The organism is Streptococcus infantis (assembly GCF_964243025.1).
Taxonomy (GTDB): domain Bacteria; phylum Bacillota; class Bacilli; order Lactobacillales; family Streptococcaceae; genus Streptococcus; species Streptococcus infantis_N.
Genome location: NZ_CAXTDJ010000006.1, coordinates 55636 through 113306 on the forward strand (window position 1 = coordinate 55636; position 57671 = coordinate 113306).

Annotated in this window: 50 protein-coding genes, 2 tRNA genes and 1 pseudogene (2 of these 53 only partly in view); 11 read left to right on the forward strand and 42 right to left on the reverse strand. The window is 38.6% G+C overall.

Annotation, left to right across the window (positions count from 1 at the left end):
* The 3 genes in view from ACESNQ_RS07590 to ACESNQ_RS07600 are tightly spaced (at most 29 nt apart) and all read left to right on the forward strand, a layout consistent with a single transcriptional unit that may run on beyond the window.
* A protein-coding gene (locus tag ACESNQ_RS07590; protein ID WP_373075957.1) for a DUF1700 domain-containing protein crosses the window boundary here: on the forward strand, nucleotides 1-243 show its end. The gene continues 351 nt to the left of window position 1, outside the view; 243 of the gene's 594 nt are visible here — the last part of the coding sequence; the start codon falls outside the window, past its left edge; its stop codon occupies nucleotides 241-243.
* Nucleotides 236-1183 (forward strand): DUF4097 family beta strand repeat-containing protein, encoded by a 948-nt coding sequence (locus ACESNQ_RS07595; protein ID WP_373075958.1) that lies wholly within the window; start codon nucleotides 236-238, stop codon nucleotides 1181-1183. The genes ACESNQ_RS07590 and ACESNQ_RS07595 overlap by 8 nt, the downstream gene beginning before the upstream one ends.
* A gap of 29 nt (nucleotides 1184-1212) precedes the next feature.
* The gene (locus ACESNQ_RS07600) at nucleotides 1213-2226 is read left to right on the forward strand and encodes a DUF6574 domain-containing protein (RefSeq protein WP_373075959.1); all 1014 of its coding nucleotides are present in this window, start codon (nucleotides 1213-1215) and stop codon (nucleotides 2224-2226) included.
* 170 nt (nucleotides 2227-2396) lie between these two features.
* Here the strand turns inward: ACESNQ_RS07600 and ACESNQ_RS07605 are convergent, their stop codons facing one another.
* The 14 genes from ACESNQ_RS07605 to ACESNQ_RS07670 all read right to left on the reverse strand — a co-directional run bounded on the left by ACESNQ_RS07605 (nucleotide 2397) and on the right by ACESNQ_RS07670 (nucleotide 18878).
* Complete coding sequence (locus ACESNQ_RS07605; protein ID WP_373075960.1) at nucleotides 2397-2975, reverse strand: hypothetical protein; 579 nt, start codon at nucleotides 2973-2975, stop codon at nucleotides 2397-2399.
* Between the two features lie 11 nt (nucleotides 2976-2986).
* On the reverse strand, nucleotides 2987-3679 hold the full coding sequence (locus ACESNQ_RS07610) for an ABC transporter permease (protein WP_373075961.1): 693 nt from the start codon (nucleotides 3677-3679) through the stop codon (nucleotides 2987-2989).
* Nucleotides 3680-3702: 23 nt separating this feature from the next.
* Nucleotides 3703-4566, reverse strand: a complete 864-nt coding sequence (locus tag ACESNQ_RS07615) for an ATP-binding cassette domain-containing protein (protein ID WP_373075962.1) — start codon at nucleotides 4564-4566, stop codon at nucleotides 3703-3705.
* 31 nt (nucleotides 4567-4597) lie between these two features.
* Nucleotides 4598-4819 carry a hypothetical protein gene (locus ACESNQ_RS07620; protein ID WP_373075963.1) on the reverse strand — a complete coding sequence of 74 codons (222 nt, stop codon included), beginning with the start codon at nucleotides 4817-4819 and terminating at the stop codon, nucleotides 4598-4600.
* A 93-nt stretch (nucleotides 4820-4912) separates the two neighbouring features.
* Entirely contained in the window at nucleotides 4913-5836 is a 924-nt protein-coding gene (locus ACESNQ_RS07625; RefSeq protein ID WP_373075964.1) for a helix-turn-helix domain-containing protein, read from the reverse strand.
* Nucleotides 5837-6020: 184 nt separating this feature from the next.
* Nucleotides 6021-6884, reverse strand: coding sequence for a DUF4299 family protein (locus ACESNQ_RS07630; protein WP_373075965.1), 864 nt, complete (start codon nucleotides 6882-6884; stop codon nucleotides 6021-6023).
* A gap of 123 nt (nucleotides 6885-7007) precedes the next feature.
* The gene (gene trhO / locus ACESNQ_RS07635) at nucleotides 7008-7994 is read right to left on the reverse strand and encodes an oxygen-dependent tRNA uridine(34) hydroxylase TrhO (RefSeq protein ID WP_373075966.1); all 987 of its coding nucleotides are present in this window, start codon (nucleotides 7992-7994) and stop codon (nucleotides 7008-7010) included.
* 293 nt (nucleotides 7995-8287) lie between these two features.
* Entirely contained in the window at nucleotides 8288-9772 is a 1485-nt protein-coding gene (locus tag ACESNQ_RS07640; protein WP_247913056.1) for an ABC transporter substrate-binding protein, read from the reverse strand.
* Nucleotides 9773-9878: 106 nt separating this feature from the next.
* Nucleotides 9879-10799 carry a carbohydrate ABC transporter permease gene (locus tag ACESNQ_RS07645; protein WP_373075967.1) on the reverse strand — a complete coding sequence of 307 codons (921 nt, stop codon included), beginning with the start codon at nucleotides 10797-10799 and terminating at the stop codon, nucleotides 9879-9881.
* Between the two features lie 13 nt (nucleotides 10800-10812).
* Nucleotides 10813-11742 (reverse strand): ABC transporter permease, encoded by a 930-nt coding sequence (locus ACESNQ_RS07650; RefSeq protein WP_036756348.1) that lies wholly within the window; start codon nucleotides 11740-11742, stop codon nucleotides 10813-10815.
* A gap of 202 nt (nucleotides 11743-11944) precedes the next feature.
* Nucleotides 11945-13819 (reverse strand): beta-N-acetylhexosaminidase, encoded by a 1875-nt coding sequence (locus tag ACESNQ_RS07655; RefSeq protein ID WP_373075968.1) that lies wholly within the window; start codon nucleotides 13817-13819, stop codon nucleotides 11945-11947.
* Nucleotides 13813-14682, reverse strand: a complete 870-nt coding sequence (locus ACESNQ_RS07660) for an ROK family protein (RefSeq protein WP_254724781.1) — start codon at nucleotides 14680-14682, stop codon at nucleotides 13813-13815. Before ACESNQ_RS07660 ends, ACESNQ_RS07655 begins: the two co-directional genes overlap by 7 nt.
* Before the next feature lie 83 nt (nucleotides 14683-14765).
* Nucleotides 14766-17411 carry an alpha-mannosidase gene (locus tag ACESNQ_RS07665; protein ID WP_373075969.1) on the reverse strand — a complete coding sequence of 882 codons (2646 nt, stop codon included), beginning with the start codon at nucleotides 17409-17411 and terminating at the stop codon, nucleotides 14766-14768.
* Nucleotides 17412-17597: 186 nt separating this feature from the next.
* Nucleotides 17598-18878: a glycoside hydrolase family 125 protein gene (locus tag ACESNQ_RS07670; protein WP_373075970.1), complete on the reverse strand. Its 1281-nt coding sequence runs from the start codon at nucleotides 18876-18878 to the stop codon at nucleotides 17598-17600.
* A 172-nt stretch (nucleotides 18879-19050) separates the two neighbouring features.
* Here ACESNQ_RS07670 and ACESNQ_RS07675 point away from each other — a divergent pair, with 172 nt between their 5' ends.
* Entirely contained in the window at nucleotides 19051-21135 is a 2085-nt protein-coding gene (locus tag ACESNQ_RS07675; RefSeq protein WP_373075971.1) for a GH92 family glycosyl hydrolase, read from the forward strand.
* A gap of 428 nt (nucleotides 21136-21563) precedes the next feature.
* Nucleotides 21564-23012, forward strand: a complete 1449-nt coding sequence (locus ACESNQ_RS07680) for an APC family permease (protein WP_223334414.1) — start codon at nucleotides 21564-21566, stop codon at nucleotides 23010-23012.
* A 104-nt stretch (nucleotides 23013-23116) separates the two neighbouring features.
* On the opposite strand, the gene polA is transcribed toward ACESNQ_RS07680, so the two are convergent.
* From polA to ACESNQ_RS07725, 9 genes are all read right to left on the reverse strand, one after another.
* Entirely contained in the window at nucleotides 23117-25750 is a 2634-nt protein-coding gene (gene polA, locus ACESNQ_RS07685; protein ID WP_373075972.1) for a DNA polymerase I, read from the reverse strand.
* 64 nt (nucleotides 25751-25814) lie between these two features.
* On the reverse strand, nucleotides 25815-26936 hold the full coding sequence (locus ACESNQ_RS07690; RefSeq protein ID WP_373075973.1) for an SH3 domain-containing protein: 1122 nt from the start codon (nucleotides 26934-26936) through the stop codon (nucleotides 25815-25817).
* A gap of 94 nt (nucleotides 26937-27030) precedes the next feature.
* Nucleotides 27031-27297 carry a Veg family protein gene (locus ACESNQ_RS07695; protein WP_004250994.1) on the reverse strand — a complete coding sequence of 89 codons (267 nt, stop codon included), beginning with the start codon at nucleotides 27295-27297 and terminating at the stop codon, nucleotides 27031-27033.
* Nucleotides 27294-28652, reverse strand: a complete 1359-nt coding sequence (dnaB, locus tag ACESNQ_RS07700) for a replicative DNA helicase (RefSeq protein WP_373075974.1) — start codon at nucleotides 28650-28652, stop codon at nucleotides 27294-27296. The genes ACESNQ_RS07695 and dnaB overlap by 4 nt, the downstream gene beginning before the upstream one ends.
* Before the next feature lie 42 nt (nucleotides 28653-28694).
* On the reverse strand, nucleotides 28695-29147 hold the full coding sequence (rplI, locus tag ACESNQ_RS07705; protein WP_004250991.1) for a 50S ribosomal protein L9: 453 nt from the start codon (nucleotides 29145-29147) through the stop codon (nucleotides 28695-28697).
* Nucleotides 29144-31117, reverse strand: a complete 1974-nt coding sequence (locus tag ACESNQ_RS07710; RefSeq protein ID WP_505493723.1) for a GGDEF domain-containing protein — start codon at nucleotides 31115-31117, stop codon at nucleotides 29144-29146. The genes rplI and ACESNQ_RS07710 overlap by 4 nt, the downstream gene beginning before the upstream one ends.
* Nucleotides 31118-31269: 152 nt before the next feature.
* Complete coding sequence (gene hpf, locus ACESNQ_RS07715; RefSeq protein WP_373075976.1) at nucleotides 31270-31818, reverse strand: ribosome hibernation-promoting factor, HPF/YfiA family; 549 nt, start codon at nucleotides 31816-31818, stop codon at nucleotides 31270-31272.
* A 79-nt stretch (nucleotides 31819-31897) separates the two neighbouring features.
* On the reverse strand, nucleotides 31898-32560 hold the full coding sequence (locus tag ACESNQ_RS07720) for a ComF family protein (RefSeq protein ID WP_373075977.1): 663 nt from the start codon (nucleotides 32558-32560) through the stop codon (nucleotides 31898-31900).
* On the reverse strand, nucleotides 32557-33855 hold the full coding sequence (locus tag ACESNQ_RS07725) for an ATP-dependent helicase ComFA (RefSeq protein ID WP_373075978.1): 1299 nt from the start codon (nucleotides 33853-33855) through the stop codon (nucleotides 32557-32559). The genes ACESNQ_RS07720 and ACESNQ_RS07725 overlap by 4 nt, the downstream gene beginning before the upstream one ends.
* Before the next feature lie 55 nt (nucleotides 33856-33910).
* Here ACESNQ_RS07725 and ACESNQ_RS07730 point away from each other — a divergent pair, with 55 nt between their 5' ends.
* Together ACESNQ_RS07730 and cysK are read left to right on the forward strand one after the other, a co-directional pair.
* Nucleotides 33911-34546, forward strand: a complete 636-nt coding sequence (locus tag ACESNQ_RS07730; RefSeq protein WP_373075979.1) for a YigZ family protein — start codon at nucleotides 33911-33913, stop codon at nucleotides 34544-34546.
* Nucleotides 34547-34701: 155 nt separating this feature from the next.
* Nucleotides 34702-35628: a cysteine synthase A gene (gene cysK, locus ACESNQ_RS07735; protein WP_373075980.1), complete on the forward strand. Its 927-nt coding sequence runs from the start codon at nucleotides 34702-34704 to the stop codon at nucleotides 35626-35628.
* 87 nt (nucleotides 35629-35715) lie between these two features.
* Here cysK and tsf read toward each other — a convergent pair whose 3' ends face one another.
* The 12 genes from tsf to yfmF form a co-directional block, all read right to left on the reverse strand.
* Nucleotides 35716-36756, reverse strand: coding sequence for a translation elongation factor Ts (tsf, locus tag ACESNQ_RS07740; RefSeq protein WP_373075981.1), 1041 nt, complete (start codon nucleotides 36754-36756; stop codon nucleotides 35716-35718).
* Nucleotides 36757-36834: 78 nt separating this feature from the next.
* Nucleotides 36835-37617 (reverse strand): 30S ribosomal protein S2, encoded by a 783-nt coding sequence (gene rpsB / locus ACESNQ_RS07745; protein WP_045613298.1) that lies wholly within the window; start codon nucleotides 37615-37617, stop codon nucleotides 36835-36837.
* A 224-nt stretch (nucleotides 37618-37841) separates the two neighbouring features.
* A complete protein-coding gene (gene pcsB / locus ACESNQ_RS07750) occupies nucleotides 37842-39050 on the reverse strand; it encodes a peptidoglycan hydrolase PcsB (RefSeq protein WP_373075982.1) in 1209 nt (402 codons plus the stop codon).
* Nucleotides 39051-39143: 93 nt separating this feature from the next.
* Nucleotides 39144-39638, reverse strand: a complete 495-nt coding sequence (mreD, locus tag ACESNQ_RS07755) for a rod shape-determining protein MreD (protein WP_373075983.1) — start codon at nucleotides 39636-39638, stop codon at nucleotides 39144-39146.
* A complete protein-coding gene (gene mreC / locus ACESNQ_RS07760; RefSeq protein WP_373075984.1) occupies nucleotides 39635-40456 on the reverse strand; it encodes a rod shape-determining protein MreC in 822 nt (273 codons plus the stop codon). The genes mreD and mreC overlap by 4 nt, the downstream gene beginning before the upstream one ends.
* 31 nt (nucleotides 40457-40487) lie before the next feature.
* Nucleotides 40488-41282 carry an energy-coupling factor transporter transmembrane component T family protein gene (locus tag ACESNQ_RS07765; RefSeq protein ID WP_024053672.1) on the reverse strand — a complete coding sequence of 265 codons (795 nt, stop codon included), beginning with the start codon at nucleotides 41280-41282 and terminating at the stop codon, nucleotides 40488-40490.
* Nucleotides 41275-42114, reverse strand: coding sequence for an energy-coupling factor transporter ATPase (locus ACESNQ_RS07770; protein WP_024053671.1), 840 nt, complete (start codon nucleotides 42112-42114; stop codon nucleotides 41275-41277). The genes ACESNQ_RS07765 and ACESNQ_RS07770 overlap by 8 nt, the downstream gene beginning before the upstream one ends.
* A complete protein-coding gene (locus ACESNQ_RS07775) occupies nucleotides 42099-42926 on the reverse strand; it encodes an energy-coupling factor ABC transporter ATP-binding protein (protein WP_373075985.1) in 828 nt (275 codons plus the stop codon). The genes ACESNQ_RS07770 and ACESNQ_RS07775 overlap by 16 nt, the downstream gene beginning before the upstream one ends.
* 2 nt (nucleotides 42927-42928) lie before the next feature.
* The gene (gene pgsA / locus ACESNQ_RS07780) at nucleotides 42929-43468 is read right to left on the reverse strand and encodes a CDP-diacylglycerol--glycerol-3-phosphate 3-phosphatidyltransferase (protein WP_006149084.1); all 540 of its coding nucleotides are present in this window, start codon (nucleotides 43466-43468) and stop codon (nucleotides 42929-42931) included.
* An 11-nt stretch (nucleotides 43469-43479) separates the two neighbouring features.
* Nucleotides 43480-44307, reverse strand: coding sequence for a cytoskeleton protein RodZ (gene rodZ / locus ACESNQ_RS07785; RefSeq protein WP_373075986.1), 828 nt, complete (start codon nucleotides 44305-44307; stop codon nucleotides 43480-43482).
* A 42-nt stretch (nucleotides 44308-44349) separates the two neighbouring features.
* Nucleotides 44350-45630 carry an EF-P 5-aminopentanol modification-associated protein YfmH gene (yfmH, locus tag ACESNQ_RS07790; protein WP_373075987.1) on the reverse strand — a complete coding sequence of 427 codons (1281 nt, stop codon included), beginning with the start codon at nucleotides 45628-45630 and terminating at the stop codon, nucleotides 44350-44352.
* Nucleotides 45627-46877 (reverse strand): EF-P 5-aminopentanol modification-associated protein YfmF, encoded by a 1251-nt coding sequence (gene yfmF / locus ACESNQ_RS07795; protein WP_024054448.1) that lies wholly within the window; start codon nucleotides 46875-46877, stop codon nucleotides 45627-45629. The genes yfmH and yfmF overlap by 4 nt, the downstream gene beginning before the upstream one ends.
* 159 nt (nucleotides 46878-47036) lie before the next feature.
* Here yfmF and yaaA point away from each other — a divergent pair, with 159 nt between their 5' ends.
* Nucleotides 47037-47405 carry a S4 domain-containing protein YaaA gene (gene yaaA, locus ACESNQ_RS07800; protein ID WP_373075988.1) on the forward strand — a complete coding sequence of 123 codons (369 nt, stop codon included), beginning with the start codon at nucleotides 47037-47039 and terminating at the stop codon, nucleotides 47403-47405.
* 2 nt (nucleotides 47406-47407) lie between these two features.
* Nucleotides 47408-48499 carry a DNA replication/repair protein RecF gene (recF, locus tag ACESNQ_RS07805; RefSeq protein ID WP_373075989.1) on the forward strand — a complete coding sequence of 364 codons (1092 nt, stop codon included), beginning with the start codon at nucleotides 47408-47410 and terminating at the stop codon, nucleotides 48497-48499.
* Between the two features lie 54 nt (nucleotides 48500-48553).
* Here the strand turns inward: recF and guaB are convergent, their stop codons facing one another.
* Nucleotides 48554-50032, reverse strand: a complete 1479-nt coding sequence (gene guaB / locus ACESNQ_RS07810) for an IMP dehydrogenase (RefSeq protein WP_373075990.1) — start codon at nucleotides 50030-50032, stop codon at nucleotides 48554-48556.
* Nucleotides 50033-50194: 162 nt separating this feature from the next.
* Nucleotides 50195-51220, reverse strand: coding sequence for a tryptophan--tRNA ligase (gene trpS / locus ACESNQ_RS07815; protein ID WP_006149093.1), 1026 nt, complete (start codon nucleotides 51218-51220; stop codon nucleotides 50195-50197).
* Nucleotides 51221-51427: 207 nt separating this feature from the next.
* Between trpS and ACESNQ_RS07820 the strand changes: the two genes are divergently transcribed.
* Nucleotides 51428-53050 (forward strand): ATP-binding cassette domain-containing protein, encoded by a 1623-nt coding sequence (locus ACESNQ_RS07820; protein WP_373075991.1) that lies wholly within the window; start codon nucleotides 51428-51430, stop codon nucleotides 53048-53050.
* A 168-nt stretch (nucleotides 53051-53218) separates the two neighbouring features.
* Here ACESNQ_RS07820 and ACESNQ_RS07825 read toward each other — a convergent pair whose 3' ends face one another.
* Nucleotides 53219-55873 (reverse strand): YhgE/Pip family protein, encoded by a 2655-nt coding sequence (locus ACESNQ_RS07825; RefSeq protein ID WP_373075992.1) that lies wholly within the window; start codon nucleotides 55871-55873, stop codon nucleotides 53219-53221.
* Between the two features lie 128 nt (nucleotides 55874-56001).
* Between ACESNQ_RS07825 and ACESNQ_RS07830 the strand changes: the two genes are divergently transcribed.
* Nucleotides 56002-56544 (forward strand): TetR/AcrR family transcriptional regulator, encoded by a 543-nt coding sequence (locus tag ACESNQ_RS07830; RefSeq protein WP_004250951.1) that lies wholly within the window; start codon nucleotides 56002-56004, stop codon nucleotides 56542-56544.
* Nucleotides 56545-56583: 39 nt separating this feature from the next.
* On the opposite strand, the gene ACESNQ_RS07835 is transcribed toward ACESNQ_RS07830, so the two are convergent.
* The 4 genes and pseudogenes from ACESNQ_RS07835 to comD form a co-directional block, all read right to left on the reverse strand.
* Nucleotides 56584-56657 (reverse strand) — tRNA-Asn (locus ACESNQ_RS07835).
* Nucleotides 56658-56662: 5 nt separating this feature from the next.
* Nucleotides 56663-56734 (reverse strand) — tRNA-Glu (locus ACESNQ_RS07840).
* Between the two features lie 51 nt (nucleotides 56735-56785).
* Nucleotides 56786-57538: a competence system response regulator transcription factor ComE gene (gene comE / locus ACESNQ_RS07845; RefSeq protein WP_373075993.1), complete on the reverse strand. Its 753-nt coding sequence runs from the start codon at nucleotides 57536-57538 to the stop codon at nucleotides 56786-56788.
* A pseudogene (comD, locus tag ACESNQ_RS07850) lies at nucleotides 57535-57671 on the reverse strand (competence system sensor histidine kinase ComD); it runs 1184 nt beyond the window's last position. Before comD ends, comE begins: the two are co-directional and overlap by 4 nt.

Below are 57671 nucleotides of genomic sequence, written 5' to 3' on the forward strand. Positions count from 1 at the left end.
TTCTTTGCTGTATCAGCAGCTGGGCTAATCCTAGGAGGCGTTCTCCTATTTGAAAGCTTCTACGTTCTGGCTGAATCGACATCTGCTTTTATGCTGATTTTTGGTGGAGGTTTGCTAGCTATTGGAGCTTCATCTTTAGTTCTGCTGGCAACGTCCTATGTGACTCGTTTCTTTGGAATACTAATCCTTCGACTTATTCAGTGGATTCTTAATAGAGGAAAGAGAGGTGAAAGTCATGCGTAAATTAACAAAAGGATTTCTTATCTTTGGTGTTGTTACTAGTATCATCGGTTTTGCCATGATGATCATCGGCATCCAAACAGATGGTGTCAGAAGCCTCCTTGCAATGTCTCAAAATCCAGTATTTGAAAGTCGAATGGAAGAGCTCGTTTTTGACCAAGATATTGAAAATCTAAACATTTCACTAACAGAACATTCGCTCGTCATTACGGAGTCAAACGATGACAAGATTCACATCCAGTATCACCCAACCATCTCTGAAAAAGAAAATCTTCAACATTCTACCAAAGAAAAAACTCTTGAGATTTCTGACACCAAATCAACTACACGTCGCTCTATAGGCTCTAGTGTCGAAGGTATCCTCTTTATCGCAAGCGGAATTTCTAGCCGCAATGATGAAGTTGTTCTCTCATTACCAAGAGGAAAAGACTTAAAAAATCTAACTGCCCAGGTAAACCATCGTATCCTTTCAATTGCCAATGCAAAACTCAGCAATGCCAAGATTCTGTCAAATGGCTATCTTCTTCGTATCACTGATAGCGAGATCAAAAATAGCCAACTGATCACAACTGGAATTGTCAATGTATTTGAAACCAGTCTAACAGATAGTCGCATCCAAGCAGACCATGAACATATCTCTGCTGAGGATATTCAAGTACATGGTAAGGTGGAGCTAGAGTCAAAAAAAGATATGGTCATCAAGCTAGCTAAAAAAGAACTTGAGAGAATTAATGTAGAACTTTCTTCTGACCATGGTTCCATCTATCATCGTAGTCGGGAAGGATATAATCCAAACGAAGAAAACAAGGAAGATGAAGAGTTCTCTAATCCTTACAAATCAGAGAAAAAAGATACACAAGATTTACTTGTCGCAAAAGCTGGTCAAGACATCAATCTACCAAAAGAGGAGGTTCGCTCGCCTTCTTATAGACATCATGAATAAAAAGTTACAATCAAAAGGGAGGTCTCATCATGACTCAAGAATGGTTCGAAAGTGCTGATTTCGAGAAAACAGCCAACAATGATAAAAAAGATAGCCCATCCGACTCAGTTCTCCTTGAAGAAGATTCAGATACAAAGGAAGAATCACTAGTAGTTGAGGAAAATCCTCAAGCCAATCCAGAAGATAAGGAAACTGACCTAGAGAAAGTAGAGAGTGACGAACACGAAGAAATCGTGGAAAATACAGAAAAGATAGACAAGTCAGAAGAACCTGTAGAGACTGAAGAACAAGAAGAACTGGCAACAAAGACAGACCAAGCAGAAGAACCAGTTAAGGAAGCATCTCAGCCTAGCAAATCTTTGGAAAGTCCATTTGTCCCAGATCCTGTCCCTACAAAAACTGCAATCTTCAAAGAAGAATTTACTGATTTTTGGATTTGGCTACGAGGAGCTCTGAAAGAACCCACAACTAGTTTTGATACAGATAAGAAACATAGTTATAACGCCTTTGCGCTACTACCTATCTTTTCTGCTACAAGTTTTCTCTTTATAGTTTATCACGCCAAACAAGGCTACTATGGTCGTATGGCAAGCATCGATGCTCACTTCAGGGAACAATTCCCGTCTCTCAATCTCTTCTCGGTCTTCTCCATCCTAGTAGCGACAAGTCTCTTCTTCTTTTCAATCCTCATGTGTGGATTTGTAGTCAAACGCTTTGTCGACCAAGACCGTAACTGGACACTGGAAAAAGCCTTGCAAGAGTATAGCAGACTCTTCGCCCTTCCTATCCTGCTCACGGGTATTGCGAGTTTCTTTGCCTTCTTTAATAGTCTACGTTTTGCAGTATTGCTTTGCTTGATTAGCATTGGGCTGGTACTTCTTGCCAACCTCTATACTATCTCGAAGCCGAGTAAGGAAAGTCAAACAGACTCCTTCTATCGCCTTCTCTTGGCCTTTCTAGTTAACGGAAGCATCCTATTTCTCTTTTTCCTAGCAGAAATGGCACTGGTTTTCGATTATCTTCGAATCCTAGCCTTTATATAAGAAAAAATCCTGTCAAAATGACAGGATTTTTCTAATTTTGAAAATACTAGTTTCGCTACAAAAACTGAATGTTTTAAATTATCTACATGATTCGCTTTGGGAAATAGTAAGAAATGATTGTCTTTACACAAGCCTTTACACAATCCAGCACAGTTGCTTGTTTATAGTGACTAACCATTATTTTCTCCTTTTTCAACACTTATCTTACTATAGCCATCAACTTCAATGATGCTATTCGAAGTTTGATTTGTGGTAGGGACCCTTAAAATTTCTCCTGTATTGTTTATATGCAAAGTATAGATTCCATCAAAGTCTTCAGGAACTGTAATAGATACATCGCCAACGAGAGTATCTATAAATATTTTTTCGAAAGTAGTATTTTTTCCTAAGGAAATGGTTACATCTAACTTGTCTTTCCCTTGTGAACTCAGTGCCAAATTAAATCCATGTTGCGAAAACGGAATATATAGACTATCTGAACTTATCTTAACATTTTTAGATATGTTATTCACTGATTCTTCGGAAACTTTTCCTTCTATTTGAACAGTTGTTTCATCGGAGTCACTCTTAACAACTTTAAGATCAATTGCTTGCTTTGAACCATAAAACTCTAACGTTTTAATACTTTTAGAAGAAAGAGTCCATGATTGTTTTACACTGACTGTCGTCTCTCCTCGTTTTAAGGTTAACAAAATTCCAGCTACTACAATCAATAACAACAGCCCAATTACGATTCCTATTTTTTTCATCACTAGTCCTCCTACTTAAATTCTTTTTTACTAAATACAGCCAAGGCAAGGACAATTACTGCTAGACTTACCACTATAGGATAGCATACGTTTATAAGGGTAAAATAACTGATATCTGCTGATGCTTTCAAATTTAACGTCATGAACAAATAGTCCTTCACACTCTCACCGTAATTTGGAAGAACGTAAACCAATAGGTTATCAAACAGTAAAATGTAGAGTGTGTAAATCATACATGATTCATAAACCTTATCAAATATTTGAAAAATCAATAAGGAGATACTAATAATAACCAAATAGTAAGGTAGCTGATGTAAAAAGGTCGAAACAATCAACACCAAGTCTCCCTCCAAATAAACAAGAGCTGTTAAACTATAAAAAATAGTCACATATAGGAAAGACAAACAAAAGGTTCCCAAAGTTTTATATAAAAATAACTTCCATCGTTGTTTTTCTTTTGTGAGCAGAATATTGATCGTACGGAAACTATAATCTTCCCCCCAGAAAAATAAATTAGCTGAGATGAAAAGCAAAGGAATAAAACCACTCACATTTGAAATCAACACTCGAAATACTGGGTCATTTTCATTTGATGACTTAAAAAATAGGTAGAATAACAAAACTAATAACCCTATCAACAAACTAGGAAGCACTCCTCTTTTTTCCCAGTAAAATTTATACATATCTGCCTTAAGAGAATTCATGACTCTCCTCCTTTCTTAAATCATCAGATAATATTACGCAAATAGTAGTCCTCAAAGCGTTCCTTCTTAACATAAATATCCTGTATCACTAGATTTGAAGCAACACTATATTGCAAAATAGTCATTAATTTTTCCTTTTCTGGCACAACCAGATAGTCATCATGCTCAAAATGAGCAACGCCCTCTTTTTCTAAAAACATTTTTAGAATCTGATTATCACTTGTCTTTAGGAAAATTTTTTCAGATAAATCATTCGCTAGCTCTTTTGAACTCATCACATTTAGAATCTTTCCTTGTTTCATGATGATATATTTATCTGTTATAAACTCCAACTCTGATAAGATATGGCTTGAAATTAAAAAGGTAACTCCCAACTGATCCCTTAAATTCAGAATCATTTTTCTTAAATCTGAAATCCCTTGAGGATCTAAACCATTCACGGGTTCATCTAGGATAATGAGCTCTGGATTATCCAAAAGCGCAATCGCTATTGATAACCTCTGCTTCATACCAAGAGAATAGTTTTTGACTTTTCGATCCCATGATGGTTCAGACAAGTGAACCAATTCCAACATTTCTATGATATCTGTCTTTAAACCAAATCTTGTCTTGTAATATTGCAAGTGTTGGCGTCCGGTCAAGTTTGGATAAAGGGCAGGTGATTCGATAATACTGCCGATCTTATGCTGAGAAACACTTTTGATTTCTCCCTTATCAGCTCGAATGAGTCCTAGGAGAATTCTCATTAATGTTGTCTTGCCAGCACCATTTTCACCGATAAGGCCACATATTTCCCCTTGCTCAATATCAAAGGAAATATTATGGAGAACCTGTTCTTTTCCATATGTTTTATCGATATTTTTAAGACTTAAAATCACACGATTCATAGTTTCTCTCCCTTCATTATATCTTTTGGCTTCATGAATTATCCTCCACCTCTGAAATTCCAAAATTCTTTACATCTGTAACTTCCTCAGGCAGAATTAAAACTCGCTCTTCGCCAGCATCTAAAATAGCTAGGCGAAAGACTTTGTTATTTATCGCTATCTCTACCAACTTTTGCTCAGTCGTGTTATTTCGAAACACCAAACTGTGGCGAGTCTGTGTAAAAGTCTCTAGCGAGATACTAAGATTCTCCATCTCTTCCTCCTACTCTAAATAACTCAATTAACCCTTCATTACATCTCTAGTTTACCGCTTTCATAAACAAAAAAACATGACAAAAATGTCATGTTAGCTCTTCATTTTCTCAAAAGTTTTTAAATCTCTTTCTTTCTCTCCAGAGATGCGCGCTTCTAATACTTGGTCTCCAAATGCTTGAGCGCAGATAATGGCTCTGTCATATAATTGGATAGCTTTTTCCTTATCCCGTTTATGAAATAAGGTACACATAGCTTCTAGCATATCTACGATTGGTTTCTTTTGAAAGTCCTGGGATAAAATCATCAATCTATTCATTGCCTTAACATAAGGCTCAAAAGTAGAGTAGGACTTTTCCATCCATTGAACAGCTAAAGAATCAAGCACCGTTTTCTTTAACATATAAGCTGTCTCTAAATCGGATGAATTCGTTTCTCTCAGAAGTTTTTTAGAAAGTTCCCAAAATAGTTCATGATTATACTCAGTCGGTCTTGCTATACATGAAACAAAGTACAATTTTATGAGAAGCAAATCATTCACCGAATAGTTTTTCCTTATCCTTACTTGCTCAAAATGCTCATCAAGTAAAGTATCGCCAAACCCTGCATCTTCACTTACAAAGACATCAAAACTAGCTTGTAAGGCACTAACTGCAATCTGCTCATCCTCAGGTAGACTATCATAATAGTGTTCGTAAACTCTTTCAAACAACTCTTCCTTAACCTGGATTCTATCATCATCCCCATAAGTTTGGAACTTAATGAGTTTATCCTTTAATATCAAGTAATCTGAAGGTAAGATTATATGATCCATATCTACTATATGTGAAATTGGACAGCCTAGTTTGTAAGCTATATACTCTACCTTGGATAAACTTGGAGAAGACTGGCCTGATTCAATCCGTGCTAATTGACGTACTGTTATCTCTCTTTCATCATCACAAAGAATTTCACGAGTGATATGTTTCATCTCTCGCAACATTCGGATTCTTTTCCCTACTTCCTTCTTAATATCCATATGCTCAATCTCCTGATAGTCCTTTGACAAACAATAGTATCTCTATTTTGTTATATTATACTGTCTTTTGCTAAGATAAGCAATGTTTAGAATCTCCTATTACGAAATATCACTAAGCTACTCTATCAATAAAATAGGATTGCATTCTAAGATATACAGTGAAAACCTAGACTATGACTTTTTCCTATTTCTTCACATTTACTAATACTTCAAAATCTTCTCCTGAAACAGGGCCTACTTCTACTTGGTTAGCATCTAAGTCCTGATAAAGTTCTTTTGGCAAAGCTCCTAAAAAGGTTTGATAATCCAGTCTAGCTATCGCTTCATAATCTTCTGGTTTTGAGCCATCTCCAGAGATTTTTACCAAATCAATCTCCCAAACAAGTTCCTTGCCTACCAATTGCTCAACGTAAGGAGCTGGAATCACCGGTTCTTTTGGCAAAACGGTTTTTACACCCTGAGCTAGGTGGTAGACCCCATGAACCTTACCTTCACCATCTGGATAGAATTTAGCACTGGAAGGATAGGCATCAGACCCTTGAACTTTCTTGACCAACTCTTCAAAACGTGCCAAGCCATCTTCTTCTAAGAAACTTTCCAAATCCTTCTTATCAAAGTAAATAGTTGATAGAATACCCTGACAGAAACCTAAACGAGCAGCCTTATCAGCTAGATAGTTCTTAACGGTTTCTTGGAAATAGTTTTCCAAATCAAAATCTGCCAAGCCTTCAACTGCTTCACCAACCTTGCTAGACAAAGTCCGCAAGAGCTCTTCTACTATCTCCCAGTCAGCTCTTGTAATCAAGTCAGGAATAATTACTTGATAGCCGTTTTGAGAGTCAAGGTAGCGAACTTTAAAGAGAAACTGAGATTTTCCCACAACAGCACACTCGATATACTCAAGACGATTGAGAGGTTGACGGAGGTAAACAGCATCATAACTATGCGACTCTAGGCCTTCTACTAAGCCTAAAATTGATTTAGCTGTAAGAATCTCCTGTTGTCCTAAAATACTTTGTTTATTTGGAATAAAAAATGTCTTCACCATAATGGTCTCCTTTGAAATCGTTTACATATAGTATACACCATTTTCCTGAAAGATGCAGAAACAAATTTAAGATTTTTTGGTCAAAAGCATAGAAAAACAGCCCTTTAGGACTGTTAATGTTTATTATACAACTTCAGAATGGTCTAGGCTCTCACCAATTGCTGCTAAACGCTCGATGACTTGATCTTGTGTCAATTCATGTTCTAAAACATAGCGATTACGTGGATGAACACGACACTCGTGTGAGCAACCACGAAGATATTTGTCTTCGTTGTCTTCTGATGACAAGATACGGCGGTTACAGAATGGATTTCCACAGTTGACATAGCGTTCACATGGTGTTCCATCAAACCAGTCTTTCCCTACAATGGTTGGATTTACATGGTTGACATCGACTGCAATACGTTCGTCAAAGACATACATTTTCCCATCCCAAAGTTCCCCTTGAACTTCTGGATCTTTTCCGTAAGTGGCAATTCCTCCGTGTAATTGACCGACATCTTTGTAGCCTTCACGTACCATCCAACCTGAGAATTTCTCACAGCGGACTCCACCTGTACAGTAAACAACGACACGTTTATCCATGAATTTTTCCTTGTTATCACGAACCCATTGTGGTAATTCACGGAAGTTGCGGATGTCAGGACGGATAGCCCCACGGAAGTGTCCAAGGTCGTACTCATAGTCATTACGAGTATCAAGGATCACTGTATCTTCATCTAGGAGGGCTTCTTTAAATTCTTTTGGTGACAAGTAAGCACCTGTTGTTTCAAGAGGATTGATGTCGTTATCAAAGTTATCATCCTCTAAACCAAGGTGAACGATTTCCTTTTTGTAGCGAACAAACATCTTCTTGAAGGCTTGCTCACTTTCTTCGTCAATCTTGAACCAGAGGTCTTCCATACCTGGAAGGCTGTGAACGTAGTCCATGTATTTTTGCGTTGTTTCGTAGTCACCAGAAACGGTTCCGTTGATCCCTTCGTCAGCCACTAGGATACGGCCCTTGAGGCCAATAGACTTACAGAAAGCCAAGTGGTCTGCAGCAAATTGTTCCGCGTTTTCGATGGGAACATATTTATAGTAAAGTAAAACTCGAATATCTTTTGACATGTGCTTCTCTTTTCTAAGATTAAATTATCAGAATTTTTCATTCAACTATTCCAGTATACTCTCCCAAGAAAGCGAATGCAATTTATTTGACCGAAAAATAAAAAACAAGACCCATTTTCAGATCTTGTTTTAATTAAATATTCGATGTAGAAAAGTTAACAAAAAGATATCCATGGCGTGTCTTGACTAAAATACCTATCATGATCCAAAAAAGAATCACCACCCCGTCTGGAAAAATCCAGACAAGGCAGTGATCGCATCTTTTAGGAATGAATACACGAAATCAATTATTCTTATGATTTTTTGTTTTTCAAGAATTCGTCGTATTGTTTTTGCATTTCATCCAATACTTTTTGGTAAGCACCTTCAGATTTAAGTTTTTCCATCAATTCTGGAATAGCTTTTTCTGGGTCTACAGTACCAGTGTTGATAGCTGTATCGAATTGTTGCATAGTGTTAGTGATAGCTGAGATTTCAGATTTCACGTTGTCAGTGTTGAAGATGAATCCAAGCGCTGGAGATTCTTTTGCAGTTTCCAAGTCTTTCTTAGATTGTGCAATTTGTTCATCTGTAACGTTTTCGTTGATGTAAAGGATCCAGTTGTTACCAGTGTTCCATCCTGACATGTGAGTGTTTCCTTTGTATCCATCAAGGACTTTAACACGGTTTTCTTTACCTGCTACTTTTTCCCAGTTCTTGCCTTCTGGTCCATAAACAAGTCCGTTCAAGAGTTCTGGGTTAGTGTTCAAGAGGTTCAACACTTCCATTGCTTTTTCTTTGTTCTTAGAGTTGTTTGAGATTACAAAGTTTGCAACTTGAGTTGTTTGGTTTTTCTTGATGAAGTTAGTAAATGGTTTGATTTGGATGTCTCTGTTAGCAACACGAGAAAGCAAGCTGCTACCGTAGTCAGCTGGTCCTACTGTTTCTTCACGAACAAGCCAAGTATCTTGAGTAAGGTCATATGAAGTTTCACTTGTTGCTACGTCTTTTGGAATGTATCCTGCTTCATAGTATTTGTGAAGAGTCTTCAAGTGTTCTACGAAACGAGGAACTTCGTAACGGTTTACGATCTTAGTAGTATCACCTTCAAGGTCGATAACGAATGGAAGACCATTTGCAACTGGGTAGTCAAAGTTTTCTGATGGGATAAAGTTTTTACCAACAGCGAATGGCATTACGTCTGGAGCTTTTTCTTTGATTTGTTTCAATACTGGTTCAAGTGTTTCGTATGAAGTTACACCTGAGATATCGATTCCATATTTTTCAAGAAGTGGGCCGTTGAAAGCAAAGTTTTGTGAAGATGCAACGTTAGCTGCAACTGGAACAGAATAAATCTTACCGTTTACAGTGTTACCTTTGATGTAAGCTGGGTCAAGCGCTTTGTAAAGCTCAGCTCCTTCTTTCTTGTACAATTCTGTCAAGTCAGCATAAGCACCTTTTTGAGCGTTTACAACGTAGTTATCTGCAAATGCGATATCATAGTTTTCACCTGATGAAGTGATAACTGACATTTTCTTACCGTAGTCACCCCATCCAAGGTATTGGATGTCTAATTTAGCACCAACTTTTTCTCCGATGATTTTGTTTGCATTTTCTAGCAATTCATCCAAGTTATCTGGTTTGTCACCGATTTGGTACATTTTGATAACAGTTTTGTCACCTGAAGCTGAGTCAGCAGCTTTTTGGTTGTTACCTTTAAGGTTTCCACAAGCAGCGAGGCTAGCAGCTAAAGCTACAAGGCTAGCAGATGCAAAAGCATATTTTTTCCAGTTTTTCATGATAAAAACTCCTTTTTTTATTTTTAAATTTAAAACAATTTTAGTGATCTACTTTTCAACAAAGAAAAGTTAGATAGGGTAGAGAAAGCTTGTTTCTCAGTGTCTCTTATTCTTTAACACCACCGATAGTTAAACCTTTTACAAAGTAGCGTTGGAAGAATGGATAGAGAATCGCAATCGGAACAGTCGCAACTACGACCATGGCCATACGACCTGTTTCTTTTGGTAGGGCAACTGCAAGTTGTCCTGACATCCCAACTGACTTAGCAATGTAATCCATGTTGTTTTGAATTTGCATGAGCAAATATTGCAATGGATACAAGTTGTCACTCTTGATGTAAAGAAGAGCATTGAACCAGTCGTTCCAGAATCCAAGTGCTGTCAAAAGTGTGATAGTCGCAATCCCTGGAAGAGAGAGTGGTAAACAGATTTGGAAGAAGATCCGCGCCTCGCTAGCACCATCGATACGAGCTGATTCTAAGATTGCTTCTGGAATGGTTTTCTTGAAGAAAGACCGCATCAACATGATGTTGAATGGTGATAGAAGCATCGGAACAATCAAGGCCCAAATAGTATCACCCAAGTGAAGTAACTGAGTTACCACAATATAGCCTGGTACCAAACCAGCATTGAACAACATACTAAGAAGAGCAAAGATTGTAAAGAATTTGCGATACTTAAATGTTGAACGTGAGATGGCATAAGCGTAAGTTGTAGTGATAAAGACGTTTGTCAATGTACCGACAACTGTCACAAAGGCTGAGATAAAGAGCGCTTGTAAAATTTTGTCTTTAAACTGAGCCAAGAATTGGAATCCATCTACACCAAACTTGGAAGGGAAGAAACTATATCCATATTGAACAATACTCTTCTCATCTGTAACTGAAATAATGATTACGAAGATGAAAGGCAAGATACAAGAGAAGGCCAGCAAACCAGATATGATACTAAAGAAGATATCTGCTCTTTTGCTGAAGGAGTGTATGCCAACATTATCAATTTTTTCTTTTTGAATTTTTTTTGCCATATGCTCCTCCTTTCTAGAATAGTGCTGAGTTAGGATCAACACGTCTTGCAAGTAAGTTTGATAGGATAACGAGAATCAAACCGACGACTGACTGGTAGAGACCGGCTGCTGAAGCCATCCCAATATCTGCTGTCTGAGTCAATCCGTTAAAGACATAGACGTCCAATACATTTGTTACACTATAGAGCTGACCTGCGTTGTGAGGGATTTGGTAGAAGAGACCGAAGTCTGCACGGAAGATATTTCCGACTGCAAGGATGGTCAATACTGTCACAAGTGGTGTCAACTGAGGGATGGTTACGTTACGGATACGTTGCCATTTGCTAGCACCGTCCACTGTCGCTGCTTCGTAGTAAGTTGGGTCAATACCCATGATAGTTGCGTAGTACATCACACTACTATATCCAAAGCCTTTCCAGATACCTAGGAAAAGGAGAAGGTAAGGCCAGATACTGACATCAGCGTAGAAGTTAATACCCTTCATTCCAAGGGCTTCTAAGGTGTGGTTGATAAGCCCTTTATCGATGTTTAGGAAAGCATCTGTAAAGAAACTGATGATAACCCAAGATAGGAAGTAAGGGAACAACATAGATGTTTGGTAGATTTTAACCATCTGCTTAGAGCGAAGTTCACTAAGGATAATGGCAATACCAACTGATACAATTAAACCAATAAAGATAAATCCAAGGTTGTAAAGGACAGTGTTTCGAGTGATGACAAAGGCATCCTTGGAACTAAACAAGAATTTAAAATTATCTAGTCCGACCCATCTACTATTTATAATACTGTGGACGAATCCTTCACCAGTCATATGGTAGTCTTTGAAGGCAACCACATTCCCAAAAACTGGAATGTAGAAGAATAAAATCAACCAAATTGTTCCTGGTAAAACCATTAAGAGAAAAATCCAATTATCTCTTAAAGTTTTTGAAAACTTATTCATAATTTCCTCCCTTTTTATTTTTCTAAAACTTCATAATCTCACATTTTTAGTCTTGATAACGTTTACAAAGATAGTATACTCTTATTTTTAGGACAGTTTAAACTACAAATTATAGAAAAAACTCCACAAATTATTTTATGTGGAGAACTTTTTTATATAAGAATAGGTTTCACGGGAAACTTTCTGCCTGCATAGAGTTTTTCTAGGTCGTATAAATAGTCGAAGCTGTCGCAATAGTATGCCACTGATTAGCCGTTGTAGCTGCGAAGTCCTTGTCTGCGTAAAAGTCAGTAAATGGAAGAATTTCGACTTCTAATTCTTCGATGCGGTCAATTTGACCAGCCAAATAAGCCTCGATACGGCTTTCTGCTCGCTTGATGCGTTGCAAGAGCCCACCCATACGGATATCTACTGTATCCAAGCCAAAGACCTTGTTTTCTTTCAACCATTGGTGGCTAAAGAGCTTGTGGAAGGTTTCAATCTGGCTTCTTAATTTTGGTAATTCTTCCCTAGCAATTTGTTGCAAGCTTTCTTTATCATCTGCTTGATAGGCTTGACGAATGCGTCGGCCTACATCAACCTTGCCACTTAAAATAGCATTCAACTGGGCTTGAGTTTCGAAAAGATAAGCGTAGACTCCAGCTTTTTCTTTAATAGCAGCAAGAGTCTCAGCTGCCTGGGCAAAGTGTGGTTTGTCCTGTTCAGGAGTCATGTGCTTATCAAGGATTGGACAGAGAACATCCTGATAAAAGACATAGCGGTTGGGATTAATCCCACTGAGATTGTCTGGTAGATCTGGCAAGAGGTTGGCCAAATCAAGCTGCATAAAGTCCTCAACGGATAGCCCTGTATTGGTCTTGAAATGAGCTGATAGACGTTCTAAATCATTGCGGTAGCTGAGTTCAGCCCAAATTTGCAAGCTTGGCAGAATCGAGAACTGGGCTGTTTCACCACCATTATCCCCCCAGCCAGTCACAATGACTTCTTTGATCTGATTAGCACGGCAAGCTTTGTTGGCTTCGACCGCAATGAGACGGCTGAAGTGGTTGTGAGGCGTAAAACCAATCCACTTCCAAGCACCACCAGCAAAGGCGATATCCTGGCTGATCTTGTGGTGATTATTAAAGTTACGGTTGTATTTTTCTTCGCTATCTTGGTAATAATCCCAGTAAACCAAGGTGACACGGTCTTTGAGACGGTCAAGGTAAACACGAGTTTCCTCTGGAATTTCCACGTCACGGTCATATTGGCCATCTGCTGACATGAGCTTGAAGAACATATCACTCCACATCTGGCAGTGGAAACCATACTTGTCTGCAATATCCAGCACGCGCTCCAAGTGTTGGCACATGAGGAGGCTACGATCCACCACACCGTTTAGGATGAGGTAGCGTCCCAAACCAACCAGGTGGGCTTCATCCATTCCGATATTGACCTTGCGAGTTTGTAGTTTAGACAACGTCGCAAACATACCATCAATCAGGTCGTAGACTTTTTCTTCACCGATGAGAAGAATGTCTTCTACATCGCGGAGTTCTTGCACTTCTTTGACGCCCCATTTGACAAAGGCTGACAAGTGGGCCAAGGTCTGGATGCATGGGACAAAGGTCATGTCAAACTGCTGGGCGTATGCTTCAATTTCCTGTAACTCTTCAGCTGAATACGCTCCACGGAAATAACCAAAGTAGGGTTGGCCTTCAATCTGATAGGTGTCTTCCATGTAGAGTTCAAAGGTTGAATAACCCATCAGAGCTAAGACTTCAATCATCTGCTTGGCAGATGCAACATTTAAAACTGCATTTCGCGAACAGTCAGCCATGTAGGCTAAATCTTCATAAGCCGCTTGTTCTTCAATCTCTACCTTATCACCTTCTACCAAAGCTGTTGCGAGAACAGACAAGGCGCGATAGAGTTGGTGAGGTTTGCGATAAGTCAATTGATATTCTCCGCCCTTACCCTTGATAGAAGCTTGGTCAGACTGAGCGACTGCCACTTCTACATCTGGTAGTGAAATGTGATTTTGAAGTAAGTCTATAGCTTGCTGTTGTTTACTGCTAATTCCGGTAAAATTTACCATTGATTTTCCTCCTGTAACCAGTTGACAAGAGCGCCGTAGAGATTGGCATCTGCCTGATAGGTGCAGGCTTGGATCACTGGCGCAATTGTATATTCTTCATATCTTTCCACAAAGACGTCTACTGCTTTTTGCACACCTTTGATAAAATCTGGGTTTTGACTGATAGAGCCACCTAGGCTAATGACATCTGGGTCGATTAGATACTGGATATTGAGTAATCCTTGAGCAAGATTACGATTCATCCGCTCAATGGCTTCTTGGCAAAGGGCATTGCCTGCTGAAGCCTCTTGATAAACCTTACGGCCATCCCAGTCTGACTGACCTGATTTTTCAATCACATAACGAACCATGTTTCCTGTAGAAGCTAGTTGTGACCAGTTATTGAGTTTTTCTGCTGGTTCGATAGTTGTCATGTAACCAAACTCTCCACCCAAGCCATGGCGACCACGGTGAATTTTGCCATTGATAATCATGGCCCCACCGATCCCTGTACCAATAACGACACAGGCTGCATTTTCAATCTCAGGATGAGCTAGCAGTTCACTAAGTCCAACACAGTTGGCATCATTTTCTAGATGGACAGGTAGCTGGTGATGAGCTAGCACCTCATACCAAGAAAAACCATGGATGTAAGGAATGGCACTAATTCCCTCGATCACTCCTGTTTCTTGATTGACCGCTCCTGGAACACTCATAGCAATCCCACGATAGTCCTGTTCTGACAAGCGTTGGTCCAACCAAGCAAATAAATCTTCTAGAGTTTCTGGAGTTGGGGTGCTGGTCTTATCTAAAATCTTTCCATCAGGAGTTAGACTAGCAAACTTAATGCCAGTCCCTCCGATATCAATCGTTGCAATGGTCATTGCTTTCACCTGCAAAAGGAGCGAATCAGCAGTTGGTTCTTACTTTTTCGCTCCTCCTTTCTGTTTATGTTTACTTTTTGAAATTAAATTTCTTCTTTTTGAATCAATTCTGTACGAATTTCCTGTGGTGCCAATAGTCCTGAATGGACTGGATATGGGCGTTCCAACAAGTCAAGAATAGTTTGTTGTTTTTCAGACACACGGATATTTTCTTGACTCATGTTATAGTAACGAAGGACATAACCTTCTTCATTCTCAGCCACCTTAAAGGCTGTTGGGCAGACTTGTGGCAAACTGAGTGCCGGATGGTTAAAGAGGCTACCCGTTGCTGCAACGCTACCCTCTTGTTTTGCAACTTGAAGAGCTGTAAATGGCACCTGGAAGGCTTTGGCACGACGGAAAGCTGAGAAGCGTTCCCCTGCTTGGTGACATTCTACTGCAAATTCAACTTCGATAGCTCGCAAGCACTGAGCTTCCGGCGTTGGGAAGTAACCCCAGTCACCGAGTTCGCCTGAAGAACGAAGAAGGGTTACAGCCATGGTGTCATCTCCAAGGATTTCATACTCGTGCAATCCTTTATTGGATACTGTCACTCCTTTTACATCATCATACAGGCTGACAAAGGCTTGTTGATGTTGTGGATTTTCAGGATTTTCCCAAGAAGCTGCTGGTTTATTTGGTCGCGTTACAACTTCATAGATGCTTTCAGAAGCATTACTTGGGCGTGTATTATGAGTTTTCACCAAGAGGCGGATGCGGTGATCCTTGGCTGTGTTGGTAAAGCGAGTTTTAAAGCGAATCTGTGGATTGTCCACAAAGACGGTCATCTCCGTTTCAAGAGGGATGGTTGTCAACTCTTCTGAACGACCTGCATCTCGTTTCATGAACTCGATGATACCTCTTTGTTCTGCATCCAATTTTTCATCTGCACTGACTGGAATAGTCAACTCATGTTTGAGCAATACCTTAGCATAGCGAGCATTGTTTTCTAAGACTTCATAACCTTTCAGTTGAGCATAAATTGGCTCAGTTCCTTTCGGCTGGAAGTAAATGTACTCGTTACCAATATCTCCACGGTCCTCGAATTGGATGAAATCTTCGTAGGCTTCGTTTGTAGTCTTGTCATAGACTGTGATTCCTTCATCTACACTCACTGTTACGAATGGTGTATCAATGACTCCATTTTGGTAAATACCATCACGGTGATCTACTTGACCTTCGACCAATTGGAAGCTTGCCCAAGAAAGCGGTGCAAGGTGGACTGGGATTGTCACGCGCACTTGGCGTGCAATATACGGTTGGCGGAATTTATCCTTAGGCAAAGTATAGCCAAAACTTGCTCCCAAGTCTTCAATCTTGGCTTCAAGGACATGGCCATCCAAATCTTCAACATGGTAATCTGGCAAGATCACGGCTGCCATCTTCTTGTAACCTTCAGTCGGATGCAATTCTTTGAAATCACAAGTCACAACATCCACTACAACACTGACTGTATCAACCTTGTCATGTAAGGCTGTGTTGACAACGGTAAAGAGGTGGTCGCTTTGCGCATTTTGAGTAGCTAATTTACCCTTCCATTCGTTAAGAAGATTAGTCTTAACAAAATTCCCGACTTGATTAACCTTGGCAAAACGAGTTTCCATTTCACGGTGAACTTCGTCAATACTACAACCACAGATACTATCGTGAGGTGCATTTTGTAAGAGCGTCTTCCAGGCATAGGTCAATTGATCCTTGTGGTTATGTCCACCAGTGATGATGGTCAAAGGTTCCACCACTTGCTCTAACAAGTTGCTATTTTCTTGGAAGGCTTGTTTGAGGTAAACGCGTGAAGAAGAGGTATTGGCAAGGGTGTACCAGCCATCCGTTTCCTGGCTTGTCAACTCACCTGTGACCGTTGATAGGTGTTCAGGAAGTGCACTTTCCACTGCTTGGACATATTCATCAAAAGAACTGTGAATAAAGGTTACGTCTGGGAAAAGTTCGTTGGCCACACGAATCGCTTCACTAATATTTCTCTGTACAGGCTGGTGGTCACAACCGTTCATCATCAACCATTGATTGGTCGAAGCGTAGTCACGCACATCTGCCAATTTTTGCTTCCAGAAAGCCAAAGCCTCGTCTTTATCCACTGGAATTTCATTCCCGTTACTGTACCAGTTAGCAAAGAGAATGCCGAGTACACGGCTACCATCAGCCCCTTGCCAGTACATCTCAGAAAATTGAGAGGTAAACTGTTCATCTTCAAGGACTTGGTTGTCAAATCCGATTGGCTTGACACCGCGACCAAAGGCTGCGACGTGAATACCTGATTTTTGAAGGATTTGAGGAGCCTGCCCCATATTTCCAAAGGTATCTGGGAAATAACCGATTTGAGTAGATTTGCCCCATTTAGCACATTCCGCTTGTCCAATCAAAGTATTGCGGACGTTAGCTTCACTGGAAATCAAGTAATCATCCTGCAAGATGTAGAAAGGACCAATCTTCAATTTGCCTTCGTCGATATAACGTTGCACCTTGTCACGGTTTTCAGGGCGAATTTCTAAATAGTCATCAAGGACAATGGTTTGTCCATCTAGGTGGAAGCTCTTGAACTCAGGATCATTTTCAAAAAGATCAAACAGATTGTCAAAAAGTTCCACCAATTGCATACGGTGACTTTCAAAAGGTAGATACCACTCACGATCCCAGTGACTGTGAGAGATGATATGTACAACAACATTTTCCATGAGTAAAACCTCATTCTAACTTAAATTTAAAAATATATTTGTGATTCTTTCCTAGAATCAGTTGAGCGAAAACGTGCTCCTTATACTCAATGAAAATCAAAGAGCAAACTAGGAAGCTAGCCGCAGGCTGTACTTGAGTACGGCAAGGTGAAGCTGACGTGGTTTGAATTTGATTTTCGAAGAGTATTAGCGAATATCTAGGTAATCCAAGACCAATTCGCAGAACATCATGTTGGCCCATGAGAACCATTCACGAGAGTAGAGAGTCGGATCATCTACGTGGAAGCTTTCATGCATCACACCTGTTCCGCCATCACAGGCAACTAGTTGGTCTAGTAAGTATTTTTTCTCAGCTTTATCTGTAGCTGTCAAGCCTTGGATTGATAGGGCAATCGGCCAGATATAACGATAGAAGGTATGAGAGCTTCCGAGACCGCTAGCGTATTCTCCTTGGTAGAAGTAGGGATTTTCAGGGCTGAGAATGGTGCGACGAGTTGCTTGATACACTTCGTCATTGACATCACAGTAACCAAGATATGGAGCGGCTAACAAACTTGGTACGTTAGGGTCGTCCATGATGCTAGCATTTCCTAAACCGTCTACTTCAAAGGCATAGATTTTCTCGCCCTTGCTGTTAGTCGTGTAGGCGTAATTTTCGATCCCTTCTTGGATTTCAGCTTGGAGACGTTTGGCATCAGCAATGATGCTTTCACTATCAGCTAGATTCAATTCTGCAAAGATTTCTTGGACATAACCCAATACTACCACTGCAAACATATTTGAAGGAATCAAATAGCTATACTGACAGCAGTCATCGCTTGGACGGAAAGCTGACCAGGTCATCCCTGTCACAGCGAAATCTGGCCCAAAACCGTCATTTACCAGCGTGTCTTCCTTACGGTCGGTATCACGGACGAAACGGTATGGTGAGTTCTTGTGGTCTTGTTCCACCGTCCAGAGATGAAGGATCTCCTTGGTCGCCGTAACAAAAGTCTCATCAAACTGGCTAGTCTCACCAGTTTCCTTCCAAAGAAGGTAAGCCAATTGCAAGGGATAGCAAAGCGAATCTACTTCATACTTACGTTCCCAAATCCAGCCATTGAGGTCTGTATGGTCTGTCTCGTGATGACCCTTCCAGTTCTCCTCAATATTGAAAGAGTTGGCATAGGGGTCCTTGAGAATCAAAGTCATCTGGCGTTTAACCAAACCAGAAATAGTCTGGCGCAAACGAGGATCTCTTTTTGCCACATGAAGGTATGGTCTAAGCTGAGCAGTTGAATCACGAAGCCACATAGCTGGGATATCCCCAGTTAGTACAAAAGTTGAGCCGTCTTCTAAAATTTCAACTGTATTGTCTAAAGTGTCTGTGTAGCAACGCTCAAAGACATCCACCCATTCAGGATGTTCCTTGGCTCTCTCCGCTACCTCATCTAGCCACTCTCTGACGATTTCTTTAGAATAAACCATAAACTATTTTGCCTCTTTCAAACAAATTTTCATTTTCAGTATATAGCTTTTAGTCCAGAAAATATATACACAAATGTTAGTCATTATTCTACAAAATTGTTATATTTTGAAGTCATTTTCTAAAAGTATCCTTTTTCTGATATAATGTAGAAAACTACAGAAGGAAATCGCTATGAAGCCTATACTTGAAACCATAGATACGCGTTTTGGAACAGCCAGTAAACATGCATTTTCACGAGGCAATACACTACCATACACTGGAGTGCCTTTTGGGATGAATTACTTTGTTTCACAAACTAGTGACCAGGAAGGGTCTTGGTTTTTTGATCCCCATCTTCCCATATTTCAGGGTATTCGACTAACCCACCAGCCTAGCCCTTGGATTGGCGATTATTCTTGGTTGCTACTGACTCCTGTTACAGGAGAAATCAGTGGCGACACCCTCTTCCATCGTCAGTCTTCTTATAACCTTGATCGTGCTATTTTCAATCCTCATTTTCTAAAGATTTTTTCTGAACGTTACCAGATTGAAACTCAACTCACACCTACTTGCTATGGGGCTTCTATTCAACTAAGACAGATACAAGGCAAGAAGATCTCACTCTATCTGCATGCAGCTGATGATTTATCATTAGAGCAAGTAGATGAGCGTACTGTTAGCCTTGGTCAAAGCGGATTAACCGAAACCAACAAAAGTCCCCTCGTCATGTTTACTGCTCTCGCATTCTCTACGGATATTCTATCTATCAATCAAGTGGGGCAAGACTGGCGTATCGACTTGGCTGGAGCAGAAGCTCTAGTTCAACTAGCCACTTCATTTATTTCCAAAGAACAAGCTTTCTTTAATCTGCCTAGAAAAGACTTTGAAGAAACGAAATCAGGGGCTAAAGCAAGTTGGGAAGACCTTCTAGGCCGTTTTGATGTCGTGGAAACTGGCTCTGTAGACCGAACATTTTTTGATCATTGTCTATACAGACTCTTTCTTTTCCCACAAACCTTCTATGAGGTAAATGAGCAAGGCGAGACTATTCATATAGACCTTGCTTCAGGAACGATCAAGCCTGGTCTACTCTATACCAACAATGGTTTTTGGGATACCTTCCGCACCTCCTTTCCTCTCTTTGCCTTGATCATTCCTGAGCGCTATCGTCAATTTCTCGAGGGCTTCCTCAATAGCTACCGCGACACTGGATACCTGCCTAAGTGGCTGGCTCCTGACGAAAGAGGAATGATGCCTGGGACTTTGATTGATGGCCTTCTTGCAGATAGTGCTTGCAAGGATATGGCACCTGAACTTGAAGAAGAATTTCTCAAAGCCATGATTGAAACTGCGACCAAGGCAGATCCAAAAGCTATCAACGGGCGACACGGCCTAAGCCAATACCAAGAACTGGGCTATTTATCCACAGACTACCACGAAAGTGTCAGTCATACGCTAGATTATGCCTACAGCGATTTTTGTATCTCTACTTGTGCAACAAAATTAGGTCAAGAAGAGCTAGCTCGAACCTATGCTCAATATTCTAAAAACTATCAAAACCTCTTTGACCCTGAGACAGGCTATATGAGGGCGCGTGATGTAGATGGCAACTTCCGTCCTGACTTTTCTCCCTATAGTTGGGGCCGTGACTACGCTGAGTGTTCAGCTATTCAAGCCAGTCTCGGTGTCTTACACGATATTTCTGGACTTAGCCAACTAATGGGTGGAAAAGAAGCCTTTAGCAACTATCTTTTGAAAGCTTGTCAAAGTCTCCCACTTTTTGAAACGACGGGCTATGGATATGAAATTCATGAGATGAGCGAGATGGCAACAGCTCCATTTGGTCAACTAGCCATTTCCAACCAACCAAGCTTCCACATCCCTTATCTGTTCCGCTACAGTAATTATCCCCAATATACCAGTCTCTTAATCAAGACCCTCCGTCAAAAAGCCTTCCGAGCTAGCTGGGATGCTTATCCAGGAGATGAGGATAATGGTAGTCTATCGGCTTGGTATGTCTGGTCTGCTCTCGGACTTTACCCAACCTGCCCAGGAAAAGCAAGTTATGACCTTGGAATTCCACTCTTTGACCACCTTCGTGTCTATCTGGCAGAAACAAATCAGTGGTTGGATGTTCGTACTCAACAAAATTATGAACACTTCCACTTTGTCCAAGACTGTCAACTGGACGGAAAAGAAAAACAAAGTATCAGCCATCAGGAACTGCTCAATGCTAAGACTCTTGACTTTACCCTCAGCTGGTTGCCAAAGCATTAATAACCTAACCCCTTTGTCAGACGCAAAGGGGTCTTCTTATCCATATAAAGTTATCCACAAACTGTGAATAACCTTCAATCTTTCATCGGAAAATATTTTCAAGTTTTTCCAAAATATCTTTCCAATCCAAGTTCATAGGATGTACAAGAGAATAAAGCCTATAAACCTTGTCCTAACAAGGTTTATAAAAGATTGATTTGTTTCCTATTCTATAAATTTCGCCTCTCTTTTTCCTATTAAAGTTATAAAGAGGCAGTTGTTGTTGATACCTTGAGTTATCCACAGGTTGTGGGTAAACTTTTTCTAAACCAACAAGCCCTCTTCCCTATCTGTTAGCTGGTTTTTACAATTTTTATAGTAAATTTCAAATTTTGTTAGGCGCTTTCAAAAAAACATGATATACTAAAATTATCAGAAAAGGAGACATTATGAAAAAAGATCAACACCAACTTAATTGGCTGATGGTTTCTCTGATTGCTTTCAACATGGTTTGGGGGCTAGGAAACGTCGTCAACAACTATTCTCAACAGGGTATTTCAGTAGTCGTATCTTGGGTTTTAATCCTCGCACTCTACTTTATCCCATATTCACTCATCGTCGGACAACTAGGTTCTACCTTCAAGGAAAGCGGAAGCGGTGTTAGTGAATGGGTTGAAAAAACATCAACCAAACGTCTAGCCTACTTCGCTGCTTGGACCTACTGGGTTGTTCACATTCCTTACCTCGCACAAAAGCCTCAAGGAATCCTTATTCCGCTTGGATGGGCCTTGCAGGGTAATGGACAATTTCTAAAACAAATTGACTTCCACTGGATTGTTATTCTCTGTTTGCTAATCTTTGGACTTTTCCTCTACCTTTCTACAAAAGGATTGACAACTCTAAAAGTCATCGGTAGCTTGGCAGGAAGTGCCATGTTGATTATGTCTTTACTCTTTGTGCTTTTGGCTGTTGGCCTGCCTTTCATCAAGCCAGATATTCAGTTTGCGACACCACACATGGATCAACTGAGCACCTACATTCCAAACTTTGATTTTTCTTATTTCACAACGATCTCATTACTGGTCTTTGCCGTTGGTGGTTGTGAAAAAATTTCCCCTTATGTGAATCAAACTCGCAATCCTGCAAAAGAATTTCCAAAAGGTATGATTGTCATGGCCATCATGGTAGGACTCTCTGCTATCCTTGGTTCAGTTGCCATGGGAATGCTATTTGATGGTAATAACATCCCTGAAGACCTCATGCGTAATGGTGCTTATCAAGCCTTCCAAATGTTAGGAAATTCTTGGGGAGTTGGAAATCTTTTCGTTGTGATTTACGCTCTTACAAATATGGTCGGACAAATCGCGGCGCTTGCCTTCTCTATTGACGCACCATTACAAATCCTACTCAATAACGCTGATGAAAACTACATCCCAAGCTGGCTTCGTAAACGTACTGAAAAAGGTGTCCTCATTAACGGCTACCTCCTTACAGGCGTCCTTGTTAGCCTTATCATCATCCTTCCAATTTTTGGTATCCAAGAAATTGACGGACTTGTAAAATGGATGACCAACCTCAATTCTATCGTAATGCCAATGCGTTATCTCTGGGTATTCCTTGCCTATATGATGCTCAATCGCGCTTGGAAAACATACAAAAATGCCGAATACAAGTTTGTTAACAATCCTAAGCTTGGCTTTGTGATCGGTACTTGGTGCTTCCTCTTCACTGCCTTTGCTTGTATCCTAGGTATGGTTCCAAAAATTAGCTATGCTGAGAATCCAACTGCTTGGCAATTCTCTCTTCTTACAAACATCTTGACCCCAATTATTCTGATTGGTTTAGGTGTTATTCTACCAATCCTTGCAAAAAAAGAACAAAAGAAACAAATCAAATAAATCCTACTATTAGCTAGATAGTTTCACTTTTGTCTTTTCCTGTAAGAAAAATCCCTTTGAACCATAATGTTCAAGGGGATTCTTTTTGTCTAATAGTCTATTTTTTATTTGGCCTCATACCAAGTCACGCCTTCATTTTCATCAGCAATCAGTGGTACACTGAGTTGAATGGCTTCTTCCATGGTTTGTTTGACGAGTTTTTTAATAGCTACCAATTCTGACTTAGGCACTTCAAGAACAATTTCATCGTGTACTTGTAACAGCATCTTCGTTTGATAACCACCTGCTACCAAGGCTTTATCTAGCTGAATCATGGCGATTTTGAGAATATCTGCAGCCGATCCTTGAATAGGTGAGTTGATAGCTGTACGCTCTGCAAAACCACGAATGTTAAAGTTACGCGAATTGATATCTGGCAACTCACGACGACGTTTAAAGAGAGTCTCTACATAACCCTTATCACGCGCCTCACGAACGACTTCATCCATGTAATTTTTGATACCAGGGAAGCGTTCAAAGTAAGTGTCGATGTATGCTTTAGCCTCTTTACGGCTGATACCTAGGTTATTGGATAAACCAAAGTCTGAAATTCCGTAAACCACTCCAAAGTTGACAGCCTTGGCATTGCGACGGTCGTTTGGAGTCACATCCTCAGGACGTTCAATTCCAAAGACACGCATGGCTGTCGAGGTATGGATATCAGCTCCCTCTTGGAAGGCCTTGATTAAGTGCTCATCTTTAGAGATATGTGCCAAAACGCGCAACTCAATCTGTGAATAGTCAGAGCTGAGAAGGACACTATCCTCCCACTCGGGCACGAAAGCCTTACGAATGAGGCGGCCTTGTTCCAATCGAACAGGAATATTTTGCAAGTTTGGATCCACACTAGACAGACGCCCTGTCTGAGTCAAATCCTGCACATAGCGTGTGTGAATCTTGCCATCCGCTAAAATCCAATCCTGCAAACCAATCACATAAGTGGATTGAATTTTAGCAATCTGACGGTAATCTAAAATTTTCTTGACGATTGGGGCAATAGGAGCTAGGCGCTCTAACACATCCACTGCTGTTGAATAACCTGTCTTGGTTTTTTTGGTGTATTCTATAGGGAGACCTAGCTTTTCAAAAAGTAGTTCGCCCAACTGTTTAGGTGAGTTGATATTAAACTCCTCACCAGCCAATTCATAAATCTCTTGAGTCAGCTTTTCAATGACAAGCTCATTTTCAGCTTGCATCTCGAGTAGAGTTTCTTTTTTAACCTTAATCCCAGCGATTTCCATCTTAGCAAGAACAAAGGCCAGAGGTTGCTCCATATCATAGAGAAGGTTTAATTGTCCGTTTTCACTTAACTTTTCAAGCAATACAGGCTCTGTCTCAACCAGCACAGCAACCTTGCGAGACAAGTGCTCCAAGAAGGTTTCTTTCTCAGGGATAGCTTTCTTGACACCCTTACCATAGAAGGTTTCATCATCGACTAGGTAAGTTTGGCCATAGAGACTAGCAATGGTTGAAATTTCATTATTCTCTACAGTAGAGAGAAGGTATTTGGCCAAGCGACTGTCAAAAGCAGGAGCCTCCAAGTACAAGCCAAAGCGATTTAAGAGAACTTTAGCTTTCTTAAAGTCATATACTTTCAGAGGTGTTTTTTCTAGAAAATCCTTAAGAATCGGATCCTTCAGAAGTTCCAGCTTATCTGTAGCATAGAGCTTGTCTCCGCAAGACCAGGCAAAACCAACCAAATCATCTGTATGGTAATTTTCACCAAAAAGTTCAAAGTGAAAGATAGAGTCGGCACTCAGCATATCTTCACTCACTTTGTCCACCATGGTGAAATTCAAAGTCTCAGATTGATTCGCCTGAGAAGCATTCAAGGCTTGTTTGAGCTGTTTAAAGCCCATCTCATCGTAGAATTTTCCGAGGTTTTCAATATCTGGACCACCATAAACCAAATCATCTAGACCTATCTCGATTGGCGCTTTCGTGTCGATGGTAGCTAGTGTTTTAGACAGAAAGGCTTGTTCCTTGTCATTGACAAGATTTTCCTTCATCTTTGAAGCCTTCATGCTGTCAATATTTTCATAAATACCTTCCAGCGAGCCATGTTCTAACAAGAGCTTAATACCAGTCTTTTCACCAATCTTGGTCACCCCAGGGATATTATCAGATTTATCCCCCATAAGGGCCTTAAGATCAATAAACTGAGCTGGTGTGATTCCCATCTTTTCCATGAGATATTCTGGTGTAAAGGCCTCAAACTCAGCCACACCTTTCTTGGAAATCTCGACCACTGTATGCTCATCCGTCAACTGAATCAAGTCCTTGTCTCCGCTGACAATGGTCACATCAAAAGATTCTTTTTCAGCCAAGCGACCAAGAGTTCCAATGATATCATCCGCCTCATACTGGGCTAATTCATAGTGGCGAATCCCAAGATGGTCTAGCAACTCACGAATGAAGGGAAATTGCTCACGAAACTCATCTGGAGTCTTAGCACGACCACCCTTATAATCAGCATACATCTCTGTACGGAAAGTCGTTTTTCCCGCATCAAAAGCAACCAAAATATGACTCGGTTGGACACGCTCCAGTAGGTGATTTAGCATCAGATGAAATCCGTAGATTGCATTGGTATGTAGTCCATTGTCATTTTTAAAACGATCCAGTTGCTGGTAAAGTGCAAAAAATGCTCGGAAAGCAACTGAAGATCCATCAATCAATAATAATTTTTTCTTGTCCATACACCCATTATAAAGGAAAGCAGGGAAAAATACCATTGCTAAGAGTTAGATTATCGGTCAAGGCTTATTGGGGTGATTCTTCCACTCGCGCACCATTGCTGTCAACTTGGAACCCATCGATAGTCGTATCTACTGCCAATTCTCCAGATGCATTCACGTAATAATATTTCCCTGAGACCTGGAACCACTGACTAGCCTTCATAGCACCCGAGCTTTCGAGATAATACCAGATGCCCTTATCCTTCAACCATCCTGTCTGCATTTCTCCAGATGATTTCAAGTAGTACCACTTGGAACCGTCTTTTAGCCAACCTGTTCTCATGGCACCATTAGTTTGGAAATAGTACCAACTGCCGTTTATCTTTTTCCAACCAAGAGCGACTTTCCCATTTTCATAGTAGTACCATGTTATCCCCTGTTTTTCCCATCCATTCTTAGCAGTTGCTGTTTTAGCTAGCTGGACATATCTGCGATATCCAGTTCGGGATAGATAACTAATCCATTTATAACCATCTTTTTCAAGAGTCTGATCGTAATGAACACTTTCTCCAGGATAGTAATAGTCAATAATCGCAGCCGCTTGTGATGGCTGGTTCATAATAGCAGCTTTTTCTGTAAAAACATGGGTTCCACTAGATACTAAGGTTGACTGATGATTTCCTGTGCTAGCCTGTCCGACATCTTTAAAATGAATGAAACCAGACATAGAGCTTGCCTTCACAAGTCTACGATTGTACTTCTCTCTAATACCATAATTGTACTCCTCAATTTCAATCATATCACCAAAAACATTAGAAACCCATGCAACGTGGCCATATTCTCCGCTTCCGTCCCAAGCAATCGAACCAATTGTTGGAGTCTTGTCCACACGATAACCTTCTCGTTTAGCACGATAACCCCAATCCTTAGCATTCCCGTACGCAGCAGGCAACTCAAAACCATTGACACTACTTAAACGAAAGGCAGCGAAAGATGTACACTGTCTGGAGTATAGACGCCATTTATCAATTTCTTGACTTCCATTTTTATAATAATAGGGATAATCATCTCCTCGTGCCAGTGAGCCATTGTTTGCCTGATTGGCATGAACAGCTCCTCCACCAAACAAAAAAGCACCTGCTAACAGTAGGGATGCTGTTCCCACTGTCGTTCTCTTAAGAAAAGTTCCCTTTTTACTATATGTCATTCATTCTCCTTCGAATAGATAAATTTTTGAGGTTGACCTCATTTATATCATTCGAAAGAAAAAGAAAAAAGTGAGAAAACTCCCACTTTCAACCTTAATCCAAATAGTGAATCAAATTCTTTTCCGTTAAAATATCAGAATACGTGAAGGATTCAACGTAGACGTTGGCCTGTTTGTCCCCTTCAACATCCCCAAATTCAACGATAAAGAGTGATGGATAGACTTCAATAAGTCTTCCTAAGCGATTCTTTTGGCGTTTACGACCATTTTCCAAGGTCATTTCCACGACTTGTCCTTCATGCGCCTTGATTTCTTCTTTGATTTTTTTCATCTTGGCTACATCTGTAAATGCATCTGTCATCTTTGTTCCTCTCTCTTCGAAATACTTGAAAACTTGTTATACTCTTTTTGAAAAATCAATTCTACCGTTCCACGTGCCCCGCTACGGTTCTTCTCAATAATAACTTCTACCTTGTTATTTGGAAGACCTTCCTCTTCTTCGCCACCACGTTCATAATAGTCATCTCGATAGAGAAAGGCTACGATATCCGCATCCTGCTCGATAGATCCAGACTCACGAATATCTGATAGCACCGGTCTTTTATCTTGACGTTGTTCAACACTACGTGACAGCTGACTTAGCGCGATAACAGGCACCTTCAGTTCCTTGGCTAGAATTTTCAACTGACGTGAAATCTCTGACACCTCTTGCTGACGGTTCTCACGACCAGTCCCTGTAATTAACTGCAGGTAGTCAATCAAGATCAATCCAAGATTGCCTGTTTCCTGAGACAATTTTCTCGCACGAGAACGAATCTCTGTGATTCGAATCCCTGGTGTATCATCGATATAGATACTTGCTTTTGCAAGATTACCTTGAGCAATCGTATATTTGCGCCACTCTTCCTCAGTCAATTGCCCTGTACGGATAGAGTGAGACTCTACTAATCCTTCGGCAGCTAACATACGATCGACCAGACTCTCAGCACCCATCTCAAGTGAGAAAATTGCAACGGTCTTGTCTAGCTTGGTTCCGATATTTTGAGCAATATTCAAGGCAAAAGCAGTCTTACCGACCGCAGGACGAGCAGCAAGAATGATTAACTCCTCCTCGTGCAAACCAGTTGTCATATGATCCAGGTCCTGATAACCAGTTGCAATCCCTGTAATATCAGAAGTTTGTTGTGAACGCGCTTCTAAATTTCCAAAGTTAAGATTTAGGATGTCTCGAATATTTCTAAAACCACTACGGTTCGCATTCTCACTGACATCAATCAAACCTTTTTCTGCTCGTGCAATGATTTCATCTACAGGACTAGAAGCCTCATATGCTTGGTTTACAGACTCTGTCAACTTAGCAATCAAACGACGAAGCGTGGCTTTCTCTGCTACAATTTTTGCATAGTATTCAGCATTTGCAGAGGTTGGTACAGAGTTGATAATCTCAACAAGATAGGACAAGCCACCAATATTTTGCAAATCACCTTGATCATCTAATATCGTACGAACAGTCGTTGCATCAATGGCTTCGCCTCGATCTGACAAATCAACCATGGCCTGAAAAATCAAACGGTGAGCATACTTAAAGAAGTCTCGAGAGTCAATATATTCTCGAACAAACACGAGTTTACTCTCATCGATAAATATAGCTCCCAATACAGATTGTTCTGCCAAGATATCCTGGGGCTGAACTCGTAGTTCCTCTACTTCTGCCATCAGACTTTCCTTCCTTTTACAAAATCATTACTCAAATCTAGCTTATCCTTCTTTTACACGAAGATTGATGACGCTAGTTACATCCTGATAAATTTTTACCGGAACATCAATCAAGCCAACTGCTCGAATTGGAGATTGAACTTGAATATGACGTTTATCAATTTTAATTCCAAATTGTTTTTGGAGTTCTTCCGCAATTTTCTTGCTAGTAATTGAACCAAAAGTTCTTCCATCTGGACCAACTTTTTCAACAAACTCGACGATTGTTTCTTCTGCTTCAAGTTTCGCCTTAATTTCTTGTGCTTCTGCAAGAAGTTGAGCATGTGCTTTTTCTTCAGATTTTTGCTTCCCGCGCAACTCACCAATTGCTTGTGAAGTCGCTTCTTTAGCAAGGTTTTTCTTAATCAAAAAGTTTTGCGCATAACCTGTTGGCACTTCCTTGATTTCGCCTTTTTTTCCTTTGCCTTTTACATCTGCTAAAAAGATTACTTTCATTCTTCTGTCTCCTTTTCTCTAATTTCATTAGAAATAATGGTTTTTAGTTTATCACCTGCTTCTTGCAGAGTCATATCTGTCAGTCGGGCAGCTGCCAAGTTGAAGTGGCCTCCACCTCCCAATTCTTCCATAATCCGTTGCACATTGATCTTACTTCGACTTCGTGCAGAAATGGAAATATCCCCTTGGCTGTTTTTAGCAATGACAAAGCTAGCTTCAATACCTGACATAGCTAACATAGTATCAGCTGCTTTACTAATCACTACAATATCATACTCCTTATCATCCTTGGCCTGAGCTACAAGAATAGAAGGTTGTACGGCCTGTCCTTGCAAGATTAGCTCATTAACCAATCGATACTCTTCAAAGTCAGTCGCCGCAAGTTCTTGAATTACAATACTATCACTACCACGTGTTCTTAGATAACTTGCCACGTCAAAGGTTCGGCTAGTTACACGAGAGGTGAAATTCTTAGTATCCAACATCATACCGCCCATAAGAACACTAGCTTGGATACGACTTAAGCGTGCTTTCTTAGAGTTTTGGAATTGAATTAACTCAGTCACTAATTCACTTGCACTACTAGCTCCACTCTCGATATAGGTGATAACAGCATTTTCCGGAAAATCCTGATCTCGTCTATGGTGGTCAATAATGATGGTTTGTGTAAACAAATAATAAAACTCTTTTGACAAGGTTAAAGCTGTCTTAGAGTGGTCCACCATCACGAGTAATGAACGATTAGTGACCATTCCCATAGCTTGAGTTAGAGGGATGAGTTTTGTTACTCCCTCATTCTCTAAGAATTGAATGGCACGATGAATGTCCGGAGACATTTGTTCTGCATCATAGACCACATAACTTTCATTCAAGACGTTACTCGAGAACAATTGCATACCAACAGCAGAGCCTAAAGCATCCATGTCTAAGTTTTTATGACCAACTACGAAAACATGGTCAACACTTCTCAACTTTTCAGAGATTGCCGTCATCATTGCTCTTGTACGTGTTCTTGTTCGCTTAATAGAAGCTGCAGAACCACCACCAAAATAAATTGGATTTTTCGTCTCATCATTTTCTTTTACAACGACCTGGTCTCCACCTCGAACTTCTGCAAGGTTGAGATTTGATAAAGCAACTTTACCAATACCCTCATGATCGCCATCACCGTATGACAAGCCCATACTCATGGTTAAGGCTAAATCTCTATGCTTAGCTTCTTCACGGAAGGTATCAATTACAGAAAATTTATCTTGCATCAATTGCTCTAATACCGTATAGTCGGTAAATAAGTAAAAACGATCCATGGTCACTCTACGAGAAAACATCTGATATTTTCCAGTAAATTCTGATACAAAATTTGCGACAAAACTATTAATATGACTGATGTCTGATTCAGATGTTTCGTTCTCTAAATCATCGTAATTATCTACCGAAATAATACCAATAACAGGGCGACTTGTAACCAATTCTACTGTGGCTTCGTACTCTCCAGAAACGTCAAAAAAGTAGAGCACACCAGAATTTCTATCTAGATGTACCGCATAACGTTTTTCTCCCACATTTGCATAAATCCCAGGAGAAGATATGGATGTTTTTATAATTTCTTGAACTTGAGGAAGGTCAATTTCTCCATCTTCCGTTGTCAGCATTAACTCTGCGTAGGGATTGAACCACTCAATCTCACTGCTTTCCATGTTTAGCTTGACAACTCCAACAGGCATCTGTTCTAAGAGTGAACTTAAACTATCTTCCGCCTGATGGTTTACGTATTGGATTTGTTCAATTTCTGTTTTTTGATAAGATTTCTTCTGAAAATAAAATAGCAAAAGAAATGCCACCATCAAGAAAAATAAGCATGCTATTGTGACTAGGTTATTTTGAAGAAAAATAACCAATACAGTCATGATTATAAAGGCAATCCCTACAAATAAGTATATAAAAAAGGGATTCATTTCATTTTTTTTCATTACAAACCTCTTGCGCAATATTATACCATATTTGCACTGAAAAAGCGACCTTTAAAGAAGGAATAGCACTTGTGCTCAAATGTAGTATTCATGAACACAAAAGGTGGTTTACACTAGTGTAAACCACCTTTTTAATCTAAGCATATTAAGTATTATGATTCTTTCACTTCAAGAAGACCAATATCTCCATCTTCGCGTCGATAAATGACATTTGTTGTTTCATCTTCAACATCGATATAAATGAAGAAATCATGGCCCAATAAGTCCATCTGAAGAAGTGCTTCTTCAAGGTCCATTGGTTTTAAATCAATTTGTTTTGAACGAACAACTTTAGGTTGAGCAGCATCTGTCTCTTCTACCAAGGTATCTGTAAATAGTTGCCTAGTAGAAACTTTATTTCTGTTCTTACGTTCAATTTTAGTTTTATTTTTACGGATTTGACGTTCAATTTTATCTGTCACCAAATCAATAGATCCATACATATCTTGAGAAACGTCTTCTGCACGAAGAGTAATAGATCCAAGTGGAATTGTTACTTCTACCTTAGCAGTCTTTTCACGATACACTTTCAAATTGACACGCGCATCTAGTTCTTGATCTGCTTGGAAGTATTTTTCGATCTTTTCGAGTTTAGAAACTACATAATCACGAATTGCTTCAGTTACTTCTAGGTTTTCACCACGGATACTATATTTAATCATATAAGTACCTTCTTTCTAAACATATTTGTTTTTCTATATTTATTATAACGCTTTCATAATCTTTTTGCAATCTTTTTCCTCATCTTACGAGGGAAAATGTTTTGACTTCTTCTGCGCCCGCATCCTCAAGTAGTTTTTTCACACGGTTAACAGTCGCTCCTGTCGTATAAATATCATCAATCAATAGAATCTTCTTTGGAATCCTACTGCCTTCTTTAATAAAAAACGGAAGTTCCGTGGCCAAACGCTCCGAACGATTTTTAGAAGAACTTGCTTTTTCTTCTCTTTTCCCTAATATATCCAGATGGGAAAGTCCTGCCGCTTCTATTAGGCCCGCAACCTGATTAAAACCTCTTTTTGCATACCTCTCAGGGCTTAACGGTATTAAAATAAAATGATAATCCTTATATTTTTTTAAATTCTTATTTAAAATCATTGCAAAAACTTTTCGGAGAATATAATCGCCATCAAATTTGTAACGATTAAAGAAGGCTTTCATGGCTTGATTATAACTAAAAATCGCTTCATGGCTTACTTCAACCCCTTCTTTACACCAAAGTTGACAATCTTGACACGAACTTGACACTCCTTTTTTATGACAATTTGGGCAATGTTCTTCCCCAATCATTTCAAAACTTGAGTAACAAGCTAAACAAAGTGAGCCCTCCTCCTTTTTCAAAAAAAGAAGCTCTCCAAAGGTTAGATTTTTCTTCAAATGTTGAGCACATAGTAAACAAATCATAGGCCTGCCTCCTTGTTCATCAGTTTAATTTCTTTTATAGCATTCTTAATCGAACGATTTAATCCATTATGAAAGAAAATTAGATCTCCTGTAGATCTATCCATGCTACGACCTACACGTCCTCCAATTTGAATGAGACTTGATTTTGTAAAAAGACGATGGTTTGCTTCTACGACACAGACATCAACACAAGGGAAGGTAACTCCGCGCTCCAATATTGTTGTGCTTATCAATATGGTCAATTCCCTATCCCTAAAAGCTTGAACTTGCTCTAATCTATCTTCAGTAACTGAGGATACGAAACCAATTTTCTCATTTGGGAATTTCTCTTGTAAGATTTCCTTCAACTTCTCTCCCTTTGTAATTTCTGATGCAAATATTAGTAAGGGGTAGCCAGTTCTTCTCTGGTTTTCCACATATCTTTTTAGCTTTGGTGGTAGGCGAAACTTATCCAAACATTTATCCAGATCAGATAGCCAAACGGGTTTTGGAATAATTAAAGGATTTCCATGGAACCGCCTTGGCAGGCTTAGTCGTTTTAGCTCCCCTAAGCGAACCTTCTTATCCAACTCATCTGTAGAAGTTGCAGTGAGAAAAATTCTGAGTCCATTTTCCTTTACACTATTCTTTACAGCTTTGTAAAGCATCTTGTTGTCAACATAAGGAAAAGCATCTACTTCATCTACTATTAGTAAATCAAAAGCGTGGTAAAACTTTAATAATTGATGAGTTGTTGCAACAACTAGTGGTGTCCGAAAGTATGGTTCAGACTCGCCATGCAGTAAAGCTATTTCGCAAGCAAAGTCATTCTGCAATCGCTTATACAATTCCAAACAAACATCTATTCGTGGACTGGCTAGACAAACTGCACCACCATCATTAATAACTTTCGCAACAACTTTATAAATCATCTCTGTCTTTCCAGCGCCAGTCACTGCATGAACTAAAGTCGGTTGCTGATTTTCTACTGCTTGAAGTAAGCCTTCTGATACTTTCTCTTGAAATGGAGTCAATTGTCCCTTCCATTTAAGAACATCTTGTTTAGGAAAATCTTCTTGAGGGAAATAATATAAGGCCTGATCACTCCTAACTCGCTTCATCAACAAACATTCTCGGCAGTAATGAGCATTAATAGGTAGAGACCATTCATCTTGAATCATACTATCACATCGTTGACAGAAGAGTTTCCCCTTCTCTTTTCTCATGCTTGGCAACTTCTCCGCCAGTTGTCGTTCTTCAGGACTTAATTCTTGTTCTGTAAAAAGTCGACCAAGATAATTTGGATTTATTTTCATACTTCTTTATTCGTAAAATCTAGAACTTTAGACTATTTTTTAGTACAATAAAAATATGGAATTTAGAACGATAAAAGAGGACGGACAAGTCCAAGAAGAAATCAAAAAATCACGATTTATTTGTCATGCAAAACGTGTCTATAGTGAAGAAGAAGCTCGTGCCTTTATCACTGCTATCAAAAAAGAACACTATAAGGCTACCCACAACTGCTCTGCTTTTATTATCGGCGAGCGCAGTGAAATCAAGCGAACCAGTGATGATGGGGAGCCAAGTGGAACTGCTGGTGTACCTATGCTAGGAGTTCTAGAAAATCACAATTTGACCAATGTTTGTGTAGTTGTTACCAGATATTTTGGTGGTATCAAACTGGGAGCAGGAGGTCTTATTCGCGCTTATGCAGGTAGTGTTGCCTTAGCTGTCAAAAAAATTGGAATTGTTGAAATTAAAGAACAAGCAGGGATTCAAATTCAAATGAGCTATGCTCAATATCAAGAGTATGGGAATTTTCTTAAAGAATACAATCTTATGGAACTCGAAACCAACTTTACAGATCAAGTTGACACAATTATCTTTGTCGATAAAGAAGATAAAGAGGATACCAAAGCTGCTCTCATAGAATTTTTTAATGGGAAAGTTATTCTAACAGATCAAGGTTTACGAGAAGTTGAAGTCCCTGTAAACCTTGTGTAAAGCACTTTTAAATATCTTCCCTCAATTTTTAGATTTACACTGACTATTTTTCTGATTGTTATAAAAAAATCCTATCGCTTCGATAGGATTTCTATATTTTACAAAAGTTTAAGATAGCGTTATACTAGAAGCATCTTATATAAAGAGGTGCTAACATGGCTATTTATAACAATATCACAGAACTTATCGGAAAAACACCGATTGTTAAATTGAATAACATTGTACCAGAAGGTGCAGCAGACGTTTACGTAAAACTAGAAGCTTTTAACCCAGGTTCATCCGTTAAGGACCGTATTGCTCTCAGCATGATTGAAAAAGCAGAGCAAGAGGGTAAACTGAAACCAGGATCTACTATTGTAGAAGCAACAAGCGGGAACACTGGTATCGGTCTTTCATGGGTTGGTGCTGCTAAAGGTTATAAAGTTGTCATCGTTATGCCTGAAACAATGAGTGTTGAACGCCGCAAGATCATCCAAGCTTATGGTGCTGAACTAGTCCTCACTCCCGGTAGTGAAGGAATGAAGGGTGCGATTGCAAAAGCGCAGGAAATTGCTGCTGAGCGTGATGGTTTCCTACCCTTACAGTTTAATAACCAAGCTAACCCAGAAGTTCACGAAAGAACAACAGGAGCTGAAATTCTAGCTGATTTCGGAGCTGATGGTTTAGATGCCTTTGTTGCTGGAGTTGGTACTGGTGGAACTATTTCTGGTGTCTCTCACGCTCTTAAATTGGCTAATTCAAATATTCAAGTTTTTGCAGTTGAGGCAGACGAGTCAGCAATCTTATCAGGTGAAAAACCAGGACCTCACAAAATTCAAGGTATCTCTGCAGGATTCATCCCAGAAACACTTGATACAGAAGCTTATGATGGTATCGTTCGCGTGACATCAGACAATGCTCTTGCACTTGGCCGTGAAATCGGTGGAAAAGAAGGTTTCTTGGTAGGTATTTCTTCTGCTGCAGCTATCTATGCAGCAATCGAAGTTGCTAAAAAACTTGGGGCAGGTAAAAAAGTCCTTGCGCTTGCACCAGATAACGGAGAACGTTACCTATCTACAGCACTCTATGAATTTGAAGTGTAGTCTCCTAAATACACAAAGCTCTTGTTAAAGGGCTTTTTAATTTTTTCTAAAAGAAAAAGGAAGCAAATCTGCTTCCTCTTTTTATTATTAGTTATTCAAAGCTGCTGCCATTGTAGCTGCAACTTCAGCTTCAAAGTCATTTGCAGCTTTCTCGATACCTTCACCAACTTCAAAGCGAGCGAACTCAACTACTGAAGCGTTAACTGATTCAAGGTATGCTTCAACTGTCTTGCTGTCATCCATGATGTAGACTTGTGCAAGAAGTGTGTATGCTTGGTCAACTTTAGTGTTGTCAAGCAAGAAACGATCCATTTTACCTGGGATGATTTTATCCCAGATTTTTTCTGGTTTGCCTTCTGCAGCCAACTCAGCTTTAATATCAGCCTCAGCTTGAGCAATCACTTCATCAGTCAATTGAGCTTTTGATCCATATTTCAAGTGTGGAAGAGATGGTTTACCAACCATAGCACGGCTTTCATTATCTTGGTCGATAACGTGGTTCAATTGTGCCAACTCATCTTTAACAAATTGCTCATCCAATTCTTTGTATGAAAGAACTGTTGGTTTCATCGCAGCAATATGCATTGAGATTTGTTTAGCAAGTGCTTCATCTCCACCCTCGATTACAGAGATAACACCGATACGTCCACCGTTGTGTTGGTAAGCTCCAAAGTGTTGTGCATCTGTTTTTTCAATCAAAGCAAAGCGACGGAATGAGATTTTTTCTCCGATTGTTGCTGTTGCAGATACATAAGCTGCTTCAAGAGTTTCACCTGAAGGCATTGTCAAAGCAAGCGCTTCTTCGTTGTTAGCTGGTTTACCTTCAGCGATTACTTTAGCTGTAGCATTTACCAATTCAACGAATTGAGCGTTTTTCGCAACGAAGTCAGTTTCAGCATTTACTTCAACTACTGCTGCAACGTTACCGTTAACAAATACACCAGTCAAACCTTCAGCTGCAACACGGTCAGCTTTCTTAGCTGCCTTAGCCATACCTTTTTCGCGAAGCAATTCGATTGCTTTTTCGATATCACCTTCAACTTCAACCAATGCTTTCTTAGCGTCCATAACACCAGCACCAGATTTTTCACGCAACTCTTTAACAAGTTTAGCTGTAATTTCTGCCATTTTGATTCTCCTATATTTTTTAAAAATAGGAGAGCCGGGCTAAGCCCCGCCCTCCTAGGTAATTACTATTTATACGAATTAAGCGTTGTCGCCTTCAACAACTTCAACGATTTCTTCGATTGAGTCTGCTTGAGCTTCTGAAGCTGCAAATTCTGCTTCAACTGCTGCTACAGCATCTTCACCTTGGCGACCTTCGATGATAGCGTCTGCCAATTTAGCTGTGATCAACTTAACTGCGCGGATAGCGTCATCGTTAGCTGGGATGATTACATCGATATCATCTGGATCAGTGTTTGTGTCAACCATCGCTACAACTGGGATTCCCAATTTTTTAGCTTCTTTAACAGCGATTTGCTCTTTATGTGGGTCAACTACGTACATTACATCTGGGATGCGAGGCATGTCTTCGATACCACCCAAGAATTTTTCAAGACGAGCACGTTGTTTGTTAAGAAGTGCAACTTCTTTCTTAGGAAGAACATCGAAGATTCCTTCTTCTTCCATGCGTTTGATTTCTTTCAAACGAGCGATACGTTTTTGGATTGTTCCCCAGTTAGTAAGGGTACCACCCAACCAACGGTGGTTGATGAAGTATTGACCTGAACGTTCTGCTTCTTCTTTAACAGCGTCAGCAGCTTGTTTCTTAGTACCAACAAACAATACAACTGCATCGTTAGCTGCTGCATCACGCATAAAGTCGTATGCTTGGTCAGCGTATTTTACAGTTTGTTGCAAGTCGATAACGTGGATTCCGTTACGTTCAGTGAAGATGTACTTAGCCATCTTAGGGTTCCAGCGACGAGTTTGGTGACCAAAGTGTACACCAGCCTCAAGAAGTTGTTTCATTGAAATTACTGCCATGAGTATTTCTCCTTTTTTGTTTTTTCCTCTTCTCGATTTCAGCTTGCAAAACAACCCAAAGGCAACAGTTTCACAATTCATCAAGAATGAGTATTATCGTTCACACGACAAGTTTGATTCTACCATAATTTCTCAATATTATCAAGCTATTTTGATAGTTTTTTAGCAGAACTTCGCAATTTAAAGACAAGAAAAGAGACTCGGAAAGAGTCCCAATTTTTTCATTAGTTTGGATAGATGTAAGTAACATAACCTTCAGAAGTTGTAGTTGGGTTGAACCATCCACGTTTGTTACCGATCGTACGGTTTCCACCGTAGTTAGATTCTGATACTTGGATACTTGTTGTAGATGAAACAGCTGTAACAACTGCTACGTGTCCATAGCCACCATCATTCCAACATGCAATCGCACCAACTTGTGGTTGAGAACCAGTACGGAAACCTGCTGCAGCTGCACTTGTTGCCCACTGCGCTCCGTTACCCCAGTAATCTCCGGCCCAAGGTGCCAATGTTTTAGCTCCCCATGTACATTCACCTGTTGGATAACTTGAAGCGTTTGTACTATATGTAGGACGTTGGCTTACAGGAGTTGGTGCAGGTGTGTAACTCGAGTCATCATCTGATGAAGATGAAGAACTTGAAGCTGCTTGTACTTGTGCTGCAAATGTTGTGTTTGCTGAAGCTGCAACTGTTTGTTGTTGACTTGTTTGTTGAGCTTTGTAAGCCGCTTCTGCTTCTGCCGCTGCTTTCGCTTCTGCCTCAGCTGTCGCCTTTTGCTCTAGCAAGGTAGCTTTTTCACCTTCTGCAGTAGCTTTTTCTGCTGCAAGATTCAACTCAGCCACTTTCAATTCAGCTTGTTTTGTTGTCAAAGCTTGGGCGTCATCTGCAAGTGTTTGTTGGTTAGCAATAACTGTGTTGATTGCTTCATTGTTAGCAACTTGTTTCTCAGCAATAGCTTTTTTATCTTCTTTTTGTTGTTGCAACATTTTGTTGTTAGCTGATACAATTTCACTCATAGCTGCTACACGAGAAATAGCTTCTGTGATTGAGTTAGAGTTAATAATTGTATTAATGTAGCTTGTAGCAGTTCCGTTAGTTTGTGCACTACGAGCTTGGTTTTCAAGCGATTCATTACGAGCTACGATATTTTTTGAAAGCTCTGTGATTTCACCTTCAAGTTTTTTAGATTCTTCTTGAAGATTTTCATTCTCAGTTTGCAACTTTTCTTGTTCTGTTTGAATAGCTGTAACTTGAGTTTGAATCTCATCAACTTGTTTTTGAGCTTCCTTTTGTTGCGTTGTCAACTCACTAATTTTGCTATCTTGAGCTGCAATTTTTTCATCTGTTGTGTTAGCTTTAACACTTGAAAGAACAGCTCCTTGTGAAACCAATACTGTACTTAACAAAAGTGATGCTAGAATTTTTTTCTTCATATGTATAAATACTCCTTCTTAAAAAAGACAATACTAGTATATCAAAAAAAGGCCTAATAAATATTACGCCTTTATTACAGTTTTGTTTCTTTCTTATAGATATATTTTTTCAAAAATATATTGGAAAACTATCATCCATATAAAATTCAATATCATAGTAGGACCCAGACTATAAACTATAAAAACAGATAGATTTTCTGCAGTCAATCCTACCACGTGTGCTAGGATAAAGCTACCAAATTCAAATGTAAAAGTCATCATTAAAATAGCTAATAATCTTGTCCATCTATTTAACAAAATAATAGAGTTGCTTTTATATACGATTGCTCCATTAATCACAAAAAGAATACTGGCTATCCCTATCAGATGGAAGAAGTAGATATCATATATAAGTCCTAGAACCAAGCAATAGGCCAAAAATAGATATTCTGATACTTCTATTGTTTCGAATAATAAGAAGATGAAAATAAAGTGGCTTACAATTTGAAGATGTGGAAAAAAGCTATTTACAAATTGTCCTAAGTGGCTATCTATTAAAATGATTACGGGCAAGAGCAAAAACATCCCTATTTGCTTAAAAAGTCTCATGATGGATTCCCCACTAACTCTACGACTTTAAGATTCATTGGATCAGCATGCATTTTAACCATAACTTCTCTTGTCAGATAATCATTGGTAGGGGTCACAGATACGACTTCTCCTACAGGAATGTCTGTGACATTGAAGTTCCCCAAACCTCCAGTTACCACTTTATCACCTTGACTAATATCTCCACTATTATTTAGCTGACTAATTTTCAGTAGTTCTTTTTCCTTGTCATAGCCAACGATAATACCATAAATACTACTAGATCCATGCTGAATTTTAACAGAAATTTTCTCTGTATTTTCAGCATTTGTTAATAAATTGACCCCAGTTGAGTTGTCTTCTACGTTTTCAACGCTTCCAACCAATCCTCCACCAGAAACAACAAGCATACTAGTTGTTACACCTTGTTGCGAACCAACATTAACTGTTAATTCTTGTTTCCAAGTCGCCGGAGTTCTCATGATAACATCCGCAGCAATTAGCTTAGTCGCATTCAATTTTGACTTCATATCTAGTAATTGACGCAGTTGTTCATTTTCTTCTTTTAAGCGATCTGCTTCATTCTTTTCCTTTTTCATTTGATAGAATTCTTTTTTGAGAGTTTCATTCTCATTGTAAGCCCTCGTCAAATTTCCTAAATCTGACTTTGTAGATTCTAACCATTGAAATGGTTTTTGCACAATTCTATCTATCAGAGAAATGCCATCTCCAGCTTTTGTCACAACTGTACTTGATTTCGTCATTACTAAAAGAACAGAAACTACTAGTATAACGACAAATAGAACAATGATATATTTTGATTTTTTAAAACGGTTCATACCTCTACCCTATCTCATTCTATACTTCACTTTAGGATTTCAACAAAAATAGAATCAAACCCAACACACATACCAGGAGTAAGGCCACACTATCTTTATTCATCCAATTCAACTGTCGGTACTGACTACGTCCGTTCCCACCTTGATATCCTCTAGCCTCCATGGCTGTAGCAAGAGAATCCGCTCGTTTCAAACTCGTAGCGAATAAAGGAATCAAAATAGGAATCATAGCCTTAACTTTTTGAATTATATTTCCTTCTCCAAAATCAACACCACGCGCCTTTTGAGCGTTCATAATTCGAATCGTATCATCCATTAAGGTTGGTACAAAACGTAAACTCATAGACAACATGAGCCCAATTTCATGAACAGGAACCTTAAATCTTTTCAAGGGTCCAAGCAAGGACTCAACTGCTGTAGCCAAGCTTAATGGCATGGTTGTCAAGGTAAGCAAAGTTGAGAAAAAGATAATCAACACAAAGCGGCAAAAAATAATTCCCGCCTGTTCAATGCCATGACTCGTGATTTTAAAAAACCCCATCTCGAACAAGACATCTCCACCAGATATAAAGAAAAGTTGAAAAAGGGTTGTAAAAGCAATCAGAAAAAACATGGACCGCAAACCTTTTATAAAAAAGGATAAAGGAACCTCAGATAAGGCTACAAATATACCTGTTACAACGAAAAGGATCACATTAGTTATTGGATTATTGGCCCAAAAAACGATCATAATCAATAAAATCATTGCCACTAACTTACTACGAGGATCCAAACGATGAACAATCGAATTTCCTGGTATGTAACGACCTAAAATCATATTATCCATTGATGAACTCCTTAAACTCCTCTATCGTTATCGGCAATTGTTTAAAAGAAACTCCTCGTTCAGCTACCCTTTGAGCAAATCTTGTGATTTTTGGAACACCTAATTGGATTTTTTCCATGAATTCGACATTTTGAAAAACAAGACTTGGCTTCCCACTCTTGACCAACTTCCCTTTTTCCATCACATAAACTTGATCAGCAAATTCGGCCACATCATCCATCAGATGGGTCACTAAAACAATCGTGATACCATCCTGATGAAGTTTTTTAAACAAGGCCATTAACTCTTTTCGACCAATTGGATCCAAACCAGCTGTTGGCTCATCTAAGACCAAAATGCTAGGCTCCATCGCCAAAATACCAGCAATCGCAACCCTTCTCATTTGTCCGCCTGAAAGCTCAAAGGGACTACGTCCAAAGAGTGACTCATCAATTCCTACTAAAGCTAGTTTTTCACGCGCAATAGCTTCTGCCTCTTCTACAGAAACTCCAAAATTTTGAGGTCCAAAAGCCACATCTTTTAAGACAGTCTCCTCAAAGATTTGATTTTCTGCAAACTGAAAGACTAAGCCCACTTGTTTGCGAATTTGACGAATTTGCTTATTGACGGATGTTGATGTAATTAATGTATCAAAGACACGAACACTTCCCTTTGTGGGAACCAACAAACCATTCAAAAGTTGAAGAATTGTAGATTTCCCGCTTCCTGTATGCCCAATAATTGCTGTATAAGATCCATCCTCTATTGACAAATTAACATCGGACAAGGCAGCTGAGGCAAAGGGGGTACCTTCCTGATACGTATAACTCACATTGTCTAGAATAATTCCCATAAAGCCTCCTCGAGCTCCTCTTCGGTTAGGTAGTGCTCTGGTAATTTCAAGCCACTAGTACGTAGCGATTCTTTTAATTGGTTGACAAAGGGTTGATCTAAACCAATTTGATCTAAATCTGACCTAGAAAATAATTCTCTAGGAGTACTAGTTGATTCGATTTCTCCTTTTTTCATCACCAAAATACGGTCACTCATGGCAACCTCATCTAAGTCATGCGTAATGGAGATCACTGTCATTTGGTGATCTTGGCGAATCTTTTGAACTATCTTAATCAACTCTAGACGCCCCTCTGGATCCAACATACTTGTAGCTTCATCCAGAATTAAAATATCTGGTCGCAAGGCGACAACGCCTGCAATAGCCACTCTCTGTTTTTGTCCACCTGACAAGCGAGCTGGTTCCTTTTTAGAAAATTCAGCCATTCCAACTAATGACAGAGCTTCAGAAACTCGCTTCTTCATCTCTTCAAGTGGAATCCCTTGGTTTTCTAGTCCAAAAGCAACGTCATCTTCTACGGTTGCACCCACGAATTGGTTATCAGGATTTTGAAATACCATACCAATCTTACGTCTTTTTTCCCAGACATTTTCCGGAGTTAGGCAATCACCGTCTATCCAAATTTCTCCAGATTCCGCTTCTAGCAAACCGTCAATCAAGCGAACAGTTGTTGATTTTCCACTACCATTATGACCAACGATAGACAACCATTCTCCACGTTTCACGTGAAACGAAATGTTATGAACATCATAGTGTTCTTGATCTGCCTGGTATCGAAATGACAGATTCTTAATTTCAATAATCGATTCCATATCTAGCGAAAGGTTCCTTTAAACAAATACGCGCTTCCCTTGAAGTAATCATAACCAGAATAAACTGTAAAGAACAAAGCGATATAAAGAGTTATCTGACCAAGTAAATTCCAATGAAATAACAAGAAGATAATCGCAAACATCTGACTAAATGTTTTGATTTTTCCTGGCATTGCTGCAGCTAAAACAGTTCCACCAGTTTCAACTAAGAGTAGGCGCAACCCAGTAACTGCAAGCTCTCGGCAAATGATAATAGCAACTACCCAAGCAGGAGCCATATTTAGACCTACTAGCATGATAAAGGCCGACATAACTAACAACTTATCTGCCATTGGATCTGCGAATTTTCCAAAATTGCTAACTACTTGCCATTTTCTAGCTAAATAGCCATCTAGATAGTCAGTGATACTGGCAATGGCAAAAATAATTGCTGCTATTTTATGTAACACAGGAGACTGTCCAAATGATAGAAGGAGAACAAAAATCGGAATAAATAAAATTCTACCAAGCGTAAGTATGTTAGGAATATTCTCTTTTTTCATGTTATCCTTCCTTAATTTGAGCTTAATTTCAATGTAATCCAGCCAGTTTGACCAGTTAATTTCGAAGTATCAATTTCCTGATTATCGATCTTGATTTTCACGCCTTTGATAACGCCTAATGTGATAGTTACTGGAGAGCCTTTAGAAACTGTTGTTTTGGCCATCTTATTATTAGGCTCAAGAGTTGTTCCTCCAGCCAATTCAGTATCTGAAACACTAATCCAGCTTGTTGCATCCGTCACAGATAGTTGAAGTTCGGCAGTATCTTTAGCAGTTTTATATTCTACCGAGATAACATCTCCCTGGCCTGAAACAGTCACAGTTGATGCGTCACTCGAACTTGATGGACTAGTGGTTTGATTGCTAGTTGTTGTTTCACTACTTGTAGCACTTGTTGTTGTAGTCACAACATTATAGTTGGCTGAAGTTGTTGCTGTCGGTTGTGTTTGAATGTAATTCCAAACATAATAAGAAACAAAAATTATAATAGACAAGGAGAAGAGAATAAAGTAAAACAGAGGGAGCAAGGAACGTTTCTTACGATTAGAACGTCTACGACCTGATAGTTCTATCTCATCAACATCAACTTCCTCATAGGTAATCATGCTCCCTGAATCATATGCGTCTAAAACAAGGTTTTCATCCAACTCAACTGCCCAAGCATACTTCCTCAAAAAAGAACGTGTATAAAAAGGGCTTGGCAATTGGTCGAAATCATCTGATTCTAAAGCCTCAAGCAGATTCAGTTGAATGTCTGTCTTGCGCTGCAATTCCTCTAAACTCAAACCTTGATTAATTCTTGCTAAACGTAACACTTCACCAATTGTTTTTTTTCTCATACTTACCATGCCTTCTTTCTAGTTCATTTTATATTTCGATGGCTATAGTGGAAAAATTGTAAATTCAACTATTTCACTATTGTCGATAAAATGATGTCCTACCTCAAGAACATCATCCAAGGTCATTTCCTGTATAATCTTTGGTAAATCAAACAGGGTTGTTTCGTCAGAATGTGACTGATATTGGGTCGCAATAAATTCTAAAGAGTTCATACTATGGATAAATTCTCCATAAATTTCACTTTTGATCAAATCAAGATGTTCCTCTGATACATCCGAATTTGTAGCAAAATTCTGAATTGCCTTTCGGAATTGATGCGAAATAGCAACAGGTTCCTTTGTGTCCATTGTCAGCATCAAAAAGTTAAAACGTCGATTGATCTCAACTTCTAAAGATAATGAAGAATCTAATTTCCCAGTTTCATACAAACTCTGAAATCTTTTAGAAGTCCAACCAAACATCATCGTAAATAACGCTCTTAATAGAACGCTATATCGATAGCAGTCCTGATGCCCCATATCAGAATTCGTTCGAACTCCTATTGCTAATTTAGGTGATGCAACATCCATACGAATGCTCTCAACCTTCTTTACAGGGTGTAAAGCGATGGGTTCTTTTTGATTTTGAACTATACAACCTCCAACATCCATTTGCGAGAAATAATTCTGTATCAACTCTAAATCAAAATTTCCAACGAGGAAAATTTGGCTATTGACAGGAGTGTAAAATTCATCAAAATTGTCCCGTAGATCCTCTAAAGTAACATATTCTATCGAATCTTCAGTCCCAACAATGTCTGAAGCTAGTGGAGTTTCCGGATATAGATTTGCAAGTGTTTTAAAGAACAAGCAAGAATCAGGATCATCCTGATACATTTCGCGTTCTTGCTGAATAATATCCTTTTCTCGTTCAACAGATTCTTCAGTAATGTTAAAGCTAGTAACAAGCTCGTCAAGCAAGTCCAAACAATCAGCGACATTGTCAGAGGTTGAAAAAAGATAACTTGTATTTGTAAAGCTTGTAAAGGCGTTACTATCTGCACCTAATTTGGTAAATGCAGCCATGATATCTTCAGAATTTTCTCTTTCAAAAAGTTTATGTTCTAAAAAATGAGCAATCCCCTTAGGATATGTTTTCTTTTTACTATCTCTAGCTGTAAACTCAATGTCAACCGAACCAACATAGACAGTTACTACACCATAAACTTCGTTAAAATCATTTTTAGGAAGTAAAGAAACTGTCAATCCGTTTTCTAATTTTGCTTGATAAAGAGTTTCTTTTACAGCAGGATAATATTTCTCTTGAAAAGTAACTCTAGTCATTCTGCTCCTTCCATAAAATAGATAGCCTGCAATTTCAAACTAGATGCCGCCCTGCAGATTTCATCCTTGTCAACTTGCTCTAGTCTCTCTATCAAAGTATCCAGTTCTAAAGCCGATTTACCAAAAAAGAGGCTTAAGTATTCTCTATCTATAATCGAATCTTGATTATCCTGACTCAACAACATCGTCCTACGAATCATTTCCTTAGTTTGATTAACTTCAGCATCTGTAAATCTACCATTTTTGATAGCTAACAATTGATCATTCATCAATTTTCTTACCTTGTTTCGATTTTGACGATTTATCCCAGCAAACAATCTTAAAAATCCACTAAAGAGATCTAAGTGACTAGAAACAGTGTAGGCCAACCCTTCCTTTTCCCTAACTTGGGTAAACAATTTAGAGTGCGGGAAAGCTCCAAGCAAACCATTCACGAGAAGCAAGGCCATCTTTTGATCATCTCCATAACCAATTGTGTTATGATAACCCATTTCTAGAATAGACTGACCTAGGTTTTTCCTAGCAATTCCTTCTCTAAGAACATTTGAATAACCTTGCTGATATTGAATGTTTACAGTTTCTTTACGACCTGTCAAGTTAAATTTCTTCAAGTTTTCTAAGACTTCAATTTCATTAAAATCACCTAAAAAGAATAAATCAATTCTATCTTCCTTCAGCATTTTTTGAAAACTTGAATAGCAAGATTTAGAAGTCTCTTCGGAAATTCTGGCAATTAAATCTCTAGGAACTAACTGCATTGATTCCTCTTGGAAAAACAACTGATCCAATTCTTTATGGGCAAAGAAGAAAGGATCCTCTAATTCTGATTCTAATCTCGCCAACAATTGTTTTTTTTCAATTTCAAAGGCATTGTTCTCAAATTCATCTTCATTTGACAATGGATTAAATATGACTTGATACAATAATTCTAAAATCTGAGCAGTTAAGACGTTTTTCTTACTTAAAAATTCATCTCGAACATAAGTCAAACTCACGTCTACTAAGTGACTTTGCCCCCTTCTATACGCATGAGTTGACAAATCTGCTCCATACAATGCTGCCAGATGTTTTCTAAGAACCTGAGCAGTTGGATAGCCTTTATTAGCAGTTTCAAGCATACTGGCACTTAGCATGCGACCAGAAATTAAATCCAGAGATAATGGAGCTGTGAAACGCATGGTTATTTTATTTGTCTTAAACTTTTTAGATTGGATAAAATGCACTGCAATTCCAGGGAATAACTCCATCTTTTACCTCCTTTTACATAGAGTTCTATTATACCATGAAAACGAAAATTTTTCCTGTTCTCTTTGACTCTTTTGAAATTAAAATCGTTTTCATATCAGTAGTTTCTTCTCAACTATTTTGAGTAAAATATGGTATAATACCAAAGATTGAGGTGAACTATGGAATACAAATTATTTGAAGAATTTATTACTCTCCAAGCTCTTTTGAAAGATCTTGGGATCATCCAAAGTGGCGGTGCTATTAAATCTTTTTTGTCTGACCATCTTGTATATTTTAATGGAGAATTAGAAAATCGTCGAGGCAAGAAAATTAGAGTCGGAGATTCTATTGAAATCCCTGATTTAAAAACTCAAATTATTCTAGTTAAACCAACATCAGAAGAACTAGAGGAGTTTCGTCTAGAAAAACTTGAGAAAGAACGTGTAGCTAAGCTTGTCAAGGAAATGAATAAAAAAGTTCAAAAAAAGCCAACAAAAAAAGCTCAAGCAACAAAAACAAAACCTACACCACGTTTCCCAGGTAGATAAATATGTGGCTGAAAAATCTATCCATTAAACAATTTCGTAACTATCGAGATGTCGAAGTTAATTTTAATCCAAAATTAAATGTATTTGTTGGCCGAAACGCTCAAGGAAAAACCAATCTTCTTGAAAGTATTTACTTTTTAGCCTTAACGAGAAGTCATCGAACTAAGACTGATAAAAATTTAATTCAATTTGAAGAAGAACAACTGCAAGTTTCTGGAATCTTGCAAAAGAAAACAGCAAGCATTCCACTTGAAATTGACCTAACACAAAAAGGGCGAATTACTAAAGTGAATTACTTAAAACAAGCTCGCCTATCAGACTATATTGGTCATATGAATGTTGTCTTATTCGCTCCAGAAGATTTACAACTTGTCAAAGGCGCTCCGGCCATTCGTCGTAAATTCATTGACATAGAATTAGGGCAAATCAAACCGATTTACTTGTCAGACCTGTCAAGTTATAACCACGTCCTTAAACAGAGAAATACCTATCTCAAATCTACACAAAACATAGATGAGACTTTCCTATCTGTTCTTGATGACCAACTGGTAGAGTATGGCTGTCGTGTAATGAATCATCGAGCTGACTTTATCCAGAAAATGGAACTCTTTGGCAAGAAAAAACATTTTGACATCTCAGATCAGTTAGAAGAGTTGTCAATCCGTTATCAACCTTCTGTAAACTTTGTTGACAAGGAAAATTTGGCTGAATCTTTCCATATAGCACTTCAAAAAAGTAGATCCAGAGATTTATTTAAGAAGAATACTGGAGTTGGTCCTCATCGAGATGATATGATTTTCATGATTAATGGAATGGAAGCAAGTTTCGGAAGTCAAGGGCAACATCGTAGCTTGGTGCTTTCTATAAAACTTGCTGAAATCGAATTGATGGAGAGCATTACCAAAGAATCTCCCATTCTTTTACTTGACGATGTCATGAGTGAACTTGACAATACTCGTCAACTTAAATTATTGGAAACTATTTCTCATAACATTCAAACTTTTATTACAACTACTAGTTTAGACCATCTTCAAAACTTACCTGATAACTTGAGCGTCTTTACAGTAGATAATGGTCAATTGACTGTAAATTAAACTTTACATCTTTGTAAAATAAAAAAATCTCCCGTTTAACAGGAGATTTTTTTATTACATTGAATAGTTAGGTGCTTCATTAGTGATTTGCACATCGTGTGGATGGCTTTCTTTTAGACCCGCACCTGACATTTCGATAAACTGAGCATTGTCATGTAATTCTTTTAAGTTAGCAGCACCACAGTAACCCATACCAGAACGAATACCACCAATCATTTGGAAAACAATATCAGCTGCTGCACCTTTATAAGCAACACGACCTTCGATTCCTTCTGGAACCAGTTTGTTTGCTTCATTGACAGAACCTTGGAAGTAACGGTCGCTTGAACCCTTCTTCATGGCAGCGATTGAACCCATACCGCGGTATGTCTTGAACTTACGCCCTTGGAAGATTTCAGTTTCCCCTGGAGCTTCATCTGTTCCTGCAAACATTGATCCGAGCATCACTGCGTTTCCTCCAGCAGCAAGGGCTTTTACAATATCTCCAGAATATTTGATTCCACCATCAGCGATGATGGTTTTTCCATATTCACGAGCAACTGCTGCTGCATCGTAAATTGCTGTTACCTGGGGAACTCCCACACCAGCAATAACACGAGTTGTACAGATTGACCCTGGGCCAATACCGACTTTAACAACGTCAACACCCGCATCATAAAGAGCACGCGCACCTTCAGCAGTAGCGATGTTCCCCGCAATCAGTGTACGGTCTGGGAAATGACCACGAATTTCAGCGATTTTACGAAGTACACCCGCTGAGTGACCATGGGCAGTATCGATAACGATAGCATCAGCTCCTGCTTCAAAGAGGGCTTCTGCACGTTCAAATGTGTCAGAAGTAACTCCTACCGCACCAGCAACTAGAAGACGACCGAATTCATCTTTTGCAGCATTTGGGAACTCAATCACTTTTTCAATATCTTTAATGGTGATTAAACCAGAAAGACGACCCTCTTCGTCAACTAGAGGTAGTTTTTCAATACGGTGTTCTTGAAGAATACTCTCAGCAGTTTTTAAATCTGTACCAACCGGAGCAGTAACTAGGTTTTCACTAGTCATGTGTTTTGAAATTGGTTGGTTGTAGTCAGAAATGAAACGCAGATCTCGGTTGGTCAAAATACCAACTAACTTACGGTTTTCTAGAGTTTCAACCACTGGGATACCACTGATACGATAACGGCCCATGAGTTTATCTGCTTCAGCGATTGTATGTTCAGGAGTCAAGAAGAATGGATCAATGATAACACCATTTTCAGAACGTTTTACCTTTCGAACTTCGTCAGCTTGTTGCTCAATAGACATATTTTTATGGATAACTCCAAGTCCACCTGCACGCGCGATTGCAATGGCCATTTGGCTTTCTGTTACAGTGTCCATTGCAGCTGTAATAATTGGGATATTTAAAGTCAAATTATCTGCTAATTTTGTTGTTAAATCCGCATCATTAGGCAACACATGACTCTCTGCTGGAATTAGCAATACATCATCAAAGGTAAAACCTTTTTTCAAAAATTTAGTGCCCCAATTAGACATTGAAGTTTCCTCTTTTCTTCCTTTATTGAGCTAAACGCTTTTTGTATTGTATCTATCATACCATTCTATGAAAATTTGTCAATTAAATTTATAAGAGAATAAATAAAAAACTATCCCTCTTATTTTAAAGAAGAAATAGTTTTATAGTTCATATTTTATCCATTAGTGAAAGTAATTTAGACCCATTGCAGCTTTTACTTCTGATAGTGTTTGCCCAGCAACTTCTCGAGCTTTTTCACTACCTTTTTGGAGCATATTATAAACCTCACCCATATCTTTAGCATATTCTAGGCGACGTTCACGGATTGGACCAAGTTCACGTTCTAGGATTTCAAGTAGGTAACGTTTGGTCTTAACATCACCAAGGCCTCCACGTTGATAATGTTCCTTCATTTCAGCAATTTCTTGAGCATCCTCAGGTCGACCGAATACGTCCAAGTAATGGAAAACCATATTTCCTTCAATCTTACCTGGATCCTCAACACGAATATGGTCTGGATCTGTATACATACTCATTACTTTTTTACGCAAAGTATCTGCATCATCAGCTAGGTAAATTCCATTATTAAGTGATTTCGACATTTTGGCATTACCATCAAGACCTGGTAAACGTCCCGCACCTTCGTGCTCAGGGTAAATTCCTTCTGGTTCTACTAAAACATCACAGTTATAGGTATGGTTGAAAGAACGCACAATTTCACGTGTTTGTTCAATCATCGGCTTTTGATCATTCCCTACTGGAACCAAGTTAGCCTTAAATGCTGTAATATCTGCTGCTTGCGCAACAGGATAAACTAAAAATCCAGTTGGAATACTTTCACCAAAGCCTTTTTGAGCAATTTCAGTCTTTACGGTTGGATTTCGTTCCAAGCGAGCTAATGAAACTAGGTTCATATAATACATAGAGAGCTCTGCCAATTCTGGAATCTGGCTTTGAATGAAAATCGTTGCTTTATTAGGATCTAATCCCACTGCAAGATAGTCCAAGGCAACATTCCCAATAGACTCTACAATAGTTTGTGGATCTTTTGCATGGTCTGTTAGTGCTTGCTGGTCAGCTAAAAAAACAAACATGTCATATTTATTTTCTTCTTGTAGTAAGACACGATTTTTCAAACTACCAACGTAGTGCCCAATATGTAATTTCCCCGTTGGACGATCTCCTGTTAAAATAATGGGTTTACTCATCTTATTCTCCTTTGATATGGTCCTTTCAATTATAGCATTTTTTTAATAAAAAGACAGATAATTTTTTTATTGAAACAATAGAGATGTTACCCCTTTCAATCGTAAAGGGGTTGTCAACTTTGTTTACAAAAAATTGACAAATAAAAATTTGAATAATTGGTGATTTTCTAGTAGAATTAGAGTATTACATATAATAGGAGAAAAACTTTGCTAACAGTATCTGATGTTTCACTACGTTTTAGTGATCGTAAACTTTTTGATGATGTAAACATCAAATTTACAGAAGGAAATACCTATGGTTTGATTGGTGCCAACGGTGCTGGAAAATCAACCTTTTTAAAAATCTTAGCTGGAGATATTGAACCGACAACTGGGCATATCTCTCTTGGACCAGACGAACGTCTTTCAGTACTTCGTCAAAATCACTTTGACTACGAAGATGAGCGTGCTATTGATGTTGTTATCATGGGTAATGAAAAACTATACAACATCATGAAAGAAAAAGACGCCATTTATATGAAAGAAGATTTTTCAGATGAAGATGGTGTTCGCGCAGCTGAACTTGAAGGAGAATTCGCTGAACTAGGTGGTTGGGAAGCTGAGAGTGAGGCTTCACAACTCTTACAAAATTTGAATATTCCAGAAGAACTTCATTACCAAAATATGAGTGAACTAGCAAATGGCGACAAAGTAAAGGTTCTCCTTGCTAAAGCCCTCTTCGGTAAACCAGATGTCCTTCTTTTGGACGAGCCAACCAATGGTCTGGATATTCAATCCATCACTTGGCTAGAGGATTTCCTAATCGACTTTGATAATACTGTCATTGTCGTGTCCCACGACCGTCACTTCTTGAATAAAGTATGTACTCACATGGCTGACCTTGACTTTGGAAAAATCAAACTCTATGTCGGAAACTACGACTTCTGGAAGGAGTCTTCTGAGCTTGCTGCTAAATTGCTAGCAGACCGTAATGCTAAAGCAGAAGAAAAAATCAAACAACTTCAAGAATTCGTTGCTCGTTTCTCTGCCAATGCTTCTAAATCAAGACAAGCAACTTCACGTAAAAAAATGCTTGACAAGATTGAGCTAGAGGAAATTGTTCCTTCTAGTCGTAAATACCCATTCATCAGCTTTAAAGCTGAACGTGAAATTGGGAACGACCTCTTGACAGTAGAAAATCTATCTGTAAAGATTGACGGTGAAACTATTCTTGACAACATCAGCTTCATCTTGCGTCCAGGTGACAAGACAGCTCTTATCGGACAAAATGACATCCAAACAACTGCCTTGATTCGTGCCATTATGGGTGAAATTGATTATGAAGGGACTGTCAAGTGGGGGGTTACAACTAGTCGCTCTTACTTGCCAAAAGACAATTCAGCTGATTTTGCTGGCAGTGAATCTATCCTTGACTGGCTCCGTCAATTCGCAAGTAAAGAAGAAGATGACAATACCTTCCTACGTGGATTCTTAGGTCGTATGCTCTTCTCTGGAGACGAGGTTAACAAACCTGTCAACGTCTTGTCAGGGGGAGAAAAAGTGCGCGTGATGCTCTCAAAACTCATGCTTTTAAAATCAAACGTTCTTGTACTTGACGATCCTACAAATCACTTAGACTTGGAATCTATCTCAAGCTTGAACGATGGATTGAAAAACTTTAAAGAGTCTATCATCTTTGCCAGTCACGACCATGAGTTTATTCAAACTTTGGCTAACCACATTATTGTCTTATCTAAAAATGGCGTCATCGATCGTATTGATGAAACCTATGATGAATTCTTAGAAAATGCTGAAGTTCAAGCAAAAGTAAAAGAACTTTGGAAAGACTAAAAAAATAAAACTCAGTTGGGTTCCCAATTGAGTTTTTAGTTGATAGTTCTGTCAATCTGATTCTATTCAACATATTCATTGTTTCACGTGAAACATACTATTATTAGATTTATAAATTCTTGACAAGATTCATGCACATAAAAAATCGACCAAATTAGTCGATTTTTTTTAATCTTCTTCCATTTTTTTACGTTGATAAGCAAGCATACCTAATCCTATAAATAGAACTAAAGTTACGAGAAGGAAAATTACCTGATAATGAACATTCCCTGTCATAGAAATCGTTTGTCTCAATCCTGAAACTGAATAACTCATTGGTAACCAAGGATTAACAGCCTTAAAGAAATCATTAGTCAAAGCAAGTGGATAAGTTCCTGCACTTGATGCTAATTGTAATAATAGTAAAATAAGAGAGAAGAAAGCACCTAAGCGACTATTCCATGTCGTTAACGCGGTTACCATAGACATAAAGGTCAAACTTGCGATGATGATTAAGAACAAGGTTCTCATTTCATGATTTGCCGTTAGACCGATAAGATGAACTCCTCCATAGACTAAGACAGCTGCTAAAACAGCTATAACTCCATTTATTTCGAAACGAGATTTAGCCCAAGCCCAACGACTTTCAGGATGACGACCTGAAGGTAACTTATCAAAAATCATATTTGTTGATAACGCAGCAACAAAGAGAGCAACAGATATCATATAAGGAGCCATAGCAATCCCATTTACAGGAACCTGATCATTGTCTGTTTTTGAAAGACTCAAGGGCTCAGATAATACTTCTGCATTATTAGACTCTGTTGATGCTGTTTTTAGTTGATTGCTAGCAGTGTTCAATCCATGTTCTAGTCCAGTAGCTCCTACTTGTAAACTTTCAATACCAGCAGTTAAAGTTGTTCCACCATCTGCTAGTTTTCCAGCGCCATCAGCAATTTTCACTGCTCCACTTTCTAACTGAGAGCTAGCTGAAAGCAATTGACTTGATTTATCTGTTAATTGACTAGAACCTAGCTGTATTTTATCCAGTCCTACAATTAAGTCTGAACTCTTACTATTTAATTGGCTAGAACCAGATGAGAGTTTTTCGATACCTGTTACTAGTTCTGGAGTTTTCCTAGCTAGCGAATCCAAACCAGTTGTCAAGGTTGAAGAGTTTTCTGTCAACTTACTTGATCCAGAAACCAATTGATCCAAACTTGTTGTTAAAGTTGTATTCTTTTCATTTAGTTGGTTTACACCTAAAGAAATGGTATCCAGCCCTTTAGTATAATCATTAACTCCATTTTCAATCGATTGACTTCCAGGAACTAACTTATTATCTACAGCATTTTGCAACTGTGTAAATCCACTTGACATAGATGTCAAGGAACTAGACGCCACAGGTAATACTTGATTTGCTTTAGTCTGTAAAGTAGATAGATTAGAGACTGGTTGGTTTACACTTCCCAAATTTTCTTTTAAATCTCCTACCGTCGTTAAAATTGCTTTTGCTGACTCTATCGTAGAATTAGAATTATTTGAAACAGCTGCAGTCAGTTCTTGTTTCTGAGTATCAGTAAGAGATTGATAAGTTGCTGTTGCTTGAAGATTGGTAAGAGTTTTCTCTTGCTCTGTTTGACTATTAGTCACAATAGTTTGAGCAAGAGTAGATATATTCGCTAAATCATTAGATATTGTACTTTTAAGTTCAGTATTATCTGAAATAGTTACAGCTTGAAGTGCTTTATTCAATTCATCTAAACTAGTTGCTAATTGAGTGATTTCCTCTTTTTGTTGAGATGAAGTATTCAATTGAGTAGAAATTTCTTTAATCCCTTTATTTAATTGGGTAATACCTTCTCTCAATGTATCTGATTGACTAGATAATTGATTTGCCCCAATAGATAGCTTGTCAACACCGCTTGTGTAAGCATTGACACCAACTGAAAATTGATTGAGACCTGTATTCAGTTGCGAAACTCCCCCTGCATATGACTTCATTCCAGTATTTAGCTGATTGACACCTGCTACTAATTCCGGAGTCTTGGAAGATAATTGATTAAGTGCAGTGTCAACCTGTGAAACTGCACTTGTATAGTTCTGTAAACCATCATTAAATGTACCTAAGCCACTATTCAGTTGCTTTACTCCTGTTACATACGTTGTCAAGCCTTTTGTGAATTGATTTGTGCCATCAGAAAAAGTTAAACTTGAACTAGCTAAAGTATCAAGATTAGAAGACAATGTCTGACTTCCTACAGCTAACTGACTAGCCCCATTGGCCAATTGTTCACTTCCATCAGCTGCCTTCGTTAAACCAGATTTTAAATCTCCCATCTTTTGAAATAAAGCTTTTGTATAGGTTTCGGTTACATTAGCAGAAACATTTTGTTTTAACTGTGTCATGGCAGAATCACTCATCTTACTTGCAATGAAACTATGCCCGCTAGAAGTTTGATAGTTAATATTCATTTGTTCTGGGTGATCTGATAGAATAGAAGCAGCCTTTTCAGATAAGTCACTTGGTAAAGTTACTACCATATAGTAATCACCGTCTTCTAGACCCTTCTTACCTTCTTCTTCACTGACAAAATGAAAATCTAATGATTTATTTTTCTCTAAATTGGACACCATGTCTTTTCCAATAGTCATTGTGTTTCCATTGTAAGATGCTTCTTTATCATTATTAACGACCGCTACAGGCAACTCAGATAATTTGCCATATGGATCCCACATAGATGATAAAAATATGATGTTGTATAAAGCAGGAATAAGAGAAATCCCTATCATTACAATGATAAAGGTTGGTTTTTTAAAAATTGCTTTCCATTCTTTAAACATATTGTCTCCTTTTTTACACATATTGTCTAAAATTTTGATATAATAGATTATACATTAAAAATTCTTATTTACAATTCAAAATCATAATTTTTAGACACTACGTCTATTTTTGTTCACAAGGAGGAACTATGAAAGAGAGCAACAAACGCTTAAAAACCAAACGTACTATTGAGAACGCCATGGTTCAATTATTAACGGAACAACCATTTGATCAAATTAGCACTATTAAACTGGCAGAAAAAGCCGGGATTAGTCGTTCTAGTTTTTATACTCATTACAAAGATAAGTATGATATGATTGAACATTACCAAAGTAAGCTCTTTCATACCTTTGAGTATATTTTCCAAAAACACGCAAATCATAAAAGAGATGCTATTCTAGAAGTGTTTGAATACTTAGAGTCTGAACCTTTACTAGCTGCTCTTCTATCTGAAAATGGTACAAAAGAGATACAAAACTTCCTTAGAAATAAACTTCACATTATGCTTAGCACTGACCTCCAAAAACGCTTTATGCAATTAAATTTAAACAATATTGAGTTAGAGTATAGCAGTATTTATCTAACAAACGCACTATTTGGTGTATGCCAAACCTGGATTGCTCATGGAAAAAAAGAAAGTCCACAAGAAATGACAAACTTTCTTATGAAAATGTTGGGAGATGCAAATTAGAGACAAAAAAAGAACACCAATGGTGTTCTTTTTGTTTAACTCCGCCAGTAGGACTCGAACCTACGACATCATGATTAACAGTCATGCGCTACTACCAACTGAGCTATGGCGGATAATATAGTCCGTACGGGATTCGAACCCGTGTTACCGCCGTGAAAAGGCGGTGTCTTAACCCCTTGACCAACGGACCATCTATCTGTAGCAGATATAACCATTATATCAATTTCTTACTAATTGTCAATCACTTTTTAGATTTTTTCTCCAGAATATCTCTTAATCTCCGTACCTTTAGACGGGTAATTGGACAACGATGATCCTCATAAAAAACCACCTCTAAATTTTTTCGATCAATTTCCCTAATATTTCCTACATTGACAAGAAATGATTTATGAGCAGAATAAAATCTTTGAGTATCTTTATCTTTTTCTTGAATATCCGCCATAGTACCATAAAATTCTTTGGCAAAATTCTTACCAATAATCCTTAACTTATGAGATACTCCTGTTGTTTCAATATATAAAATATCATGGTAGGGAATTTTCAAATCATTTCCCTTGTAATTATAGTCAAAATAATCCACAACATCTTTATTTTCAAGCAGCATACTTTTGGTATATAAGATACTCTGTTCGATACGTTTTTTAAATAATTCATCATTGATATCTTTATCAACAAAATCCAAGGCTGATACTTGATATTTGTAAGTTAAGGTAGCAAATTCTGATCTACTAGTGATAAATACGATAATTGCATAGGGGTTGTGGCGACGAATAAACTGTGCTACCTCAAATCCTTTTTTCTCAACGCCATGAATATCAATATCTAGAAAATAAAGCTGGTTTACTTCATCATTTTCGATATATTCCTTAAATTCTCGTTCTTTACCTGTTGTTTTATAAGAAATAGGAATATTCAATTCCTTTGAAATTTCATCCAAGGTTCTTTCTAATCTGACTTGATGCTGAATAACATCTTCTAAAATTAATACTTTCATTCAAACTCTCTCTTAAATCTAATAATCTGTCTAAACTTACTATCTTCCATCTCTGTCTCTAAAATGATATTTTCATACTTATCCAAAATCTCTTTGACATTATTAAGGCCAATTCCTCTATTTCTACCTTTAG

Bases quoted from the DNA above. Each gene is read 5' to 3' on its own strand.
- ACESNQ_RS07595 (WP_373075958.1), top strand. From the start codon at position 236: ATGCGTAAATTAACAAAAGGATTTCTTATCTTTGGTGTTGTTACTAGT.
- ACESNQ_RS07600 (WP_373075959.1), top strand. From the start codon at position 1,213: ATGACTCAAGAATGGTTCGAAAGTGCTGATTTCGAGAAAACAGCCAAC.
- ACESNQ_RS07605 (WP_373075960.1), bottom strand. From the start codon at position 2,975: ATGAAAAAAATAGGAATCGTAATTGGGCTGTTGTTATTGATTGTAGTA.
- ACESNQ_RS07610 (WP_373075961.1), bottom strand. From the start codon at position 3,679: ATGAATTCTCTTAAGGCAGATATGTATAAATTTTACTGGGAAAAAAGA.
- ACESNQ_RS07615 (WP_373075962.1), bottom strand. From the start codon at position 4,566: ATGAATCGTGTGATTTTAAGTCTTAAAAATATCGATAAAACATATGGA.
- ACESNQ_RS07620 (WP_373075963.1), bottom strand. From the start codon at position 4,819: ATGGAGAATCTTAGTATCTCGCTAGAGACTTTTACACAGACTCGCCAC.
- ACESNQ_RS07625 (WP_373075964.1), bottom strand. From the start codon at position 5,836: ATGGATATTAAGAAGGAAGTAGGGAAAAGAATCCGAATGTTGCGAGAG.
- ACESNQ_RS07630 (WP_373075965.1), bottom strand. From the start codon at position 6,884: ATGGTGAAGACATTTTTTATTCCAAATAAACAAAGTATTTTAGGACAA.
- trhO (WP_373075966.1), bottom strand. From the start codon at position 7,994: ATGTCAAAAGATATTCGAGTTTTACTTTACTATAAATATGTTCCCATC.
- ACESNQ_RS07640 (WP_247913056.1), bottom strand. From the start codon at position 9,772: ATGAAAAACTGGAAAAAATATGCTTTTGCATCTGCTAGCCTTGTAGCT.
- ACESNQ_RS07645 (WP_373075967.1), bottom strand. From the start codon at position 10,799: ATGGCAAAAAAAATTCAAAAAGAAAAAATTGATAATGTTGGCATACAC.
- ACESNQ_RS07650 (WP_036756348.1), bottom strand. From the start codon at position 11,742: ATGAATAAGTTTTCAAAAACTTTAAGAGATAATTGGATTTTTCTCTTA.
- ACESNQ_RS07655 (WP_373075968.1), bottom strand. From the start codon at position 13,819: ATGGTAAATTTTACCGGAATTAGCAGTAAACAACAGCAAGCTATAGAC.
- ACESNQ_RS07660 (WP_254724781.1), bottom strand. From the start codon at position 14,682: ATGACCATTGCAACGATTGATATCGGAGGGACTGGCATTAAGTTTGCT.
- ACESNQ_RS07665 (WP_373075969.1), bottom strand. From the start codon at position 17,411: ATGGAAAATGTTGTTGTACATATCATCTCTCACAGTCACTGGGATCGT.
- ACESNQ_RS07670 (WP_373075970.1), bottom strand. From the start codon at position 18,878: ATGGTTTATTCTAAAGAAATCGTCAGAGAGTGGCTAGATGAGGTAGCG.
- ACESNQ_RS07675 (WP_373075971.1), top strand. From the start codon at position 19,051: ATGAAGCCTATACTTGAAACCATAGATACGCGTTTTGGAACAGCCAGT.
- ACESNQ_RS07680 (WP_223334414.1), top strand. From the start codon at position 21,564: ATGAAAAAAGATCAACACCAACTTAATTGGCTGATGGTTTCTCTGATT.
- polA (WP_373075972.1), bottom strand. From the start codon at position 25,750: ATGGACAAGAAAAAATTATTATTGATTGATGGATCTTCAGTTGCTTTC.
- ACESNQ_RS07690 (WP_373075973.1), bottom strand. From the start codon at position 26,936: ATGACATATAGTAAAAAGGGAACTTTTCTTAAGAGAACGACAGTGGGA.
- ACESNQ_RS07695 (WP_004250994.1), bottom strand. From the start codon at position 27,297: ATGACAGATGCATTTACAGATGTAGCCAAGATGAAAAAAATCAAAGAA.
- dnaB (WP_373075974.1), bottom strand. From the start codon at position 28,652: ATGGCAGAAGTAGAGGAACTACGAGTTCAGCCCCAGGATATCTTGGCA.
- rplI (WP_004250991.1), bottom strand. From the start codon at position 29,147: ATGAAAGTAATCTTTTTAGCAGATGTAAAAGGCAAAGGAAAAAAAGGC.
- ACESNQ_RS07710 (WP_505493723.1), bottom strand. From the start codon at position 31,117: ATGAAAAAAAATGAAATGAATCCCTTTTTTATATACTTATTTGTAGGG.
- hpf (WP_373075976.1), bottom strand. From the start codon at position 31,818: ATGATTAAATATAGTATCCGTGGTGAAAACCTAGAAGTAACTGAAGCA.
- ACESNQ_RS07720 (WP_373075977.1), bottom strand. From the start codon at position 32,560: ATGATTTGTTTACTATGTGCTCAACATTTGAAGAAAAATCTAACCTTT.
- ACESNQ_RS07725 (WP_373075978.1), bottom strand. From the start codon at position 33,855: ATGAAAATAAATCCAAATTATCTTGGTCGACTTTTTACAGAACAAGAA.
- ACESNQ_RS07730 (WP_373075979.1), top strand. From the start codon at position 33,911: ATGGAATTTAGAACGATAAAAGAGGACGGACAAGTCCAAGAAGAAATC.
- cysK (WP_373075980.1), top strand. From the start codon at position 34,702: ATGGCTATTTATAACAATATCACAGAACTTATCGGAAAAACACCGATT.
- tsf (WP_373075981.1), bottom strand. From the start codon at position 36,756: ATGGCAGAAATTACAGCTAAACTTGTTAAAGAGTTGCGTGAAAAATCT.
- rpsB (WP_045613298.1), bottom strand. From the start codon at position 37,617: ATGGCAGTAATTTCAATGAAACAACTTCTTGAGGCTGGTGTACACTTT.
- pcsB (WP_373075982.1), bottom strand. From the start codon at position 39,050: ATGAAGAAAAAAATTCTAGCATCACTTTTGTTAAGTACAGTATTGGTT.
- mreD (WP_373075983.1), bottom strand. From the start codon at position 39,638: ATGAGACTTTTTAAGCAAATAGGGATGTTTTTGCTCTTGCCCGTAATC.
- mreC (WP_373075984.1), bottom strand. From the start codon at position 40,456: ATGAACCGTTTTAAAAAATCAAAATATATCATTGTTCTATTTGTCGTT.
- ACESNQ_RS07765 (WP_024053672.1), bottom strand. From the start codon at position 41,282: ATGGATAATATGATTTTAGGTCGTTACATACCAGGAAATTCGATTGTT.
- ACESNQ_RS07770 (WP_024053671.1), bottom strand. From the start codon at position 42,114: ATGGGAATTATTCTAGACAATGTGAGTTATACGTATCAGGAAGGTACC.
- ACESNQ_RS07775 (WP_373075985.1), bottom strand. From the start codon at position 42,926: ATGGAATCGATTATTGAAATTAAGAATCTGTCATTTCGATACCAGGCA.
- pgsA (WP_006149084.1), bottom strand. From the start codon at position 43,468: ATGAAAAAAGAGAATATTCCTAACATACTTACGCTTGGTAGAATTTTA.
- rodZ (WP_373075986.1), bottom strand. From the start codon at position 44,307: ATGAGAAAAAAAACAATTGGTGAAGTGTTACGTTTAGCAAGAATTAAT.
- yfmH (WP_373075987.1), bottom strand. From the start codon at position 45,630: ATGACTAGAGTTACTTTTCAAGAGAAATATTATCCTGCTGTAAAAGAA.
- yfmF (WP_024054448.1), bottom strand. From the start codon at position 46,877: ATGGAGTTATTCCCTGGAATTGCAGTGCATTTTATCCAATCTAAAAAG.
- yaaA (WP_373075988.1), top strand. From the start codon at position 47,037: ATGGAATACAAATTATTTGAAGAATTTATTACTCTCCAAGCTCTTTTG.
- recF (WP_373075989.1), top strand. From the start codon at position 47,408: ATGTGGCTGAAAAATCTATCCATTAAACAATTTCGTAACTATCGAGAT.
- guaB (WP_373075990.1), bottom strand. From the start codon at position 50,032: ATGTCTAATTGGGGCACTAAATTTTTGAAAAAAGGTTTTACCTTTGAT.
- trpS (WP_006149093.1), bottom strand. From the start codon at position 51,220: ATGAGTAAACCCATTATTTTAACAGGAGATCGTCCAACGGGGAAATTA.
- ACESNQ_RS07825 (WP_373075992.1), bottom strand. From the start codon at position 55,873: ATGTTTAAAGAATGGAAAGCAATTTTTAAAAAACCAACCTTTATCATT.
- ACESNQ_RS07830 (WP_004250951.1), top strand. From the start codon at position 56,002: ATGAAAGAGAGCAACAAACGCTTAAAAACCAAACGTACTATTGAGAAC.
- comE (WP_373075993.1), bottom strand. From the start codon at position 57,538: ATGAAAGTATTAATTTTAGAAGATGTTATTCAGCATCAAGTCAGATTA.